This is a genomic window from Paracidovorax sp., from assembly GCF_057642795.1.
The window spans coordinates 57211-114233 of the sequence record NZ_JBXYZY010000002.1 but is presented as its reverse complement, the minus strand read 5'-3'; the positions used below and the strand labels follow the sequence as shown (position 1 = coordinate 114233).

45 protein-coding genes (2 of these 45 only partly in view) are annotated in these 57023 nt (G+C 69.8%); 23 read left to right on the top strand and 22 right to left on the bottom strand.

The window, feature by feature from the left end; genetic code table 11:
• From AC3A84_RS03280 to sucC, 5 genes are all read right to left on the bottom strand, one after another.
• A protein-coding gene (locus AC3A84_RS03280) for an FHA domain-containing protein (RefSeq protein WP_487968313.1) crosses the window boundary here: on the bottom strand, positions 1-520 show its 5' portion. The gene continues 179 nt to the left of window position 1, outside the view; only the first 520 of its 699 coding nucleotides appear in the window; its start codon is at positions 518-520; its stop codon lies beyond the left edge, outside the window.
• A gap of 189 nt (positions 521-709) precedes the next feature.
• Complete coding sequence (locus tag AC3A84_RS03275; protein ID WP_487968312.1) at positions 710-1555, bottom strand: Stp1/IreP family PP2C-type Ser/Thr phosphatase; 846 nt, start codon at positions 1553-1555, stop codon at positions 710-712.
• Between the two features lie 301 nt (positions 1556-1856).
• Complete coding sequence (locus tag AC3A84_RS03270; protein WP_487968311.1) at positions 1857-2549, bottom strand: TerC family protein; 693 nt, start codon at positions 2547-2549, stop codon at positions 1857-1859.
• Between the two features lie 143 nt (positions 2550-2692).
• Positions 2693-3589 carry a succinate--CoA ligase subunit alpha gene (sucD, locus tag AC3A84_RS03265; RefSeq protein WP_092940266.1) on the bottom strand — a complete coding sequence of 299 codons (897 nt, stop codon included), beginning with the start codon at positions 3587-3589 and terminating at the stop codon, positions 2693-2695.
• 15 nt (positions 3590-3604) lie between these two features.
• The gene (gene sucC, locus AC3A84_RS03260; RefSeq protein ID WP_092940265.1) at positions 3605-4765 is read right to left on the bottom strand and encodes an ADP-forming succinate--CoA ligase subunit beta; all 1161 of its coding nucleotides are present in this window, start codon (positions 4763-4765) and stop codon (positions 3605-3607) included.
• A 184-nt stretch (positions 4766-4949) separates the two neighbouring features.
• Here sucC and argC point away from each other — a divergent pair, with 184 nt between their 5' ends.
• The 3 genes from argC (at position 4950) to AC3A84_RS03245 (ending at position 10957) form a co-directional block, all read left to right on the top strand.
• Complete coding sequence (gene argC / locus AC3A84_RS03255; protein WP_487968310.1) at positions 4950-5861, top strand: N-acetyl-gamma-glutamyl-phosphate reductase; 912 nt, start codon at positions 4950-4952, stop codon at positions 5859-5861.
• 69 nt (positions 5862-5930) lie between these two features.
• A complete protein-coding gene (locus tag AC3A84_RS03250; RefSeq protein ID WP_487968309.1) occupies positions 5931-8081 on the top strand; it encodes a TonB-dependent receptor plug domain-containing protein in 2151 nt (716 codons plus the stop codon).
• 215 nt (positions 8082-8296) lie between these two features.
• Positions 8297-10957, top strand: a complete 2661-nt coding sequence (locus AC3A84_RS03245) for a CHAT domain-containing protein (RefSeq protein ID WP_487968308.1) — start codon at positions 8297-8299, stop codon at positions 10955-10957.
• 60 nt (positions 10958-11017) lie between these two features.
• Here the strand turns inward: AC3A84_RS03245 and AC3A84_RS03240 are convergent, their stop codons facing one another.
• Genes AC3A84_RS03240 through AC3A84_RS03230 form a run of 3 tightly spaced genes read right to left on the bottom strand, consistent with a single transcriptional unit; the run spans position 11018 to position 13818 of the window.
• A complete protein-coding gene (locus AC3A84_RS03240) occupies positions 11018-12490 on the bottom strand; it encodes a caspase family protein (protein WP_487968307.1) in 1473 nt (490 codons plus the stop codon).
• Between the two features lie 39 nt (positions 12491-12529).
• Entirely contained in the window at positions 12530-13225 is a 696-nt protein-coding gene (locus tag AC3A84_RS03235; RefSeq protein WP_487968306.1) for a hypothetical protein, read from the bottom strand.
• Positions 13222-13818 (bottom strand): RNA polymerase sigma factor, encoded by a 597-nt coding sequence (locus AC3A84_RS03230; protein WP_487968305.1) that lies wholly within the window; start codon positions 13816-13818, stop codon positions 13222-13224. The genes AC3A84_RS03235 and AC3A84_RS03230 overlap by 4 nt, the downstream gene beginning before the upstream one ends.
• Positions 13819-14014: 196 nt before the next feature.
• On the opposite strand from AC3A84_RS03230, the gene AC3A84_RS03225 reads away from it, so the two are divergent.
• Positions 14015-14758: a hypothetical protein gene (locus AC3A84_RS03225; RefSeq protein ID WP_487968304.1), complete on the top strand. Its 744-nt coding sequence runs from the start codon at positions 14015-14017 to the stop codon at positions 14756-14758.
• A 146-nt stretch (positions 14759-14904) separates the two neighbouring features.
• Positions 14905-15360: a hypothetical protein gene (locus tag AC3A84_RS03220; protein ID WP_487968303.1), complete on the top strand. Its 456-nt coding sequence runs from the start codon at positions 14905-14907 to the stop codon at positions 15358-15360.
• A 52-nt stretch (positions 15361-15412) separates the two neighbouring features.
• On the opposite strand, the gene dprA is transcribed toward AC3A84_RS03220, so the two are convergent.
• A complete protein-coding gene (gene dprA, locus AC3A84_RS03215; RefSeq protein WP_487968302.1) occupies positions 15413-16663 on the bottom strand; it encodes a DNA-processing protein DprA in 1251 nt (416 codons plus the stop codon).
• Positions 16664-16717: 54 nt separating this feature from the next.
• Positions 16718-17935 carry a LysM peptidoglycan-binding domain-containing protein gene (locus AC3A84_RS03210; protein ID WP_487968301.1) on the bottom strand — a complete coding sequence of 406 codons (1218 nt, stop codon included), beginning with the start codon at positions 17933-17935 and terminating at the stop codon, positions 16718-16720.
• Between the two features lie 245 nt (positions 17936-18180).
• Between AC3A84_RS03210 and def the strand changes: the two genes are divergently transcribed.
• The 6 genes from def to AC3A84_RS03180 all read left to right on the top strand — a co-directional run bounded on the left by def (position 18181) and on the right by AC3A84_RS03180 (position 22882).
• Positions 18181-18690 carry a peptide deformylase gene (def, locus tag AC3A84_RS03205; protein WP_092940261.1) on the top strand — a complete coding sequence of 170 codons (510 nt, stop codon included), beginning with the start codon at positions 18181-18183 and terminating at the stop codon, positions 18688-18690.
• Positions 18687-19250 carry a hypothetical protein gene (locus AC3A84_RS03200; RefSeq protein WP_487968300.1) on the top strand — a complete coding sequence of 188 codons (564 nt, stop codon included), beginning with the start codon at positions 18687-18689 and terminating at the stop codon, positions 19248-19250. The genes def and AC3A84_RS03200 overlap by 4 nt, the downstream gene beginning before the upstream one ends.
• Before the next feature lie 67 nt (positions 19251-19317).
• Positions 19318-20397 (top strand): methionyl-tRNA formyltransferase, encoded by a 1080-nt coding sequence (locus AC3A84_RS03195; protein WP_487968299.1) that lies wholly within the window; start codon positions 19318-19320, stop codon positions 20395-20397.
• Entirely contained in the window at positions 20394-21218 is an 825-nt protein-coding gene (locus tag AC3A84_RS03190) for an AzlC family ABC transporter permease (RefSeq protein WP_487968298.1), read from the top strand. Before AC3A84_RS03195 ends, AC3A84_RS03190 begins: the two co-directional genes overlap by 4 nt.
• On the top strand, positions 21215-21580 hold the full coding sequence (locus AC3A84_RS03185) for an AzlD domain-containing protein (protein WP_487968297.1): 366 nt from the start codon (positions 21215-21217) through the stop codon (positions 21578-21580). Before AC3A84_RS03190 ends, AC3A84_RS03185 begins: the two co-directional genes overlap by 4 nt.
• Positions 21581-21688: 108 nt before the next feature.
• The gene (locus AC3A84_RS03180; RefSeq protein ID WP_487968296.1) at positions 21689-22882 is read left to right on the top strand and encodes a phosphoglycerate kinase; all 1194 of its coding nucleotides are present in this window, start codon (positions 21689-21691) and stop codon (positions 22880-22882) included.
• Between the two features lie 140 nt (positions 22883-23022).
• Here AC3A84_RS03180 and AC3A84_RS03175 read toward each other — a convergent pair whose 3' ends face one another.
• Positions 23023-23658: a YbhB/YbcL family Raf kinase inhibitor-like protein gene (locus AC3A84_RS03175; RefSeq protein ID WP_487968295.1), complete on the bottom strand. Its 636-nt coding sequence runs from the start codon at positions 23656-23658 to the stop codon at positions 23023-23025.
• Between the two features lie 214 nt (positions 23659-23872).
• Here AC3A84_RS03175 and pyrF point away from each other — a divergent pair, with 214 nt between their 5' ends.
• The 4 genes from pyrF to AC3A84_RS03155 all read left to right on the top strand — a co-directional run bounded on the left by pyrF (position 23873) and on the right by AC3A84_RS03155 (position 27744).
• The gene (gene pyrF / locus AC3A84_RS03170) at positions 23873-24697 is read left to right on the top strand and encodes an orotidine-5'-phosphate decarboxylase (RefSeq protein WP_487968294.1); all 825 of its coding nucleotides are present in this window, start codon (positions 23873-23875) and stop codon (positions 24695-24697) included.
• Positions 24698-24714: 17 nt separating this feature from the next.
• Positions 24715-25611, top strand: coding sequence for a LysR family transcriptional regulator (locus tag AC3A84_RS03165; protein ID WP_487968293.1), 897 nt, complete (start codon positions 24715-24717; stop codon positions 25609-25611).
• Positions 25612-25750: 139 nt separating this feature from the next.
• Positions 25751-26740, top strand: coding sequence for a Bug family tripartite tricarboxylate transporter substrate binding protein (locus AC3A84_RS03160; RefSeq protein ID WP_487968292.1), 990 nt, complete (start codon positions 25751-25753; stop codon positions 26738-26740).
• Positions 26740-27744: a M14 family metallopeptidase gene (locus AC3A84_RS03155; protein WP_487968291.1), complete on the top strand. Its 1005-nt coding sequence runs from the start codon at positions 26740-26742 to the stop codon at positions 27742-27744. The genes AC3A84_RS03160 and AC3A84_RS03155 overlap by 1 nt, the downstream gene beginning before the upstream one ends.
• 144 nt (positions 27745-27888) lie before the next feature.
• Here AC3A84_RS03155 and AC3A84_RS03150 read toward each other — a convergent pair whose 3' ends face one another.
• The gene (locus AC3A84_RS03150; RefSeq protein WP_487968290.1) at positions 27889-28830 is read right to left on the bottom strand and encodes an EamA family transporter; all 942 of its coding nucleotides are present in this window, start codon (positions 28828-28830) and stop codon (positions 27889-27891) included.
• Positions 28831-29242: 412 nt separating this feature from the next.
• Between AC3A84_RS03150 and AC3A84_RS03145 the strand changes: the two genes are divergently transcribed.
• From AC3A84_RS03145 to AC3A84_RS03130, 4 genes are all read left to right on the top strand, one after another.
• Positions 29243-31213 (top strand): methyl-accepting chemotaxis protein, encoded by a 1971-nt coding sequence (locus AC3A84_RS03145; protein WP_487968289.1) that lies wholly within the window; start codon positions 29243-29245, stop codon positions 31211-31213.
• Between the two features lie 195 nt (positions 31214-31408).
• On the top strand, positions 31409-33256 hold the full coding sequence (locus AC3A84_RS03140) for a DUF1800 domain-containing protein (protein WP_487968288.1): 1848 nt from the start codon (positions 31409-31411) through the stop codon (positions 33254-33256).
• A 23-nt stretch (positions 33257-33279) separates the two neighbouring features.
• Entirely contained in the window at positions 33280-34737 is a 1458-nt protein-coding gene (locus AC3A84_RS03135) for a DUF1501 domain-containing protein (protein WP_487968287.1), read from the top strand.
• A 43-nt stretch (positions 34738-34780) separates the two neighbouring features.
• A complete protein-coding gene (locus AC3A84_RS03130) occupies positions 34781-35755 on the top strand; it encodes an alpha/beta hydrolase (protein ID WP_487968286.1) in 975 nt (324 codons plus the stop codon).
• Positions 35756-35795: 40 nt separating this feature from the next.
• Here the strand turns inward: AC3A84_RS03130 and uvrA are convergent, their stop codons facing one another.
• The gene (gene uvrA / locus AC3A84_RS03125) at positions 35796-38900 is read right to left on the bottom strand and encodes an excinuclease ABC subunit UvrA (protein WP_487968284.1); all 3105 of its coding nucleotides are present in this window, start codon (positions 38898-38900) and stop codon (positions 35796-35798) included.
• A 333-nt stretch (positions 38901-39233) separates the two neighbouring features.
• Here uvrA and AC3A84_RS03120 point away from each other — a divergent pair, with 333 nt between their 5' ends.
• Positions 39234-40418: an MFS transporter gene (locus AC3A84_RS03120; RefSeq protein ID WP_487968413.1), complete on the top strand. Its 1185-nt coding sequence runs from the start codon at positions 39234-39236 to the stop codon at positions 40416-40418.
• Between the two features lie 23 nt (positions 40419-40441).
• Here the strand turns inward: AC3A84_RS03120 and AC3A84_RS03115 are convergent, their stop codons facing one another.
• A complete protein-coding gene (locus AC3A84_RS03115; RefSeq protein WP_487968283.1) occupies positions 40442-41860 on the bottom strand; it encodes a chloride channel protein in 1419 nt (472 codons plus the stop codon).
• Positions 41861-42118: 258 nt separating this feature from the next.
• On the opposite strand from AC3A84_RS03115, the gene ssb reads away from it, so the two are divergent.
• The gene (gene ssb, locus AC3A84_RS03110) at positions 42119-42697 is read left to right on the top strand and encodes a single-stranded DNA-binding protein (RefSeq protein ID WP_487968282.1); all 579 of its coding nucleotides are present in this window, start codon (positions 42119-42121) and stop codon (positions 42695-42697) included.
• Between the two features lie 96 nt (positions 42698-42793).
• Here the strand turns inward: ssb and AC3A84_RS03105 are convergent, their stop codons facing one another.
• The 6 genes from AC3A84_RS03105 to AC3A84_RS03080 form a co-directional block, all read right to left on the bottom strand.
• Positions 42794-45997 (bottom strand): type I restriction endonuclease subunit R, encoded by a 3204-nt coding sequence (locus AC3A84_RS03105; protein WP_487968281.1) that lies wholly within the window; start codon positions 45995-45997, stop codon positions 42794-42796.
• Positions 45998-46015: 18 nt separating this feature from the next.
• Positions 46016-47197, bottom strand: a complete 1182-nt coding sequence (locus tag AC3A84_RS03100; protein WP_487968280.1) for a Fic family protein — start codon at positions 47195-47197, stop codon at positions 46016-46018.
• Positions 47198-47254: 57 nt separating this feature from the next.
• Positions 47255-48202, bottom strand: coding sequence for a DUF4268 domain-containing protein (locus AC3A84_RS03095; RefSeq protein ID WP_487968279.1), 948 nt, complete (start codon positions 48200-48202; stop codon positions 47255-47257).
• The gene (locus tag AC3A84_RS03090) at positions 48199-49506 is read right to left on the bottom strand and encodes a restriction endonuclease subunit S (RefSeq protein WP_487968278.1); all 1308 of its coding nucleotides are present in this window, start codon (positions 49504-49506) and stop codon (positions 48199-48201) included. The genes AC3A84_RS03095 and AC3A84_RS03090 overlap by 4 nt, the downstream gene beginning before the upstream one ends.
• Complete coding sequence (locus AC3A84_RS03085; protein WP_487968277.1) at positions 49496-51058, bottom strand: class I SAM-dependent DNA methyltransferase; 1563 nt, start codon at positions 51056-51058, stop codon at positions 49496-49498. Before AC3A84_RS03085 ends, AC3A84_RS03090 begins: the two co-directional genes overlap by 11 nt.
• 476 nt (positions 51059-51534) lie before the next feature.
• Positions 51535-52776 (bottom strand): sensor domain-containing phosphodiesterase, encoded by a 1242-nt coding sequence (locus AC3A84_RS03080; protein ID WP_487968276.1) that lies wholly within the window; start codon positions 52774-52776, stop codon positions 51535-51537.
• Positions 52777-53122: 346 nt separating this feature from the next.
• Between AC3A84_RS03080 and AC3A84_RS03075 the strand changes: the two genes are divergently transcribed.
• Positions 53123-53470 (top strand): serine/threonine protein kinase, encoded by a 348-nt coding sequence (locus AC3A84_RS03075; protein WP_487968275.1) that lies wholly within the window; start codon positions 53123-53125, stop codon positions 53468-53470.
• A 21-nt stretch (positions 53471-53491) separates the two neighbouring features.
• On the opposite strand, the gene AC3A84_RS03070 is transcribed toward AC3A84_RS03075, so the two are convergent.
• Positions 53492-54439: a LysR family transcriptional regulator gene (locus AC3A84_RS03070; RefSeq protein WP_487968274.1), complete on the bottom strand. Its 948-nt coding sequence runs from the start codon at positions 54437-54439 to the stop codon at positions 53492-53494.
• 95 nt (positions 54440-54534) lie between these two features.
• Here AC3A84_RS03070 and AC3A84_RS03065 point away from each other — a divergent pair, with 95 nt between their 5' ends.
• Positions 54535-55503 (top strand): DMT family transporter, encoded by a 969-nt coding sequence (locus AC3A84_RS03065; RefSeq protein WP_487968273.1) that lies wholly within the window; start codon positions 54535-54537, stop codon positions 55501-55503.
• A gap of 114 nt (positions 55504-55617) precedes the next feature.
• On the opposite strand, the gene AC3A84_RS03060 is transcribed toward AC3A84_RS03065, so the two are convergent.
• On the bottom strand, positions 55618-57023 hold the 3' portion of the coding sequence (locus AC3A84_RS03060) for an L-lactate permease (protein ID WP_487968272.1). The gene runs 256 nt beyond the window's last position; only the last 1406 of its 1662 coding nucleotides appear in the window; its start codon lies off the right edge, out of view — the gene reads right to left on this strand; it ends in the stop codon at positions 55618-55620.

Here is a 57023-nt window from a genome sequence, read left to right as displayed (position 1 = left end):
CGGGCTTGCCCAGGGTGGTGACGACCTTGGTCAGGGCCACTTCGCGTCCGGCGGCGGGGCCGGTCAGCACGCGGATGGCAGCAGAGGTGGGTGCGGCCACGGCGGGCGGCGGGGTGGCGGTCAGGGGCATGGCACCGGCCAGGGGGGCCGGGCGCGTGGACTGATTGCGGGGCGGGGCCATGCCGGGCTTGAACACCAGGGTGTGTTCGTAGGCATCGGCCTGACCCTCGTCCTGCATGAAGCGGATCTTGTACTTGCCCATTTCGATGACGTCGCCGCTGCGCAGCACCTGCCGCTGAATGGGCGCGCCGTTGACGTAGGTGCCGTTGGTGCTCTGCAGGTCTTCGATTTCCACCGGGCCGCCCGGCGCGGGCATGTGCAGCACGGCGTGTTCGCCGCTGATGGCCAGGTTGTCGATCACCACGTCGTTGTAGGGGCGGCGGCCGAGGGTGGTGCGCTCCTTGGCGAGTTCGACCTCGTTCATCACGACGCCGTCGATGGCGATGATCATCTTGGGCATGGAGAGCTCCTCTTCAGGGCCGGCTCGTTGCGGCAGTCAGTGGCAGTCATTGAGTGTGTGGGAACGGGGAGGCGGTTGAACTTGTAGTAAGCCCGCCTTGAATTGCGCCGGATCCGTAGGGAGCGCTCTAGCGTGCCTGCATCCGCATCCCGTGTAGTTTCGTCTGTCTTCGATGCGAAAGCGCCGCCTCTACCCGCCCGGCGGGGGACTCAGGAGCCGCGACATCAGGTTCCGCAAGCGACCATTCTGCCCCCCCGCGCCCCCGGTAGCCGGCGGCCCTTGCACCGCCACCAGCACCACGCTGATATTGTCGCGGCCGCCCATCAGGTTGGCGAGTTCCACCAAGCGGGTCGCCATGTCCGGCAGCGCCAGCGGCATGGCCATCAAACCGGCCAGGGCACGGTCGTCCGCCATGTCCGTGAGGCCATCCGAGCACAGCAGAAACAGGTCGCCCGCCTGCACGGGAAATTCGTTGACCTCAATCTGCACGACGGCATCCACGCCGAGCGCCCTGGTGACGAGGTTGCGATAGCCCGACACCGCAGCCTGCTCGGGCGTGAGCAGGCCGGCGTCGATCTGCTCCTGCAGCCAGGAATGATCCCGGGTGAGCTGATGCAGCACACCGTCGCGCCAGCGATAGCAGCGCGAGTCCCCCACATGGCCGAGGATGAGCCGTTCGTTCAGGAAGACACCGACCACCAGGGTCGTGCCCATGCCCGAATACTCCGGGTGCGAGAGCGAGGCGCTGAGGATGGCGTAGTTGGCATTGGCAACGCTGCGCTCCAGCGCACGGCCCACGCTATCGCCGGGCTCCCGATCCCGGCCCAGCCAGCCAGCCATGTCGGCGGCGATGGATTGAACTGCCATGCCACTCGCGACTTCACCGGCGTTGTAGCCGCCCATGCCATCGGCCAGCACGGCGATACGGGTGTTCTCCATCACCAGCACGGCATCTTCGTTGTTGTCGCGCACGCGGCCGCAGTCTGACAGCGCGCAGAACTCATAGGTCAGCGGGGCAGCCAGGGTGGACTTCATGGGAAGGGGTGGTGCAGGGGCAGCGCCGGCGCGGCGAGCCCTTGCAGGCTTGACCGTGAGGCCTGCCGGCCAAGGCCGTGTGGGGCGTGCCGGGCTGGTCGCGCCGCAGTAAGGGTGAGGGTCGCCGCCATATGATGCTCTGGAGTCTCCTGCGCATCATAGACGAGGGCACAGGGCCGGCGAGACGGCCAGAAGCAGATCCACATCGCTCGTCCGGCGCTGTGCAGAAGACGCAATCACAGGCAAAGCAACGCCTTCCAAGGCATCGCTGCGATCAGGGCCTTCGCCCCCGCTACGTCCTTCAGGCGGCCGCAGCGCTGCTTCGCTGAGCGCGTGCCTGCATCCACTTGCCGGCACCTACGACCAGCAAGGCGCCGAGTGCAGCCGCCACGTAGTGCAGCCAGGGGTGCGCGATCACGTAGCCGTGCAGCGCCACGTCGCTCACAATGGTCTCGCCGCCCACCCAGCCGATCAAGCCGGCGCCCAGCAGGACGATGACGGGGAAGCGTTCCATCAACTTGATCATCAGCGTGCTGCCGAAGATCACCAGCGGAATGCTGATGGCCAAGCCCAGGATGAGCAGCACCATGTTGCCGTGGGCGGCAGCCGCGACGGCGATCACATTGTCCAGGCTCATCACCAAGTCGGCGATGAGGATGGTGCGCACGGCAGCCATCAAGCCGCCGCTGGCCTTGGATTCGCCTTCGTCTTCGTCGCCATCGGTGAGCAGCTGGAAGCCGATCCAGAGCAGCAGGCAGCCACCGATGATCTGCAGGAAGGACAACTCCAGCAGCTTGGCCGCGACCACCGTGAGCGCGATGCGCAGGAACACGGCAGCGCCCGAACCCCAGGCGATGGCCTTCTTCTGCTGATGGGGCGGCAGCGAGCGGGCCGCCAGCGCGATCACAACGGCGTTGTCACCCGAGAGGATGATGTTGATCCAGACGATCTTGACCAGGCCGATCCAGAAGTCGGCGGATTGCAGGAATTCCATGGCGTGTGCTCCGGTGTTATGAATGCAAGAAGCGCCCGAAACTCACGTTTCGGGCGCTTCCGTTCTTTTTGGAGCGCCAAGTTTATCGGCGGCCAGGCACCGGAGCGTGCGTAGTTTTGCTTACCGCCGCGCCGGGAGCCCGATCACTTCAGCTGGGCCTTGAGCAGCTTGCCCAGTTCGGACGGGTTGCGCGTCACGACGAAGCCGCACTCTTCCATGATGGCGAGCTTGGCATCGGCCGTGTCGGCGCCGCCGGAGATCAGCGCGCCGGCGTGGCCCATGCGCTTGCCGGGAGGGGCGGTCACGCCAGCGATGAAGCCGACGATCGGCTTCTTCATGTTGGCCTTGCACCATTGGGCGGCTTCAGCTTCATCCGGACCACCGATTTCACCGATCATGATGACGGCGTCGGTGTCGGGATCGTCGTTGAAGGCCTTCATGACGTCGATGTGCTTGAGGCCGTTGATGGGGTCGCCACCGATGCCCACGGCGCTCGACTGGCCCAGCCCGACTTCGGTCAGCATGGCCACGGCTTCATACGTCAGCGTGCCGGAGCGCGAGACCACGCCGATGCGGCCCTTGCGGTGGATGTGGCCGGGCATGATGCCGATCTTGATCTCGTCGGGCGTGATCAGGCCGGGGCAGTTGGGGCCCAGCAGCAGCGTCTTCTTGCCGCCGGCGGCTTCCTTGGCCTTCATCTTGTTGCGCACTTCGAGCATGTCGCGAACCGGAATGCCTTCGGTGATGCAGATGGCCATGTCCAGGTCGGCTTCCACGGCTTCCCAGATGGCGGCAGCGGCGCCTGCGGGCGGCACGTAGATCACCGACACGGTGGCGCCGGTCTGCGATGCGGCTTCCTTGACGGATGCGTAGATCGGGATGTTGAAGATCGACTCGCCGGCTTTCTTGGGGTTCACGCCCGCGACGAAGCAGTTCTTGCCGTTCGCGTATTCCTGGCACTTTTCGGTGTGGAACTGGCCCGTCTTGCCCGTGATGCCTTGGGTGATGACCTTGGTGTCTTTGTTGATGTAGATCGACATGAGTGTTCTCCGGGCTTACTTGACGGCAGCAACGATCTTCGTCGCAGCTTCGGCCATGGTGTCTGCAGCGATGATCGGCAGGCCGGATTCGGCCAGCATCTTCTTGCCCAGCTCTTCGTTGGTGCCCTTCATGCGCACGACCAGCGGCACGTTCAGGTTCACGGCCTTGCAGGCGGTGATGACGCCCGTGGCGATGGTGTCGCACTTCATGATGCCGCCGAAGATGTTGACCAGGATGCCCTCGACCTTGGGGTTCTTGAGCATGATCTTGAAGGCTTCGGTGACCTTCTCGGGGGTGGCGCCGCCGCCCACGTCCAGGAAGTTGGCCGGCTCGCCGCCGAACAGCTTGATGGTGTCCATGGTGGCCATGGCCAGGCCGGCACCGTTCACCAGGCAGCCGATGTTGCCGTCCAGGCTGATGTAGGCCAGGTCGAACTTGGAGGCTTCCACCTCGGCCGGATCTTCTTCGTCCAGGTCGCGGTAGGCCACGATCTCGGGATGGCGGAACAGGGCGTTGGCGTCGAAGTTGAACTTCGCGTCCAGGGCCATCAGGTCACCCTTGGAGTCGCAGTTCAGCGGGTTGATTTCCACCAGCGACGCGTCGGTTTCCATGTAGCACTTGTAGATCTTCGCGAAGATGTCCAGCGCCTGGTCCACGGACTTGCCGGTGAGGCCGATGGCTTCGGCAACCTTCTTGCCCTGCTCGGGCGTGATGCCGGTGAGCGGGTCGATCATCTCGGTGACGATCTTCTCGGGCGTGGAGTGGGCCACTTCCTCGATGTCCATGCCGCCTTCGCTCGAAGCGATCAGGGCGACCTTCTGCGTGGCGCGGTCGGTGACCAGCGAGACGTAGAGTTCGTTCTTGATATCGGCGCCGTCTTCGATGTAGAGGCGGCGGACCTTCTGGCCTTCGGGGCCGGTCTGGTGGGTCTTGAGCTGCATGCCCAGGATCTCGCCAGCGAGCTTCTTGACGTCGTCGATGCTCTTGGCCACCTTCACGCCGCCGCCCTTGCCACGGCCACCGGCGTGGATCTGGGCCTTGACCACCCACACGGGGCCGCCGAGCTTCTGGGCGGCTTCCACGGCTTCCTGCACCGTGAAAGCAGGAATGCCGCGCGGAACGGGCACACCAAAATTGCGCAAGATTTCCTTGCCTTGGTATTCGTGAATCTTCATGAGGTCTCTCTCAGGAAAGGATGGTGTTTACCCGTTTGCCATGATGTTGGAATGTCTCTGGCCGCGGGCTTGGGACATGGCAACCAGCGACTGTATCATGCTGCGGCGCACCATCCATGTGGATATAACTTACAGCCCCACCGGCGGAACAGGCCCCGTTCGCCGGCCTCAGCAGGAGCATTTCATGACCAAAGTCTTCATCGACGGCGAAGCCGGAACCACGGGTCTGCAGATCCGCGAGCGCCTGCAGGCGATGCCGCAGGTCGAGCTGGTCAGCATCCCTGCCGAGCTGCGCAAGGACCCGGAGACCAAGCGCCGGATCATGGCCGAGGTGGACCTGGTCATCCTGTGCCTGCACGACGATGCCGCACGCGAATCCGTGGCCATGATCGACCAGCTGCCGGGCAATAAGCCGCGCATCATCGACGCGAGCACCGCCCACCGCACCGCCGAAGGCTGGACCTACGGCTTTCCCGAACTGTCGCAAGGCCAGCGGGCCGCCGTGCAGCAGGCCGACCGGGTGGCCAACCCCGGTTGCTATGCCACGGGTGCGATCGCGCTGCTGCGTCCGCTGGTCGATGCCGGCGTGCTGCCCGCCGACTACCCCGTCGCCCTGCCGTCCATCAGCGGCTACACCGGCGGCGGCCGGCAGATGATCGAGGCCTACGAGGCGGGCGGTGCCGCGCCGTACGAGCTGTACGCCCTGGGCCTGCAGCACAAGCACCTGCCGGAGATCATGCGCTATGGCCGCGTGGCGCGCCGGCCCATCTTCATTCCCGCGGTGGGCAACTTCGACCAGGGCATGCTGGTGGAGCTGCCCCTGCACCTGGACCTGCTGGCGGGCCGGCCCACGCTGGCGCGCCTACACGAGGTGTACGCCCAGCACTATGCGGGCAGCCAGTGGGTGTCGGTGGAGCCCGCCACCGCGTCGGGCAAGCTGGACGCCGTGGCGCTCAAGGACACCAACCAGCTGGAAATCCGCGTCTTCGGCAACGAAGAAGCCGGCCACGCGGTCGTGGTGGCGCGCCTAGACAACCTGGGCAAGGGCGCCAGCGGCGCGGCCGTGCAGAACCTCCAGCTGATGCTGGGGCTGTAAACAGCCGCCACACACACGACCCGCTACGGGACGGCACACCGTCCGTGCGGCTGCAGGGAGACCGCGAACATGTCCACCACCGCACACTACCGCGCAGCCACCCGCCGGGCGCTGGGTGGCGTATTGCTGTGCACCGCGACCGCCGCCGCGGCGCAAGGGATGGCACCCGTCACCGTGCGTGCCACGGGCGGCGCCAACGACGCCCAGACCACAACCTACGAACATGAGGAACTGGCCCGCGGGGGCGACAGCACCCTGGCCGATGTGCTGCGCCGCCTGCCGGGCCTCACCCTCGATCCGGACGGCCGGGTGCTGCTCAGGGGCATGGGCGGCGGCTATGTGCAAGTGTTGCTCGACGGCCGGCCGCTGGGCGTGCAGGGGCAAGGCCCGATGCTCGACGGCCTGGGCAGCGAGTTCGTGGAGCGTATCGAGATCGTGCGCGGCGCCAGCGCTGCCGATGGCGGCGAAGGCATTGCCGGCACCCTCCGCATCACCACCCGCGAGGCGGACGGCGCGCCCCTGCGCCGTGCCACGGCCGAAGCCGGCGCCACGCGGGGCGGGCACAGCCAGCGCCTGGGCCTGCAGTGGGGCGACCGGCAGGGCGATGTGGCGTGGCGCCTGGCCGCCCGCTGGCGGGACGGCGACAGCGCCACGCAGCGGCACGCCGTCAGCCGGATCACCGGCCCGGACGGAACGCTCTACCAGGCCGAAGACACGCGCCAGCGCACCGGCCTGCGGTCCCGCGAATGGGTACTCCAGGGCGCGCTCGACTGGAAGCCCGGCGGCGATGACGAGATCACCCTCAAGTTGCTGGCCGAGCGGGGCCCCACCCGCCGTACCACGGCCGGCACCAGCCTGGCCGACGGGCGGTGGCGCAACGGCCCCACCACCACCATCACGCACGACGACGAGCCGCGCTTTCAGCACATCGAGCCGCAACTGCGCTGGCAGCACCGCCTGGCGACCGGCGGAACGCTGCGCCTGGACTACCTGCAGTCGCGCGTGGCCTCCCACGATGTCTTCCAGACGGCGGCATTCGATGGGGCCGGCGAGCCGCAGGACGCGAGCGACTGGCAGGGCGCCTCGGTGGAACGCAGCCGACGGCTGGCCGTGCGGGTGGAGCAGCCCGTCAGCGCCCACTGGCGCTGGACGGCGGGTGCCGAGCTGCGGCGCGACCGCGGCGGGGAGAACGCGGTCTCCGACGGCGAGCCGGAGACGTCGCGCCTGGCCCGCCGCGCCCTGGGCGTGTTCGGCCAGGTGCAGTGGCAGCCCGCACCCGGCTGGCGCGTGGAGACCGGCCTGCGGCGGGAGCGGCAACACACCGCCACGGGCGATGCCGACGACCCGGCGCAGCGCCGCAACAGCGCGGCCGTGTGGCTGCCCTCGCTCGATCTGGGCTGGGCGCAGGGCGCCGACCGGCTCTGGCACCTGGGCGTGGCGCGCACCTACCGCCAGCCCCGCCTGAACGACCTGTCGCCGGGCGGCCGCAGCACCGGCGGCGCCAACAGCGCTTTCTTCCCCGACGTGCGCGGCAACCCCTCGCTGCGCAACGAACGGGCCCATGGCATCGAGGCCGGCGTCACCCAGGCCCACGGCAGCGCCAATCTGCAAGGCGAGCGGCCCGGCGAGCTGCGGATCGGACTGTTCGCCCGCGACATCCAGGACGCCATCGTGCGCCAGCTCTCGCTGCGCGACGACGGCCGCTGGGTGCAGTCTCCCGCCAACATCGGCCAGACCCGCGTGCGCGGTGCCGAGGCGCAATGGCGCTGGGATTTCGCCCGCCTCGCGCGGGACGATGCCTGGCATGCCCCGCTGGTGGTGCGCGCCGACCTCACGATCACCCGTTCCACCGTGGCCGCCACGGCTGCGCCCGCACGGCTCGCAGGCCAGGCGCCGATCGTCGCAGGCCTGGGCTTCGATGCCGGCAGCCGGACGTGGCCCGCGGTGACCTGGGGCGCGACGCTGAAGCTGGAGTCCGGCTACGCGGCCCGGGCCAGCGCCACCAGCCTGCTCCGCACCCGCACGCTCGCCACCATGGACGCCTACGCGCTGTGGAAGATCGATGCGCAGACCCGCCTGCGCCTGCGCGCCACCCAGTGGGGCCAGGACTGGCGCACCCGGCTGGTCTCGGCCACCAGCGACACGGGAAGCCAGCAGACCGAGACCGCCCGCCTGTCCCGGGCCTGGACCGCCGCCCTGGGCCTGGAGCGGGACTTCTGACATGGCGTGGCGCCGCTGCCTGCCCGGGCCTCCACGCCCTCGCGCGGCCACCACAGCCCGCGCCAAAGCGGCCGCGCGCCGCAGAGGACGGCGCGGCCTGAACGCTGTCAAAACCGCCTGCGCGGGGCACAGCCCGCAAGGACGCTGAGATGCGCAGGCCGCCCCCGAGCCCCCGGCGCGGGCCCCTATGGCTGCTGGCCGGCCTGCTCCTGTTCTTGCTACTGCCCCTTCACAGCGGGGCCGCCGGCCCGGCGCTGCAGCAGGCCGACGCTTTGCTGCAGCGCGCAGGCCGCACCCTGCAAGGCCCGCCCGAGGCCGCCGCCTGGGACGACCTGCGCACGGCGCGCCGCCTCTTCGCGCATGGCGCACAGCTGACGGCCCGCGAACGCGGCCTAGGTGCGTCGCGCGCCGCCCAGGTTGCCAGCTGGCTGTACCACCAGCGCGGCGAGGCGGCGGCCGCGCAGGCGCAGGGCCGGCAGGCCCTGCGCGCCGCACTGCGCTGGCAACGGGCGGACGGGCCGGAGGTTCTCGGGGCGCGGCAGGCGCTGTTTTCGCAGGCGGTGGCCCGCGGCCGGTGGCGGGAGGCCCAGACCGCACTGGCGGCACTGCAGCCCTGGCTGCCGGCCGACGGCGCCTGCGACGACGCACTTTGCGCGACGGTGCTGTCCCACCGCTCTCAGCTGCACTTCGCGCTGGGCGACACCGCCCGCGCCTACGCGGAGCGGCAAGCCGCCCACCGCCACAGCCGGCGCACGGGCGACGGCAACGCCCTCGCCTGGGATGGCAGCTCGCTAGCCGCCCTGGCCCGCCTGCTGGGCCGCCCCGAGGATGAGCGCCGGTGGCTGCAGGCCTTGCGGCAGGACGTGGCGGCAGGCCGCATCTCCGCGGAGCATCCAGCAGCGGCCCTGGTGCGCACCCGCCTGGCCGAGCTCGACGCCGACGCCAGCGCTGGTACCGCCGCCCTGGCGCAGGCCCGCGCCCAGGCCGCTCGGGAGGTAGACGCGATGGAAGCCACGAGCGGCTTCATCGAGCGCGACCGCGCGGGACTGCTGCTGATGCAGGCCCAACTGAGCCGCCGAGCCGGCGACACCGCCGCCGCGCAACGCCAGGCCGCCGAGGCGCTGGCCATCGCCTGGGCGCTCGACAACGGCGATCTCGCCTGGCAGGCAGCCGAGCGGCTGGCGGATGCCGCCGAAGGGGCCGACGACGCCCCCGGCGAAGCGGCGTACGGCAAGGCCTTCGTCAACGCCCTGCAGCAGCACCGCGCACGGCTCGGCGATGCCTCCGCCGCCGCACAGCAGCGCTTCGTCGCCCGCCTGATGCACGGCTACGAAAACCTGGCCGACGCGCTGGTCCGCCAGCAGCGCCTGGCGGAGGCCGAGCAGGTGCTGGCCCTGGTGCGCGACGGCGCTTACCACGCGCTGGTGCGCAGCGCGCCGCCGCCGCAGCTGTTGCCTTTCGCCCCGGCCGAGCAGGCAGCCCAGCAGCGGCTGGCACAGCGGCGGGCCGATTTGATGCAGGCCATGGCCCGCTGGAACCAGGCCAGCCGCCCGCGGGGCGAAGGCGAAGCCGCCGTGCGCGCCGCGCTGGAGCCCGTGGTGGCCGCCGTGCTGGCGCTGCCCGGGGCGGCCGAGCCCGGTCCGCCACCCGCGGCCCCCGCCCCGGCCCCTGCGCTGGCGCTGGGCGGCCCGCCGCGCGTGCTGTACCTGCCGGGCACGCGCACCTTGCGCATCGCCGTGCAGCACGACGGCCAGACCACGGTGCGCGAGGTGCCGCTTCCCGAAGAGCAGTTGCTGCAGCAGATCGCCGCGCTGCGGCGCGCGCTGCAGGACCCCGCCAGCGACCCACGCCCGCTGGCCCATGCGCTGTACCGCCAGCTTTGGGCGCCCGTGGCCGATCTGCTGCCGCCCTCCAGCGCACCGCCGTCCGCCGGCCCCGCCGCCCCGCCACCGCCGCTGGTGCGCGTGCACCCCGTCGGCGCGTTGCGCTACCTGCCGTTCGGCGTGCTGTTCGACGGCACGCACTGGCTCGTCGAGCGCACCACGCTGGCCCTGGATGGCGGCATGCCCGCGCCCACCCGCCCAGCGCCGCCCCCCGCTCGGCGGGACGGCTGGGCGCTGCTGGGCGCGAGCCACGGCGCGGGCCTGCCCGCCCTGCCCCACGTCGGCGCCGAACTGCGGGCCATCCAGCGCGAGGCGCTCGCCACGGCCGCCGGCCCGGCCGACGTGGCCCTGGACGACGCCTTCACCCCACAGCGCCTGCAGCACGCCCTGGCGCGGCAGCGCGTGGTGCACATCGCCAGCCATTTCGTGCTGGTGCCCGGCCAGCCGGGCGCGGGCTGGCTGCAGCTCGGCCGCAACCGGCGCATCACGCTGCAGGCGCTGGCCGGGCCGGAGTACCGCTTCGACGGCCTGGATCTGCTCACGCTGTCGGCCTGCGAAACCGCCGTGCCCAGCGGCCCGCAGGGCGATGGCACGGCGCTGGAGAGCCTGGCCTGGCTGGCCCACGCGCGCGGCGCGCGCCACGTGCTGGCCAGCCTGTGGGCGATTCCGGACGCATCGACCCACCCACTCATGCAGGCCTTCTACCGCGCGCTCGCCACCGGGCTGCCGCCCGCAAGCGCCCTGCAGCAGGCCCAGCGCACGCTGCTGGCGGGCGGCGATCTGCGGCCCCTCGGCATCGCGGGCGGACAGCCCCGCGCCGCCCTGCGCGGCCTGGGCGCGCTGCCACCCGAAAGCGCCCAGCCGCAGCCGCCCGCCCCCCCGGCCCGCATGGGTCTGCATCCCTACCACTGGGGCGCCTTCGTGCTCCTGTCCCAGCCGGAGGCCGACCACGATTTGCTACCAATAACAGAGCATCCTGTCCAGGCGGAATAAGCGCAAGGGCCGGATTTCACCCATCCCCTTCCCGCAGGCCACCCCGCCCGCCCGCGGCGCTCACGACCGGCCAGCCACCACCTGCCAGTGCAAGCGCGCCTGCCAGGCCGCTGCAGGCGCCGGGTCGATGGCGCGCGGCAGGGACTGCGGGGACGCGGGCGCGATCTGGAGCACCAGCGATTCCGGTGCAGTCTCCGGGCCCCTAAGGACGAACCGGCGCACCAGGCGCGCCGGCGCTGCCGGCCAGCCCGCGTCCAGGCGGGGGCTGTCGCCCGCCAGCGGTGGATGCAGCACGGCCGTACCGCCTGCGGCCGTGCGGTGCACCAGCAGCACATCCAGTGCCCCGCCGCAAGCGTTCTCCACCTGCAGCGTGAGCGTGGTGCCCGCTGCCAGCGGGCCCAGCGACTGCTCGGGCTGCGCGCCCCAGTCCAGCCAGTCCGGCGCCTGCGCGGACCGTTCCGCCGGCGCACATCCCATCCGCACGCGGACGCCGGGCGGCAACGGTGCGGCAGCGTGCGCCGCGGCGGCGAGCTGGAGGACCGGGACGGCGGCGCGCGTCCACAGCGGCGCTTGCAGGCTGCCCTCGAACCGGGGCGATGGCCACGCCGAGCGCGGCAGGCCAGCGGCCTGCGCCCGGTCGGCGCAGCCGGCCAGCACGCGGCGCGCCAGGGCCGCATAGTCCGGCAACGCCTCGCGCCCTGCAGGCACGGAACCCGGGGCCAGCGCCGCGCACAGCGCCGCCGTGAACAGCCCGCGCACCGTGCCGTCGCGCCCGCGCCATTCGGGCGTGCGCTGCAGCTCTCCGCACGCGAACAGCCCCACATAGCCCTCGGGCCGCGGCCGGGGCGCGGGCAGGCGCTCGGGCAGCCGGGCAGGGCCCGCCTGGGCCGCGCCGGCACGGCCCGGCGGGGCCAGGTCGGCCACCTGCAGGCCGCGCCACGCCACGCCGGGCTGCGCCGCGCGGGTGGCGGATGCGGCGTGGCAGGTGTCGAACACCGCCAGCACATGGGCGCCCAGCGCCAGCCAGGCGTCGATGCGGGCGCCCACCTCGGCATCGGCAACGGCGCCCTGCAGCGGCCAGGCGCCTGCGTCCGCCACGCGCGCCGCATCGTGGGCCAGCAGGCAGGCCAGCCGGCCATCGGGCTCGGCCATGTCCTTGGCCGGCCCGGCCACCCGCACGCCGTGGCCGGACCAGTACAGCAGCACCGTGTCGCCCGGGGCCAGCCGTGCGGCCATGCCGTCCAGCGCCGCCAGCAGCACGGCCCGCGTGGGCAGGGGCGCCAGCGTGTCCGGCACGCCATCGGCCAGCACCTGGATGCACTGTGGCGCGAAACCGTGGCCCGGCAGCACCCGCCGCAGCGCAGCCACGTCTTCCTGCGGACCGCGCAGCCACGTGGCCCGCGGCTGCAGTGCCAGGGCGGACACGCCGATCAGCAGCGCATGGCGCACCGCCGGGCCACCCGCTGCGGCTCGGGCCGGGCCCGCCCAGGGCGCGACCGCACCGGACAGCAGGACCTGGCGGCGGCGCAGCATGGGGGCGATGGGATGGGGTCGCGCGCGGTGCGGCCGGGCTCAGCGCGGCTGCACCGCCGCAGCGGCGATGGCGCCCGGATGGGCCTGCAGCCGCCCCAGGGCCAGGGCAGCATCCGCCGCCGGCACCTCCAGCAGCCAGGTGCCAGCGCCGGAGGCAGACAGGCGCCATTGCGGCTGGCCGCTCAGCACGGCCTGCAAGACGGGCACGGCGGCCGTATCGGCCACGGTGAACGCGAGGCGCGCCGGGGCCTCGGCCAGCAGGGCGGCATCCGTCCCGCGCCAGGACAGGTCGGCAGGTTCCGGGGTGCGGGCCTGCCAGGCGATCCAGCCGGCCTGCCCCACGATCAGCACCGTGGCCAGCGCGCCGGCGGGCTGGGCCAGCCAACCCGCCACGGCGCGGCACCAGCGCTGCCAGGGCGAAAGCGAAGACGGCGACGGCCGTGGTGGCACGGCCGGGCGCTGCGCCGGTGCGCCGGCCGCCGGAGCCTGGCGCAGGCGGCTCTGCAGCGCGGCCCAGCCCGCCTCCAGCGGCTCCGCTGCGGCCTCGGCGCGCAGCGTGGCGCGCAGTTGCTCGGCCCAGCGCACGTCCTCCAGCCAGTCCGGGTGCGCTGCGGCCTGCGCCTGCATCCAGGCAGACTCCTCAGCCGGGAGTTCGCCATTCAGGTAGGCCGGGATGTTCTCGGAGAAGCGCTGCGGCGCGCCAATGTGGGCGGAGGGGTCGGAAGGCGTCGTCATACGGGAGGCGAGGAGCGGCCAAGCCAGCGGTCCATGCAGGTGCGCAGGTTGCCGCGGCCATGGAACAGCCGGGTCTTGACGGTGTTTTCGGCGCACTGCTGGATGCGGGCGATCTCGGCCAGCGGCATGTCTTCGAGCGCCCACAGCAGCAAGGCCTCGCGCTGCAGGCCGTTGCGCAGGCGGCGCAGGCAGTGCAGCAGGCCCGCGCGGTGCTGCTGGGCATCGAGCTGGTCGGCGGGACCGGGGGCCTCATCCGCCGGGTCGATGCCCGCGCCGTCCAGATCGGTCTCGTGCCGCTGGCGCACGGCGCGCTGGCGCAGCCGGTCGATGGCCTTGTGGCGCGCCACGGCCAGCAGCCACGTGCCGAAGGCCACGCGCCCGTCGAAGCGTTCCGGGTCGCGCCAGAGGTCATGGAACACGTCCACGGTGACCTCCTGCGCCAGCGGATCGGCCTCGGCTCCGCAGGGCGCCAGCTGCAGGCGCGCGAACAGCCGCACCTTGCCGGCCCAGGCTTTCCACAGCAAGGCCAGCGCCTCTTCGTCGCGGGCACGGATGGCGGCCAGCAGTTCCTGTGGCGAGGGGGATACGGACATGGGGCGGGGCGGTGGATGCAGGGCTGGCAGGCCCGCGGCGTGCGGATGATAGCCACAAGTGGGCGCGCCGCGCTGCGCGGCCCCCGCAGATTTTTTGAACCCCCAGGCCACCGGGCACGAATAAGCCGGTGGCCCCGTCGGCGTCCGCCGGCGGGAGGCCGCATTTCTTTTCTTCCTCCCGCTCAAGGATTCCGCAATGCAGTTCTCTCCCTCCCTGTGCTCGGCCGTCTGCGCCGCCTTCCTGCTGGCCGCCTGCGGTGGCGGCTCCGGTGACAACAACGGCAACAACGGCAACAACGGCAATACGGGCAACGGCGGTGGCGGCAGCACCGCCACGGTCGGCTTCAAGGCCTACGGCCAACTCGACCCGGCTTCCGCCATGGACGCGCCGACAGTGGTCAGCAACGTGCCGGTGAACGCCAGCGGCCTGGTGAACGGCCAGTTCTTCATCGGCACGCTCGCGGTCACCCTCACGCCCACCAGCGACGGCGGCTACAACATCAGCAACAGCGTCTACAACACCGTGCTGACGCGCTCGGGGCTCATCGAGCTGTGCAATGCCACCGGTCCCAACGACGGCACCAATGGCCTCAAGAGCCGCTACGTGCTGCTGCCCGGCACGGCTACCAGCGTGGCGGTCACAGCGCTCAAGGGGCGGTCGTTCAAGCTGTACGAAGACTGCGCACAGACGCCCCGCTCCACGGCGCTCTTCCAGGCCGATGGCACTGTGCTGGAGCGCGAAGCCGGCGGCGCGAGCGAGACGATCTCCTCCGCCGAGGTGGCCGCCACCTTCGGCACCCTGGGGTTCACCAGCACTGAAGGCACCTACATCGCCCGGGCCTTCCAACTGGCGAACGGCAAATACGCCTTTGTTTCCCACGGGCTGCCGGCCGGAACGACCAATGCGCGAGGCTACGTCGAATTCTTCGTGGAGGAATGAGGGCGCCGTTGGCACGGCCTCTTGCACAGCCCGATGACCCGTGCCTTATGCTCACACCGCCTCCCTGACCATGCCGAGGGCAAGCGCCACCTGAATTTGCAGACGCCGGCCCTCACCCATACCCCTCTTCGAAAAGCGGACTGCGAATGAAAGAAATTACAGGAGTTTTGAGATCCCTGGGCTCCGGCTCAGTCAGCCATGGCAATGTCGGATCAAGCTTTCGCAAATACAACACTATTGAAATTGGCGACACCATCCTCCAGAAAATCGTAACCGCCCAAAGCCTAGATGACTTCGTGGAGCGTGGCGTTGGAAAGGAAGTCACCCTGTTTCTCAACGGAAACATGCTCATCGGGGTGAGGCTGCCAGGCGGAAGCATCTACTACTGGAAAAGAAGTTTGCTGCTGTTCATTTACAGCGTGATTGTCGGCTTATTTCTTCTGGGATTGGCAGTCGCACTTGGCGGGATGTGGGGCAGTTTTGTCATTCCAATAGCGACAGCGCTGGGATTGATTTTCTTCACCGTCAAACCCTTTGTCATGCAAACGCTTGTCTACCAGCCAAGACTATCGAGACTTGGCGGGACGCCGTTGAAAGGTTAGTTTTTCTAGAGCAGCGGAAAGAAGGCTCTGCGCCACGGGCGCCCGCTGTCCATCAGGCGCTGCCGACGCGCTGGAACCACCCGCCCGGCAGCCGCGCCACGCTGCCTTCCAGCTCCAGCTCCAGCAGCGCCACCTGCAGGCCGGCCGTGTCGCGACCGGTGCGGGCTTGGAGGGTGTCCAGGCTGACGGGGTCGAAACCGAGCGCGGCCAGCAGGTCGGCATAGGGGCTGGCGCTGTCAGCGGCCAAGAACGACCCGCGGGCGAGTTCATTCCCACTGCGATCGACCGTCGCCGTGTCATCCGCCGCGTTGCCTGCCGGTTGACCATGGGGGGCCGCACGCGCGTCCCGTCCCGTCGGGTTGGCCGGCAGGCGCAGCTCTTCCAGCACGTCCTGTACGGATTCCACCAGCTTGGCGCCCTGACGGATCAGCGCATGGCAGCCCCGCGACTGGGGCGCGTGGATGGAGCCGGGAATGGCGAACACCTCGCGCCCCTGCTCGGCCGCCAGACGGGCCGTGATGAGCGAGCCGGAGGCCAGCGCCGCCTCGACCACCAGCGTGCCCTGCGACAGGCCCGAGATGATGCGGTTGCGCTTGGGGAAGTTGGGCGCCAGTGGCGGCGTGCCCAGCGAATATTCGCTCACGATCAGCCCATGCTGGGCGATGCGGCGGGCCAGGTCCAGGTTGCGGCGCGGATAGACGCGGTCCAGACCCGTGCCCACGATGGCGATGGTGGCCGGCACGGACGGATCGCCGGGGTCGTCCAGCGCGCCTTCGTGCGCGGCGGCATCCACGCCCAGCGCCAGCCCGGAGACGATGCCCAGCCCCGCGCCGCGCAGTGCGCGGGCGAACTGCCGGGCGTTGTCCGCCCCCTGGGCCGTGGGGTTGCGGCTGCCGACGATGGCCAGGCAGTGGGAGGAGGGAAAGGGGTCGCACTCCCCGGAAACGAAGCGCGGCGCGCCCATCACGTAGAGCAGCAGGGGCGGGTCTTCGGTTTCCAGCAGGCTGCGTGGATAACGCGCATCGCCCAGAGTGACGAGGCCCCGGGCGGGGCCGCCGGCCTCGGCGCCCGGCAAGGCCAGCCACTGGCGCACGGCCTCGATCCGGGCAGCCAGCACCTCGGGCTCGCTGCGGAGGGCGCGGGCCTGCGCGACGCTGGCGCCGCAAGCCTGCAGCGCAGCCTCGGTCTGCCTGAAGATGGCCTGCGGCAGGCCGAAGGCCGCCAGCAGGCGGCGGGCGGTGGTATTGCCCACGCCCTCAGTGAGCGTGAGCCGGAGCCAAGCGGTCAGTTCTTCGGGATCCATGGGCACGACGACGAAAAGGCCGCGACGACGCCGGACAGACCGCGCGATCCGCGCTTACTGGGGGTTCACGAGGCGGTCGCCCACGCGCACACCCTCCTGCACGCGAAGCAGCAGCGCGTAGGACACCCGGTCGAACGTGCGGAACACCATGGCGGTACCGTTGGCCTCGCTGGGCAGCTGCAAGGCGATGCGCTCGCCGCCGGTCTTGTCGGTGATGCGGGCACCCTGGGTGAGCACGGTGAGCACGTAGCCGGCTTCCATGCCGTCGCGCGTGCCCTTGTTGATCGCGATCACCTGGTTCTGCGCGGCGAAGGCGAGGGCGCTGCTGCCGTAGAGCGACACCACGCGGGCATCGACCGGCATCTGCGGCTCGCGCGGGGTGTAGCTGGTCAGCACGCGCTCGGGCGCGGGCAGCAGGCGGTCGCCGGCACGGATCTCTTCCTTGGCCGAGCGCAGATCCACGGTGGCGGGCACGACCGCTTCGGTGGTGCCGCCCTTGCCGTCGGGCGAGGATTCGACCGACTGGCTGCGCACCAGCTCGGCCAGGCCGACATACTGCGCCTCGTAGCCCAGGATCTCGCCGGTGACCGGGTCTTTCATGGGCGTGGCGCTGCGGAACACGCGGTACTCGCGCGGCGTCTGCGGCGTGATCGTGAGCGCACTGCCCTCGGGACCCATGGCGTAGGCGCGGTCGCCGGTGGCCATGAGCACGCGCGCCTGGGTGGTGGCGACGATGCGCGGCGCCTGCGAGAAGGTGAGCTCATCGACCACCAGCGGCTCGACGAGGAAGGGCTCGATGAGGTGCGGGGGCAGCGTGGGCAGGGCGCTGGAGGCCAGGCTCTCGGAGCGGGTGCGCGGCGACAGGCGCACGGTGTCGGTCGGATCGCCGGCGCGGCTGGTGCGCAGGCGGGCGTAGCCATCGACCTTCTCCAGGTAGAGAGTCTGGCCGGGATAGATCAGGTGCGGATTGGGAATGGCCTGCAGGTTCATGCCCCAGAGTTCAGGCCATCGCCAGGGGCGCTGCAGGTACATGCCCGAGATGCCCCAGAGCGTGTCGCCGCGCTTGACCACGTAGGTGTCGGGCGCGGTGGGGGAGAGCTCGGAGAGGGGAACGCCGCGCGAGGCGACCTGCTGGGCCGTGGCGCGCTGCGCGCCGGTGACGGGGTAGCGGCCGGCGGCGGTCTGCGCCGCGGCGGGAAGGACGGACAGGCATCCGCTCAGGAAAGCCAGCGTGCCCAGCACGTTGCGGCGCGCGCGGATGGATGCCCTCATGTCGTTCCTTGTGTAGTGCATTGGAAAGGGAAGAACCGCAGGAAACGGTCGCCGGTGCGATCACTGCTGCCCGTCTGTCACGGGGCCCTGCATCCTGCTTTTTTGTAACGAATGACACAGTTGCCGAGACGTTCAAAACCGTTTGTGATTCTCTGCGCAAGCCCTTTCAGGGGCAATGATTATTGACAGCGCGCCCCGGGCACCCGGAGAAAGTGGCGAAAATAGCGACATATTTCCCTCGCGCCATGGCCATTCTTTCCATTCTCCGCTACCCCGATCCGCGCCTGCACAAGGTCGCCCAGCCCGTCCAGCAGGTGGATGACCGCGTGCGCGCCCTGCTGGACGACATGCTCGCCACCATGTACGACGCCCATGGCATCGGCCTGGCCGCCACGCAGGTGGATGTGCATGAGCGCATCGTCGTCATCGACGTCTCGGAGGAGCGCGACACGCCCCTGGTGCTGATCAACCCCGAGATCGTCTGGGCCAGCGCCGAGCGTGTGACGGGCGAAGAAGGCTGCCTCTCGGTGCCCGGCATCTATGACGGCGTCGAGCGCGCCGCCGCCGTGCACGTGCGTGCGCTGGACCGCGACGGCCAGGCCCGCACGATCGAGGCCGAAGGCATGCTGGCCGTGTGCATCCAGCACGAAATGGATCACCTGCTGGGCAAGGTGTTCGTCGAATACCTCTCGCCGCTCAAGCGCAACCGCATCAAGACCAAGCTGGTCAAGCAGCAGCGCGAGGAACGCGCATGACCCAGCGCGGCGGCAGCTGCGAAAGCCGCACGGCCGCCGGCCTGCCGGTGTTCGCCCTGCTCCGCGCCTGGCCCTTCACCCGGTGGCTGCCCCTGGCGGCCGCGCTGCTGCTGGCGGCCTGCGCCGCAGCGCCCACGCAGATCGCGCCCGGAACGCCCCGCGCCGCCGTGGCCGCCCAGCTGGGCACGCCCTATTCCGTCTCGCCGCTGCCCGGCGGCGGCGAGAGCTGGCTCTACACCACCTACCCGATGGGCTTCTATGCCTATCACGTCGATCTGGACCCAGCCGGGCGCGTGGCCCGCACCGAGCAGGTGCTGACCTTCGAGCGCTTCGCCGCCATTCCCGTCGGCCGCTTTACCGCCGCCGACGTGCGCGCCACCTTCGGCCCGCCCTTCGTGGTCGAACGCGTGTCCAGCTTCAACGGCGACGTGTGGACCTACCGCTTCATCGCCGACATCAATCTGCGCCGGCTGGCCCATGTGCATATCGACCCGGCCGGCGTGGTGCGCCACGTGATGTTCACCGACGAGCCGATGCCCGGCGACCGCCGCGCGTTCTGACTCCCCGGGCCGGGGCCATCACTCCGGCCCCCCTTGGCGCCCTGGGGCGCATTGCAGAATCCCCACCATGAAGATCGTTTTCGCCGGCACGCCGGATTTCGCCCGAGTGGCCCTCGAACGCCTGCTCGCCGCCGGCTTCACCGTACCGCTGGTGCTGACCCAGCCCGACCGCCCCGCCGGCCGCGGCATGAAGCTGCAGGCCTCGCCCGTCAAGCAATGCGCGCTGGAGCACGGCATCGCCGTCGCCCAGCCGCGCAGCCTGCGCCTGGACGGCAAGTACCCCGATGACGCCGCCGCCGCGCGCGAGGCGCTGCGGGCCGCGGGCGCCGATGCGATGGTGGTGGCCGCCTACGGGCTGATCCTGCCGCAGTGGGTGCTGGACCTGATGAGCGCCGCACGGCCGCCCGAAGGCGCGAAGCCCCCCGAGGGGGGCAGCGAACCACGCACCGCGGGGAGCGTGGGGGCCCACGGCCTGGGCTGCCTCAACATCCACGCCAGCCTGCTGCCGCGCTGGCGCGGCGCCGCGCCCATCCATCGCGCCATCGAAGCGGGCGACGCCGAGACCGGCGTGACCATCATGCAGATGGACGCGGGCCTGGACACGGGCGACATGCTGCTGATGGAGCGCCTGCCCATCGCCGCGCAGGACACCACCGCCACCCTGCACGACCGGCTGGCTGCACTGGGCGGGGGCATGATCGTCGAGGCGCTGGAGCTGGCCGCCTGCGGCGGCCTGCGCCCCGCGCCACAGCCGGCTGAGGGCGTGACCTACGCGCACAAGATCGAGAAGGCCGAGAGCACCATCGACTGGACGCTGCCGGCCGATGCCATCGGCCGCCGCATCCGCGCCTTCGACCCCTTCCCCGGCGCCAGCACCACGGCCCAGGGCGAGGTGGTCAAGCTGTGGAGCTACGAAATTGATAGCATTCAGCCCGCACCGGATGCGCGCCCGGGGCAGATTCTTGCCATAGACCCCGCCGGCATTGCCGTGGCCTGCGGCCAGGGCGCGCTGCGCCTGACGGTGCTGCAGCGCGCGGGCGGCAAGCGCCTGCCGGCGGCCGACTTCCTGCGCGGCTTTCCGCTCGCGCCGGGCGAGGTGCTGGGCGCGGCAGCCGCAACGGCCGCCGCCTCGCCGGAGCGCGCATGAGCCGCCTGCAGGCGCTGCGTGCCACCGTGCGCGACCCGGTTTTCCGCACGGGCGTGACGGACATGATGGCGACCTGCGTGGGCATCGCCGCCTGGGGCCTGGTGACCGGCGTGGCCATGGTCAAGACGGGCATGTCCGCGCCCATGGCCATCTTCATGTCGCTGGTCGTCTATGCGGGCAGCGCCCAACTGGCCGTATTGCCGCTGATGGCGGTGGGCGCGCCGCTCTGGGTGGTGTGGCTCACGGCCATGTGCGTGAACCTGCGCTTCGTCATCTTCAGCAGCATGTGGCGCAGCTACTTTCAGCCGCTGCCGCGCCGCCACCGGCTGGCGCTGGGCTACTTCAGCGGCGACGTGATCTTCGTGGCCTTCATGAAGCGCTTTCCCCGGCCCGAGCCGCAGCCCGAGCAGGTGCCCTATTTCTGGGGCGCGGCGACGATCAACTGGTTCTCGTGGCAAGTGCCGGCCATCGCGGGCATCCTGTTGGCCAACGCGGTGCCGCTGTCCTGGGGCCTGGGTTTCGCGGGCGTGCTGGCGCTGCTAGGCGTGCTGCTGTCCATGCTGTTCGACCGCGCCACCTGGCTGGCCACGCTGGTCGCCGCCACGGCGGCCATCGCCGCGTTCGCGCTGCCGCTGAAACTCAACATCCTGGTGGCGATCGCCGCTGCCGTCACGGCCGGTCTGTTGATCGAGGCGGCCGACCATCACCTGCGCCGCAAGCCCAAGGTGCTGCTGGTGCCGGCGGACGAGCCCCTGCCGCACGCCGATCGCCGGCAGGTGCAGGACGGCGACGTGCCGCTGCGCGAGGAGCGCCACCCATGAGCGCGATCGGCCAATGGTTCGCGGGCTGGAACTGGTCCTGGGTGGAGCCCACCATCGCCATCCTGGGCCTGGCGGCGATCACCGTGGTGTCGCGCGCCTTCTTCATGATCCCCGAGCGCGAGCTGCCCCTGCCCGACTGGCTCAAGCGCGGCCTGAAATACGCGCCGCTGGCCGCCCTCACCGCCGTGATCGCGCCCGAGCTGCTGATGACGCAGGGCGAGCTGATCCACACCCTGCGCGATGCGCGCCTGCCGGCCGGGCTGTGCGCGGCGGGCTACTACTTCTGGCGGCGCGGCATCCTGGGCACCATCGTGGTGGGCATGCTGGTCTATCTGCCGCTGCACATCGGCTGGGGCTGGTAGGCGCGGGCCGGGCACGGCCGCGCCCCTCGGTTACCAAGCGGTTACCAAAGCGCTGCCGGGGCCGCGGACGGCCCTAAAATGCGGCGCAACCTCAACCCAGCCGACTCCATGCACATCCTTCGCTTCTCCGATCTCTGCGCCGAGGGCCAGGCCCGCGGCCAACGCGTTTTCATCCGTGCCGACCTGAACGTGCCGCAGGACGACGACGGCCGCATCACCGAAGACACGCGCATCCGCGCCTCGGTGCCCTGCATCCAGATGGCGCTGGACGCCGGCGCCGCCGTGATGGTCACCAGCCACCTGGGCCGCCCCACCGAAGGCACGCTGACGCCGGCCGATTCGCTGGCGCCCGTCGCCCAACGCCTGGCCGAGCTGCTGGGCCGTGATGTGCCCCTGGTGGCCGACTGGGTGGACGGGGTGCAGGTGCAGCCCGGCCAGGTCGTGATGCTGGAGAACTGCCGTGTGAACCCCGGCGAGAAGAAGAACAAACCCGAGCTGGCGCAGAAGATGGCCCAGCTGTGCGACATCTACGTCAACGACGCCTTCGGCACCGCGCACCGCGCCGAAGGCACGACCTACGGCATCGCCGAATACGCCAAGGTGGCGTGCGCCGGCCCGCTGCTGTCGGCCGAGATCGACGCCATCACCCAGGCCCTGGCCGCGCCCAAGCGGCCGCTGGTCGCCATCGTGGCAGGCAGCAAGGTGAGCACCAAGCTGACCATCCTACAAAGCCTGGCCAAGAACGTCGATGGCCTGATCGTGGGCGGCGGCATCGCCAACACCTTCATGCTGGCCGCGGGCCTTTCGATCGGCAAGAGCCTGGCCGAGCCCGACCTGGTGGGCGAAGCCACCGCCGTGATCGAAGCCATGAAGGCGCGCGGCGCCGAGGTGCCGATCCCCACCGACGTGGTGGTCGCCAAGACCTTCTCCGCCGATGCGCCCGCCACCGTCAAGGCCGCCACCGACGTGGCCGATGACGACCTGATCCTGGACATCGGCCCCGAGACCGCCAAGAAGCTGGCCGCCCAGCTCAAGGCCGCCGGGACCATCGTCTGGAACGGCCCGGTGGGCGTGTTCGAGTTCGCCGCGTTCGAGAACGGCACCAAGGCCATCGCCCAGGCGATCGCCGAATCGCCCGCCTTCAGCATCGCCGGAGGCGGCGACACGCTGGCCGCCATCGCCAAGTACGGCATCGAGAAGGACGTGGGCTACATCTCCACCGGCGGCGGCGCCTTCCTGGAAGTGCTGGAAGGCAAGACCCTGCCGGCCTTCGAGATCCTGCAAAAGCGCGCCAACGGCTGATCCGCAGGTTTAGAGGCCTGTTGGACCACCAGCGCTTGTCCTGCAAGCGCTGGCCGCTATCAAAAGATGAGCCCGCTGGCACCCTGCCAGCGGGCTCTTTCACATCGGAGCGGCCCGCCGTGCGGCCCGCGCCTGCGCGCTCACGCCAGGGCGACGGCCGGGTTGAGCGTGTAGAGGCCCGTCAGCCGGGCCTGGGCCAGCACGGGCGCTTTCTCCAGCGCGGCGCGCACATTGGCGCCGGTGAGCGGCCCCTCGACCTGTAGCGTGGGCGTGCCCAGCGCATAGACCGTGAAGATGTAGTGGTGGACGATGGAATCGTTCCAGGGCGGGCAGGGGCCGTCGTAGCCATAGTAGTCGCCGCGCATGTCCGCATCGCCGGCGAACCAGCCGGTGTAGTCGTTGATGCCGTGGCGCAGGCCCTCGGGCGCGTCGGGGCCGGGCTTGCCGCGCGGCGTGACGGCGCTGGAATGGGCGCCTGCGGCGATCTCGGTGCGGCCGGCGGGAATGTCGAGCAGCAGCCAGTGGACGAAGTCCACGCGCGGCAGGCTGGCCGGCACGGTGCGGCCTTCCTGGTTCACGTCGTCGCCCCGGCTGGGCACGTCCGGGTCATGGCAGACGATGGCGAACGACTGTGTGCCGGCGGGCGCGCCGCTCCAGGCCAGGTGCGGATTGCGGTTGGCGGACAGCGCGACGTGCGCGGCCGCATCCGGCACGGCGAAGGCGAATTCGCCGGGAATGGCGCGGCCGTCCTGGAAGCTGTGGCTGGTGAGTTGCATGCGTGAAAGCTCCTGTGCGGTGGGTGAACGAAACGACAGCCCCGGCAGAGCCGGGCCGCTTCGGCATTCTAGGAATGCCCCATGCGAACCGACGCCCCCGATCCGGTCAACCCCGCCTGAGTCCCGCCCATCCAGCGGGCTGGGCGCCGCAAAGCCGAGCGCGGCCCGGCCACTCAGCGGCGCCGCCACCGGGGCGCCTTCTACAATCCCGGCCATGACTTTCACCGACATGCTGCGCGGCGCGACCGCGCAGAACGACTCCCTGCTGTGCGTGGGTCTGGACCCGGAACCCCAGCGCTTTCCCGAGCACCTGCGGGGCGACGCCGGCAAGATCTACGACTTCTGCGCCGCCATCGTCGATGCCACGGCCGGCCTGGTCAACGCCTTCAAGCCGCAGATCGCGTACTTCGCCGCGCACGGCGCCGAGGCGCAGCTCGAACGCCTGATCCGCCACATCCGCGCCACCGCGCCGCAAGTACCCGTCATCCTCGACGCCAAGCGCGGCGACATCGGCTCCACCGCCGAGCAGTACGCCAAGGAAGCCTTCGAGCGCTACGGCGCCGACGCGGTCACGCTCTCGCCCTTCATGGGCTTCGACTCGCTGGCGCCTTACCTGGCCTACCACGGCAAGGGCGCGATCCTGCTGTGCCGCACCTCCAACCCCGGCGGCGACGACCTGCAGGCCCAGCGCCTGGCGAGCGTGGAAGGCCAGCCGCTGCTGTACGAACACATCGCCCGGCAGGCGCAGGGCCCCTGGAACACCAACGGCCAGGTCGGCCTGGTGGTGGGCGCCACCTACCCGGCGGAGATCGAACGCGTGCGCGCCCTGGCGCCCACCGTGCCGCTCCTGATCCCCGGCGTGGGCGCCCAGGGGGGCGACGCCGCCGCCACGGTGCGCGCCGGGCTGCGCGCCAACGGGCCGATCATCGTCAGCTCTTCGCGTGCGGTGCTCTATGCATCGGCCGGCGCCGACTTCGCCGCCGCCGCGCACCAGGCGGCCGAGGCCACCCGCAGCGCGCTGAACGCCGCCCGGCACTGATCGCCGGGCTGCCCGCCGTGCAGCTCAAGTGGCTGGAAGACTTCCTCCTGCTCGCGCAGGAGCGCAGCTTCACGCGGGCGGCGGAGCTGCGCCACGTCACGCACCCGGCGTTCGGCCGGCGCATCCGCGCGCTCGAGGCCTGGGCCGGCACGCCGCTGATCGAGCGCGGCGGCGGACCGGTGCGCCTCACGCCCGCCGGGCAGGTGCTGCTCGATAGCGCCGAGCAGATGACGCGCAACCTCGCGCAGTCGCACGAGGAGATGCAGGCCGTCGCCGGCCGGCAGGCGCGCACCGTCACGCTGGCCACGGGCCGCACGCTGGCGCGCACCGTGGTGGCTGACCTGCTGGTGCGCCTGCGCCCGGCACTGGGCGAAGGCGAGCTGCGCATCATGACCCGCACGCTGGCCGAGGCCGTAGGGGAGATGCAGCGCGGCGAAGCCGACTTCTGCCTCATCTACCACCATCCCACGCTGGTCGTGCCGCTGGACGCGCGCCAGTTCTCCCACCTCACGCTGGCCTCCGACCGACTGGTGCCCATGTCGCGTGCGGACGCGAGCGGCGCGCCCCTGTTCCGCTTCGCATCGCCGGGCGAGCCGGTGCCTTACGTGGCCTATGCCCGCACCCTGGCGCTGGGGCGGCTGGTGGAGGACCACCTGGCCAACCACCGCGCGGCACCACGCCTGGAGCGCCTGATCGAATGCGATTCGCCGGACGCGCACTACGAATACGTGCTCAAGGGCCTGGGCGTGTCGTGGCTGCCGTGGTCGCTGGTGCATGCCGACGTGAAGGCCGGCCGCCTGGCCGCAGCGGGCGACAAGCGCATGGAGATCCGCTTCGACGTGCGCCTCTACCGCCCCAAGCGCCGCCTGGGCGCCATGGCGGAGACGCTGTGGATGCTGATGAGTCGGCGCTAAGGCGCTGCACCCCGCCCCGGCGCGCGCTCTGCGGGTTTCCCCTTCACTCCCACCGAAACAGCACCAGCCCGTGCCATTTCGGCACCATGCTGCGGCGCCCGCCTTCCACAATCGGCTCCATCCCTTCACGGAGCACTGCATGAACGCCACCTCTTTCCTGCCACGCCGCGGCGCCCTCGGCGCCGCCCTCGCGGCTGCCGCCCTGCTCACGGGCGCGCCCGCCGCCTTCGCCCAGGCCTACCCGGCCAAGCCCATCACCATCGTCGTCGGCTACCCGCCTGGCGGCAGCACCGACCTGGTAGGCCGCATGGTGGGCACCGAGCTGGCCAGCCGCCTCGGTCAGCCCGTGGTGATCGAGAACCTGGGTGGCGCGGGCGGTGCCATCGGCGCGCAGAAGGTGGCCAACGCCCAGCCCGACGGCTACACGCTGCTGGTGGGCGCGAGCAACGAGCTGGCCATCACCAAGCTGGTCAACAAGAAGATCAAGTACGACGTGAAGGACTTCACGGCCATCGGCCTGGTGGCCTCGCAGCCCCTGGTGCTGGTGGCCTCCGCCGGCTCGGGCGTGAAGAACGCCAATGAGTTCACACAGCTCGTGGCCAAGAACCCCGGCAAGTTCAGCTACGGCAGTTCCGGCGTCGGTACCTCGCTGCACCTGGCCGGCGAGATGATCAAGGAACAGGGCAAGCTGTTCATGACCCACATCCCCTATCGCGGCGTGGCGCCGTTGACCAGCGACCTGATGGGCAACAACCTGGAGTTCGGCGTGTTCGTGCTCTCCAGCGGCCTGCCGCACATCAGGAGCGGCAAGGTCGTGGCGCTGGGCACCACCGAGGCCAGGCGCTCGGCCATCACCCCCGACATTCCGGCGCTGGCCGAATACCCGCAGTTCAAGAACGTGGACATCGGCGTCTGGTTCGCATTGATGGGCCCGGCCCATCTGCCCAAGCCGGTGTTCGACAAGCTCAAGAAGGCGTTGGACGACACGCTGCAGTCGCCCGAGTTCCGCAAGAAGATGGAAGCCACGGGCTCCGTCGTGGCTTCGCCCACGGTGGACCTGAACAAGTACTGGGCCAGCGAAGTCGCCAAGTACCAGAAGATCGTGCAGTTCGCCAAGATCGAGGAATGATGAGCACACAAGCCTTGACCACCCCTGCCCCCCTCGCGTTCACCCTGCCCGCGCCGGACATCTCCGCCTGGCGCGCCGGCAACACCGGCACCGAAGGCGTGTGGCGCTTCGACAGCGGCCAGCCGGGCCGCCACGTGATGATCAGTGCGCTGGTACACGGCAACGAGCTGTGCGGCGCCTGGGCCCTCCAGGACCTGCTGGAGGCCGGCGTGCGCCCGCAGCGCGGCTCGCTCACGCTGGCGTTCTGCAACCTGGAGGCCTTCGACCGCTTCGACCCGCAGAACCACGACGCCTCGCGTTTCATCGACCAGGACATGAACCGCCAGTGGATCGACGAGCGCCTGCAGGCGGCCGACAGCCGCGAGCGCCGCCGCGCCGCCGCCCTGCGCCCCTTCGTGGCCCAGGCGGACTGGCTGCTGGACCTGCACTCCATGCACGAGCGCGCCGCACCGCTGCTGCTCACCGGCGTGCAGCCGCGCAACCTGCAGCTGGCCAAGGCCATGGGCGCGCCCGAGCACATCGTGGTCGATGCCGGCCACAAGGACGGCGTGCGCATGCGCGACTACGGCCGCTTCGGGCTGCCCGACGCCGTGGACGGCCCGGTACAGGACACGCGCTCGCTGCTCATCGAATGCGGCTTTCATGGCGACCTGAGCAGCCGCGCCGTGGCTTACGACCAGTGCGCGCGCTTCCTCGAAGCCGCAGGCACGCTGGACGCCGCCGAGATCGCCCGCCGGCTGCCCGGCTGGCGCCAGCCGGACGCCCCCCGCCAGTGGGCGCTGGAAGTCACCGGCCCGGTGGTCGCCAGGAGCGAGCGCTTCCGCTTCACACAGCCCTTCACGGGCCTGGAGGTGATCGAGAAAGCCGGCACGGTGATCGGGGACAACGACGGCGAACCCGTCACCACGCCGTACGACGACTGCGTGCTGGTCATGCCCTCCACCCGCCAGGCCCGCGCCGGCGTGACGGTCGTGCGCTACGCGCGCAGGCGTCCGCTGGAGTGACACGCGCCGCTCCCGCTCGCCGTTCCGCGCACGGCCGGCAGGGAGAGGCAGCCCTGCCTGCCTCCAGCCCATCTGCTATCGAAACAATAGCTATATGTGCGCAGCAGGAGCGGGCTAAAACGCGAAAAGGCCCGAAACCTGGCGCTACCGGCGCGACGCCGCCCAGCGCGGGCCCAGCACCACGCACACCAGCGCCAGGACCACGAAGGCCACGCCCGCCCATTGCCAGGGCGTGAGCACCTCGCCCAGCGCCAGCATGCCCGCCGTCAGGCCCACCACCGGCACGCCCAGGCTGAAGGGCGCGACCCGGTTGGCCGGGTGGCGCGTGAGCAGCCGCGTCCAGAGGCCGTAGCCCACGATCGTCGCCACCCAGCCCAGGAACATGGCCGCGGCCCAGCCCGACCAGGGCACCGCCGCCCAGGTGGAGGCCTGCAGCCAGCGCCCGGCATCGGGATCGGCCAGCGCCGACAGCGCCACGAAGGGCGCGATGGGCACCAGGCAGCTCCAGCCGACGAAGGCCAGCGGGTCGTAACCCGGCGATTCCTGCTGCGCCAGGCGTGCCACGATGTTGGAGGCCGCCCAGCAGGCCGCGCCGACCAGGGTGAGGGCCACGCCCGCCAGCGTCACGCCGCCCGCGCTCGCACCCGGCGCGGTGAAGTGCATGCCGAAGCACAGCAGCCCCACGGCGGCCAGCCCCATCCCGATGACGAGCGGGCGGCCCGGCCGCTCGTGCAGCAGCAGAAAGGCCCAGAGCGCGGTGAAGAACACCTGCGTCTGCAGCAGCACGCTGGCCAGCGCTGCCGTCATGCCCAGACGCAGCGCGAGGAACACCATGCCGAACTGCCCCACCCCCTGGCACAGCCCGTAGAGCAGCATCCAGCGCCAGCGCACCGACGGCGGGCGCACCAAGAGCACCAGCGGCAAGGCGGCGAACACGTAGCGCGCCGCACCCAGCTGGAACGGCGTGAACGTGCGCAGGCCCCACTTCATCACCACGAAATTGACGCCCCAGATCAGCACCACGACCAGCGCGGCGATCAGGTCGCGCCCGGGCAGAGGCGCGATCGGCGCGGCAGCCCGGTTCATGGCCGTGTGCCGCAGCAGTGGCGGAGGGAACATCCACGTCCGCAGGCCATGGAGGGAGCGAGGCCCGCAAGGGCCGGGGAAGAAAGGCGGGGCATGGGAGGCAAGGCCGAGGAATCCGCACCAGCACGGTGCGGCGGGGGTAGGGAAAGAGACAGTGCGTGCAGAAAAGGCACAACCACAGGCGCTGGGCGGCCCCATTATTCCGCAACCCCGCAGTCCGACGGCATGCGCTTGACTGCAGTCAAGGACTCAGGCGTACAAGTTGCTAAATTGCAATGTGTTCAATGGAGTTGGAATAAATATTACATGTGGCCACCGCCTGTGCGGCGGCTGCGGCAGAGATCCACTCAAACCCTTGGATGATCCTCCTTGAGGGTGCCCTTTCGCCACAAGCCACTACCTTGCTGCCGCCATGAACCACCTCACCCAGCTCCGCCTGCTTCAAAAATTCATCATCCTGGGCCTGGTCGGCCTACTGATGAGCGCCGTGCCCGCGACGCTGTTCGTGGGCCAGGCGCTGGACGGCATCCGCAACGCCCGCCTGGAGGCCCGCGGCACGCCACCGCTGCTGGCGCTGCACAAGGCGGTGCAGGAACTGCAGGTCCACCGGGGCCTCTCGGCCGGCATGCTCGGCGGCAACGAGGTGCTGGCTGGCCGCCGCCCGCCCGTGCGCGACGCGGTGAACCAGGCCCTGGAGCAGGGCAGCGCGCGCTTCGCCGAAGCCGGCGTGCCCGAAGCGCTGGCCCAGTCCTGGACACAGGCGCGCCAGCGCTGGCAGCAGCTGGAGCCCGAGGTCGCCGCCCGCCGGCTGCAGCCCGCGCAGAGCACGGCGCAGCACACCGCGATCATCAGCGCCCTGCTGCTGCTGGGTGAAGAGCTGCTGCACACCTACGGCCTGCAGGTGGAGCCCGACGAAGAGACGCACGCCCTGGTGCAGGCCAGCATGGTGAGCGCCCCGCTGCTGGGCGAGAAGCTGGGCGTGATGCGCGCCCAAGGCACGGGCTTCCTGGGCAAGAAGGAACTGCCGCCGCAGGGCCGCGGCCTGCTGCTGGGCCTGCGCGAACGGGTGCTGGAGCTGCAGGGCGAGACCACGCGCAACCTGGACCGCGCCATGCGGCAGGACGCGGCCTTCGCCGCCGCCATGCAAGGCCCCACGCGCACCATGCAGGAGCGTGTGGCCGCGGCGCTGGAGCTGGCCAACCGCGCGCTCATCGACCTGGACGCGGCCGAGACGCCCAGCCTGTCGCCCCAGGAATATTTCGACACGTTCACCCGGGCCATCGAGGCGCTCTCCGCACTCGACACGCAGGCCATGGCCAGCCTGCAGACAGCGCTGGATGCGCGCATCGGCCAGCTCCAGCGCACGCTGCTGTGGCAGGCCCTGCTGATGGGCGCCATCGTGGCGTTGGCCGCGGTGCTGATGGCAGTGTTCGCACGCTCGGTCACTCGGCCCATCGCGCAGGCCGTGGCCCTGGCCGACGGCGTGGCCGCGGGCGACCTGGCCGGCCCGGCCATCGAACACGGCCGCGACGAGGTGGGCCAGCTCATCGCCGCGCTGCTGCGCATGCGCACCCAGCTCACGCGGGTGGTGGCCGGCGTGCGCCACGGCGCCGAGGGCGTGGCCACGGCCAGCGCGGAAATCGCGCAGGGCAACAGCGACCTCTCGGCCCGCACCGAATCGCAGGCCAGCGCGCTCGAGGAAACCGCCGCGTCGATGGAGCAGATGACCGCCACCGTGCGCCAGAACGCCGACAGCGCCCGCCAGGCCAGCCAGCTGGCAGCCAACGCCAGCGCCGTGGCCACGCAGGGCGGCGAGGTGGTGGCGCAGGTGGTGAGCACCATGGGCCAGATCACCGACAGCTCGCGCAAGATCGGCGACATCATCGGCGTGATCGACTCCATCGCCTTCCAGACCAACATCCTGGCGCTCAACGCCGCCGTCGAAGCGGCGCGGGCAGGCGAGCAGGGCCGGGGCTTCGCCGTGGTGGCCTCCGAGGTGCGTGGCCTTGCGCAGCGCAGCGCCGAAGCGGCCAAGGAGATCAAGGCCCTCATCACCGACAGCATGGGTCGCGTGCAGCAGGGCGGCGCGCTGGCCGACCGGGCCGGCAGCACCATGGCCGAGGTCGTGCAGTCCATCCAGCGGGTGACGGACATCATGGGCGAGATCAGCGCCGCCAGCCAGGAGCAAAGCCAGGGCGTGGCCCAGGTGGGCGAGGCCGTCACGCAGATGGACCAGGCCACCCAGCAAAACGCGGCGCTGGTCGAGGAAATGGCCGCCGCTGCGGCCAGCCTGCGCGGTCAGGCCGAAGAGCTGGTGCGTTCCGCCGGCGTCTTCCGCCTGGCAGACGGCGCAAGCGGCGCGCAACCGCTACGCATTCAATAGCGCCCACCGAAGGCGCAGACTTCGCCAGTGGCACTTTTGGCCGGGGACTGGGGCACCCCGCTGGCGGGACGGTTAACGTATTGACACGTTTTGGGGCTACAAGCCGGGCGTAGCGCACCCGAAAAACCCGGAACACCACCCGCGTGGCCCGGGCTGGCACCCGAGCCCGCCGCCGCTGTTTGCCGAAAGCCGATCATGAGCCCCATCCCCACGGCTGCCGCCTCCACGGTGCCGCCGCACTCCCGCGCGCCATCAGACTGCGCGGCGGAACCCGCGCACCGCAGCCATGCCTCGGCCCTGGCCGCCGCCATGGCGGCGGCCATGCTGGCGGCCTGCGGCGGGGGCGGGGGCGGTGGTGACCCCGCCAGCGGCGCAGGCGGCCCTGCAACAGGTGGCAGCGGCGGCAGCGGCGCCACCCCGACCAGCGACGAGGAAGCCGCCCGCTTTTTGCTGCAGGCGCAGTTCTCGGCCACTGACGAGGACATCGCCGCGCTGCGCGCCAAGGGCTACGGCCCCTGGCTGGCAGACCAGTTCGCGCAGCCCATCGGCACCACGGGCACGGCGTGGCTCATGCAGCGCGGCTACGGCGTGGCCAGTACCGATACGCGCTACGACAACGTTTCGTACCCCAGCGACTTCATGCTGTGGAACCAGCTCTTCACCGAGCGCGACGCCATGCGCAAACGCGTGGCGCTGGCGCTCTCGGAGATCCTGGTCGTCTCCACCAGCGGGCTGGAGCAGCCCTGGCGCATCTTCCTCGCCTCGGGCTACTGGGATCTGCTCAACCGGCACGCCTTCGGCAACTTCCGCGCGCTGCTCGAAGCCGTCACCCTGAGCCCGGCCATGGGCATCTACCTGAGCGTGCGCGGCAGCCAGAAGGAAGACGCCCGCACCGGCCGCCAGCCCGACGAGAACTACGCCCGCGAGGTGATGCAGCTCTTCACCATCGGCCTCTACCGCCTGAACCCCGACGGTACCGAGCAGCGCGACGGCAGCGGCAACCGCATCGACACCTATTCCGCCGCCGACGTGAGCAATCTGGCGCGCGTGTTCACCGGCTACGACTACGACACGCGCCAGAACCAGCCCACCACCCTCGGCAGCAGCACGGTGCCGGGCCTGCAGCAGACACTGCTGCCCATGGCCTTCAACGCGGCGCGCCACTCCACCCTGCCCGCCACGTTCCTGGGCACCACGATCCCCGCCGGCACGGCGGGCGACGCGGCGCTCAAGACCGCGCTCGACACGCTGTTCAACCACCCCAACGTGGGCCCCTTCATCGGCCGCCAGCTGATCCAGCGCTTGGTCACCAGCAATCCCAGCCCCGCCTACGTGGGGCGCGTGGCTGCCGCCTTCGCCGACAACGGCAGCGGCACCCGGGGCGACCTGCGCGCCGTGATCGCCGCCGTGCTGCTGGACCCGGAGGCGCGCAGCACCGCCGGCCTCGCCAGCCCCCAGTACGGCCGCCTGCGCGAGCCCATGGTGCGCTTCGTGCAATGGGGCCGCACCTTCGGCGTGCAGTCGGCGCGCGGCACCTGGAAGATCGACAACCTGAGCGACCCGGCCACCCGCCTGGGCCAGAGCCCGCTGCGCTCGGGCTCGGTGTTCAACTTCTTCCGCCCGGGCTACGTGCCGCCCGCCACCGCCATGGCCGCGGCCGGCCAGGTGGCGCCGGAGTTCCAGATCGTCAACGAAAGCAGCGTGAGCGGCTATCTGAACTTCATGCAGAACGCCATCCGCTGGGGCTACTACGTGAACGCGCCCGACCTGCCGCAGAACGGCAGCACTGCCGCCAACGGCTTCGACATCACCTGCAGCTACGCCAACCTGCTGCCCCTGGTGGCCGATGCTGCCGCGCTGGTGCGCAAGGTGACGCTGCTGCTGTCGGCGGGCCAGGTGTCGGCGGCCACGCAGGCGCGCATCGTGGCCGCGCTCAACGCCACACCGGTCACGGCCAGCAGCTCCGCCGCCGCACGGCTTGATCGCGTGGCCGCCGCGGTGCTGCTGGTGATGGCCAGCCCCGAATACCTCGTGCAGAAGTGACCGACCGCCCAGCGAGCCCCGCCATGAACTTCATCGACCCCGCACGCCACACGCGCCGCGCCTTCCTGCGCCGCAGCGCGCAACTGGCCGCCACCGGCACCGCCCTGCCCTTCGCCCTGAACCTCGCGGCGCTGGGCGAGGCCGCCGCCTTAGAGTCCAGCGACTACAAGGCCCTGGTCTGCGTCTTCCTCTACGGCGGCTGCGACTACGCCAACACCGTCGTGACCTACGACAGCAGCCGCTACGCGCAGTATTCCGCCATCCGCGGCGGCAACAGCGACGGCACGGCCGCGGGCATCGCCCTGGGCCGCGATGCGCTGGCCGCCACGCAGCTGCGCCCCGGCACGGCGCTGGCCGGCGGCATGCAATACGCGCTGCACCCGTCCATGACGGGCCTGGCCGGCCTCTTCAACGCCGGCCACGCCGCCGTGCAGCTCAACGTGGGCCCGCTGCGGGTGCCGCTCACCCGCGCGCAGTACGCCAGCGGCGACCGGCGCAACTACCCGCTGCCGCCCAAGCTCTTCTCGCACAACGACCAGCAATCGGTCTGGCAGTCGCAGGGCGCCGAAGGCTCCACCGTGGGCTGGGGCGGCAACCTGGGCGACCTGGCCCTGTCGTCCAACGCCAATTCGCTCTTCACCTGCATCTCGGCCACCGGCAACGCCGTGTTCCTCTCGGGCGATCAGGCGCTGCAGTACCAGATCAACCCCGGCGGCGCCACGCCCGGCGCCGTGCCCATCAACGCCGTCAAGGGCAACGTCTATGGCTCCAGCGCCGTGCGCAGCCTGCTGAGCGACCTGGTGCAGACGGCCGGCAGCCATGCGATGGAGGCCGAATACGCGCGCGTCACGCAGCGCTCCATCGGCGCGGAAGGGCAGATCTCGTCCGCGCTGGCCGGAGCGAAGCTCTCCACCGCCTTCCCGTCCAACAACCCGCTGGCCGACCAGCTCAAGATCGTGGCCCGGCTCATCGCCGGCCGCAACGCGCTGGGCACGCGCCGGCAGGTGTTCTTCGTCTCTCTGGGCGGGTTCGACCTGCACGACAACCTGATCGGCAACCAGCCCCAGCTGCTGGACAAGGTGAGCAGCGCCATGACCGCCTTCTACAACGCCACGGCCGAGCTGGGCGTGGCCGACAAGGTCACCGCCTTCACCGCATCGGACTTCGGCCGCACGCTCACCTCCAACGGCGACGGCTCCGACCACGGCTGGGGCAGCCACCATCTCGTCGTGGGCGGCGCGGTGCGCGGCGCCGCCTTCTACGGCACACCGCCGCCCGTCAGCGTGGGCAACGGCAGCGGCAGCGAAGACCAGTGGCACGTGGGCCAGGGGCGCCTGCTGCCCAGCACCGCCGTGGACCAGTACGCCGCCACGCTGGGGCGCTGGTTTGGTGTGGCGAGCACCGAGCTGGCCGGCGTGCTGCCGCACATCGGCAACTTCGGCGGCTCGGCCTATCCCGTCGATCTGGGATTCATGGGCTGAATCGTCCGCCTCTGATCCGACCGCCCCGCAGGAAGACCGCACCATGACCCGCACTCTTCGCTGGACCACCGCCACCGCACTGCTGCTGGCGGGCCTGCTGTCCGGCTGCCAGGCCCAGCGGCGGCTGCACGAGGGCGACGGCGGCGGCGGCCTTGGCGAATCGCTGCGCAGCCGCTGGGCCGAGCGGGTGCAGGGCCCGACCGGCGCGCTGCCGGCCGGGGTGCGCAGGATCGCCGACCTGCCCTACGGCAGCGATGCACGCCAGCGCATGGATGTGTACCTGCCGCCCACGGGCGCACTGCCCCCGGGCCAGCGCGCGCCGGTGATCTTCATGGTGCATGGCGGCGCCTGGCGTACCGGCGACAAGGCCATGCCCAAGGTGGTGGACCACAAGGTCGCGCGCTGGGTGGCGCGGGGCTTCGTGTTCGTGTCGGTCAATTACCGCATGCTGCCCGGCACGCCCGTGGCGCAGCAGGCGCAGGACGTGGCCCAGGCCCTGGCCGCCGCGCAGCGGCATGCGAGCGACTGGGGCGCGGACGCGGGCCGCTTCCTCCTCATGGGGCATTCGGCCGGGGCGCATCTGGTGGCGCTGATCAACGCCCAGCCGGCGGCCGCGCTGCGCGGGGGCGCCCAGCCCTGGCTGGGCACGGTGGTGCTCGACAGCGCCGTGCTCGACGTGCCGCAGTACATGGCGCAGCCGCATGTGCGGCTCTACGACGAGGCTTTCGGCAGCGACCCGGGCCTCTGGCGGCAGCTCTCGCCCGCCGACCAGCTGGCAGCGGGTGCCCCGCCCTACCAGTTCGTCTGCTCCACCGAGCGGCGCGATCGCCCCTGCCCGCAGGCCGAGACCATGGCCCGCCAGGTGCGTGCCCTGGGCGGCCGCGCCAGCGTGCTGCCGCAGCCGCTGAGCCACGGCGACATCAACGGCGAGCTGGGCCTGGAAAGCGCCTACACCCGGGCCGTGGAGGCCTTCATGGCCTCGCTGGACCCGCTGGTGGCGCAGCGACTGGCACGTTGAGCGGCTATCGGCGCGCGCCCGGCGCCGCGCCGCGGCCTCATCAGGCCAGGTAGCGCTGCAGGTAGCGCCCGGTATGGCTGGCCGGGTTGGCCGCCACCGCTTCGGGCGTGCCTTCGGCCACCACGGTGCCGCCGCCGGCACCGCCTTCGGGGCCCATGTCGATGATCCAGTCGGCGGTCTTGATGACGTCGAGGTTGTGCTCGATCACGACGATGGTGTTGCCCGCGTCGCGCAGCTGGTGCAGCACCTTGAGCAGCAGGTCGATGTCGGCGAAGTGCAGGCCGGTGGTGGGCTCGTCGAGGATGTAGAGCGTGCGGCCGGTGTCGCGCTTGGAGAGCTCCTGCGCGAGCTTGACGCGCTGCGCCTCGCCGCCCGAGAGCGTGGTGGCCGACTGGCCCAGGCGCAGGTACGACAGGCCCACGTCCAGCAGCGTCTGCAGCTTGCGGGCGATCGCAGGCACGTCCTGGAAGAAGGCGTGGGCGTCTTCCACCGTCAGGTCGAGGATCTGCGCGATGTTCTTGCCCTTCCAGAGCACTTCCAGCGTCTCGCGGTTGTAGCGCTGGCCATGGCAGACGTCGCAGGGCACATAGACGTCGGGCAGGAAGTGCATCTCCACCTTGACCACGCCGTCGCCCTGGCAGGCCTCGCAGCGGCCGCCGGCCACGTTGAAGGAAAAGCGCCCGGGGCCGTAGCCGCGTTCGCGGGCGGTGTTGGTCTCGGCCATCAGTTCGCGGATGGGCGTGAACAGGCCCGTGTAGGTGGCCGGGTTGCTGCGCGGCGTGCGGCCGATGGGCGACTGATCGACGTTGATGACCTTGTCGAAGTATTCGATGCCCTCGATGGCCTCGTGCGGCGCGGGCTCGTCGTGGGCGCGGTAGAGCTGGCGCGCCACGGCCTTGTGCAGCGTGTCGTTGACCAGCGTGCTCTTACCCGAGCCGGACACGCCCGTCACGCAGGTGAAGAGGCCCACGGGGAATTCGACGCTCACGTCCTTCAGGCTGTGGCCAGTGGCGCCCACCACGCGCAGGGCCTGCAGGCGGCCCTGGGTGGCGCGGTGTTCGGCCAGGCGCTCGGCACGGCGGCGGCTGGCGTCGGTTTCGGGGAAGCGGGGCTTGCCGCCGCTCTTCTTCTCGGGCTCGGGCGCGGCGCCGCCGCCTTCGAGCACCGGCAGCCAGGGCGTGCGCCGCGCGGGCACGGCGATGGTGCGTGCGCCCGACAGGTACTGGCCGGTGAGCGATGCGGGGTTGGCGCGCACCTGGTCGTAGGTGCCCTGGGCCATGACGCGGCCGCCATGCACGCCGGCGCCCGGGCCCATGTCCACCACGTGGTCGGCGGCGCGCATCATGTCTTCGTCGTGCTCGACCACGATCACGCTGTTGCCGATGTCGCGCAGGTGCTGCAGCGTGGCGATGAGGCGGTCGTTGTCGCGCTGGTGCAGGCCGATGCTGGGCTCGTCGAGCACGTACATCACGCCGGTCAGGCCGGAGCCGATCTGGCTGGCCAGGCGGATGCGCTGGGCCTCGCCGCCCGAGAGCGTCTCGGCGCTGCGGTCCAGGCTCAGGTAGTTGAGGCCCACGTCGTTCAGGAAGGTGAGGCGCGTGGCGATCTCGCGAACCACCTTGCTCGCGATGTCGGCCTTGGCGCCGGTGAGCGAGAGCGTCTCGAACCAGGCCAGGGCCTCGGCCAGCGTGGCGCGGCTCACCTCGTAGATGGCGCGGGCCTGCTCGCCCTCGCCCACGAAGACGTGGCGCGCCTCGATGCGCAGGCGCGTGCCGTGGCAGTCCGGGCAGGGCTGGGTGCTGCGCAGGCGGGCCAGGTCTTCGCGCACGACGACCGAATCGGTCTCGCGGTAGCGGCGCGCCATGTTCGGCAGGATGCCTTCGAAAGGGTGCTTCTTGATGACGGCGGGGCCCTTGTGGGCGCCGCTGTCCAGGATGTAGCTGAAGGCGATCTCTTCCTCGCCGGAGCCGTAGAGCACGGCCTGCTGCACGCGCTCGGGCAGCGATTCGAAGGGCGCCTCCACATCGAAGCCGTAGTGCGCCGCCAGGCTCTCCAGCATGGCGAAGTAGTAGCCGTTGCGCCGGTCCCAGCCCTTGATGGCGCCGCTGGCGAGGCTGAGCGAGGGGAAGGCCACCACCCGCGCCGGATCGAACACCTCCTGCTGGCCCAGGCCGTCGCAGGTGGGGCAGGCGCCCATGGGGGCGTTGAACGAGAAGAGGCGCGGCTCCAGTTCGGGCAGCGAGAAGCCGCAGATGGGGCAAGCGAACTTGGCGGAAAAGAGGTGCTCGCGGCCCGAATCCATCTCCAGCGCCAGCACGCGGCCGTTGCCGTCGGCGCCTGCCGCCTCCTGGCCCACGCGCAGCGCGGCCTCGAAGCTCTCGGCCAGGCGCTGCCGGAATCCGCCGCTGGCCTGCGGTTCGGTGTCGGCGCGCACCTTCAGCCGGTCGATCACCACGTCGATGTCGTGCTTCTCGGTCTTCTTGAGCGGCGGCAGGTTCTCCACCTCGTGGATCTGGCCGTCCACGCGGAAGCGCACGTAGCCCAGCGCCTGCATCTGCGCGAAGAGCTCGGTGAACTCGCCCTTCTTGTCGCGCGCCACCGGGGCCAGCACCATGAGGCGCGTGTCCTCGGGCAGGGCCAGCACGATGTCCACCATCTGGCTCACGGTCTGCGCGGCCAGCGGCAGGCCGTGCTCGGGGCAGTGCGGCGTGCCGGCGCGGGCGTAGAGCAGGCGCAGGTAGTCGTGGATCTCGGTGACCGTGCCCACGGTGGAGCGCGGGTTGTGGCTGGTGGCCTTCTGCTCGATGGAGATCGCGGGCGAGAGGCCCTCGATCAGATCGACGTCGGGCTTGTCCAGGCGCCCCAGGAACTGCCGGGCATAGGCCGACAGGCTTTCCACGTAGCGGCGCTGGCCTTCGGCATAGAGCGTGTCGAACGCCAGACTGGACTTGCCCGAGCCCGACAGCCCGGTGATGACCACCAGCTGGTTGCGCGGCAGATCCAGGTCGATGTTCTTCAGGTTGTGGGTGCGCGCACCCCGGATGCTGATGCGCTGCTCGCGCAGGGCGCGGGCCAGGTAGGTGCCGCTCTCGGGCAGGGCCGGGGCAGAAGCGGCGGCGTCAACATCGTGGGCAGGGGTGGTCACGGCGGCAAACGGTGGAAAAAAGGTCAACCGGCCATCATAGGGGACGGCCCCGTTGCCTGCAGGGCGGCGCCCGGGTGCCGACCGGGAGGCGCGGCCCATTCACTACCAAAACCATAGCTGCTGGCGCAGGCAGAACGCACGCAAGAACCGGTTTTGGCACAAAACGGCCGCCTCCCCAGCGGCTGCCCCCAGGTCGATGCGCGAGAATCGCGGCTTCGCCCCCCTGGGGGGCATCCCACGATCCTCGCCAAGATAGGCGCACCCACCACCGTGCAGGACTCTTCCACGCCCTCTTCCCCGGCGGCCTCCACGCCTTCCGCCGCAGCCACCACCATGACCCCGCTGGAGCGCCGCTCCAGCCTGAGCCTGGCGCTGATCTTCGCGCTGCGCATGCTGGGGCTCTTTCTCGTGCTGCCGGTGTTCGCGCTGGAAGCGCGCAAATACCCCGGCGGCGACGACCCCGCCCTGGTCGGGCTGGCCATGGGCATCTACGGGCTCACCCAGGCCGTGCTGCAGCTGCCGCTGGGCCTGGCCTCCGACCGCTTCGGCCGCAAGCGCGTGATCGTGCTGGGCCTGCTGGTGTTCGCCGCCGGCAGCCTGGTGGCGGCGCTGGCCGATTCGCTCACCGGCCTGCTCTGGGGCCGCGCGCTGCAAGGCGCGGGCGCGGTGTCGGCCGCCGTTACCGCCTTGCTGGCCGACCAGACCCGCGACGGCGTGCGCACCAAGGCCATGGCGCTGGTGGGCGGCAGCATCGGCCTGATGTTCGCCGTGGCGCTGGTGGCCGCGCCGCCGCTGGCCGCCCGCTTCGGCCTGGGCGGCCTGTTCGGGCTGACCTGCGCGCTGGCGCTGGCCGGCATCGCCACCGTGCTGTGGGTGGTGCCGCCCGAGCCCGCGCGCCACACCGCCTCGCCGCGCGGCGGGCTGGCCCGCGTCTTCGCCCACCCGGACCTGCTGCGCCTGAACCTGGGCGTGTTCGTATTGCACACGGTGCAACTGTCGATGTGGGTGGCCGTGCCCGCGCTGCTGGTGCAGGCCGGTCTGCCCAAGGCCGAGCACTGGCACCTCTACCTGCCCGCCGTGGTGGCCTCGTTCGTGCTGATGGGCGGGCTCTTCGCGATGGAGCGCGCCGGCCGCCTGCGCGCCGCGCTGCTGGGCGCCATCGGCCTGGTGCTGCTGGTGCAGGCAGGGCTGGGCTGGGCGGCGGCGGCGGGCGCGCCCGCCCCGCTGTGGGCGCTGGGCGGGCTGCTGTTCCTCTTCTTCTGCGGCTTCAATGCGCTGGAGGCCAGCCAGCCCAGCTTGGTGTCGCGCACCGCGCCGCCCGAAGTGCGCGGCGCCGCCCTGGGCACCTACAACACGCTGCAGTCGCTGGGCCTGTTCGCGGGCGGCGCGCTGGGCGGCACGCTGCTGCGCTTCGGCGGCGCGCCCAGCCTGTTCGCGGTGACGGGCGCGTTGTGCCTGGCCTGGCTGGCCCTGGCCTGGGGCATGCGGCCGGTGCCGGCCGCGCAGCACCCTCGCTGAGGGCGGCCGGCGCCCTGCGGCGCTCAGCGGGCTTCCGGCGGGCGTTCCTGGGGCTCCACCTCAGGCCGGGGCGCTGGCTTGGCCGGCTCCGCATCGTCCCGCTCCCCCTCCTCAGGGAAGGTATTCGGCAGCTGCGCCGCGCTCAGCATGGCGGCGGCCAGCGTCTCGTACAAAGGCCGCGCCAGCATGCGCGAGATCAGGCTGGCCAGCATGGCCGCAGACATCAGGCTCAGCACCAAAGCCTGGCCGTCCACCATCTCCATCACGATGATGAAGGACGTGAGCGGCGCCTGCGTCACCGCCGCCAGGAAGGCGGCCATGCCCATGGCGATGAGCGCCGGGGCGATGTCGCCGCCGCCCATCAGCACCGCCACGTTGTGGCCCACGCCCGCGCCGATCGAGAGCGACGGCGCGAAGATGCCGCCGGGCACGCCAGCCCAGGCCGTGAGCCAGGTGGCAATGAACTTGAGCGTGACGTAGAACGCCGGCACGTCGGCCTCGCCCGCCAGCATGTGCTTGACGGCCTCGGAGCCCGCGCCGAAGGTGGCACCGCCGGTCACCAGACCGATCACCGCCACCGCCAGGCCGGCGACGGCGGCGAAGCGCACCGGCCAGCGCGCGCGCCAGCGGTTGAAGCGGTTGGGCGCGCCGGTCAGCGAATCGGCCAGCAGCTTGGCGAAGAGCCCGCCCAGCACGCCGCAGGCCAGCGACACGGCCAGGCCCGGCAGGAACGCGTCCCAACCCAGGCGGTTGACCAGGATGCGGCCGAAATAGCTCAGGTTGCCGAACACCGACACGCCCATCAGGCCGGCCAGCACGATGGCCGCGATGATGAGGCCGCTGCTGCGCGACTCGAACTTGCGCGTGAGTTCCTCGATGGCGAACACCACCCCGGCCAGCGGCGCATTGAACGCGGCGGCGATCCCGGCCGCGCCGCCCGCCACCAGCAGGCCATAGGGCGTGATCCCCGAACGCGGGCCGAACCAGCGGCGGCCATGGTGCATCACCCCGGCGGCCACCTGCACCGCGGGCCCCTCGCGGCCGGTGGACAGGCCCGCGAGAAAGCCCAGGGACGTGAGCACCGCCTTGGCGAACGACAGCCACAACGACACGAAGCGGCCCCGGTCCTTCTCGGTCAGGCCGGTCTGCAGCGCGGCCGCCACCTGCGGAATGCCCGAGCCCGCAGCACTGGCCGCCCAGCGGCGCGTGGCCCACACCACGAAGGCGGTGAGGGCCGGCGTCCACAGCAGCACGAGCCAGCCGCCCTGCCAGTCATAGACCTTCATGAAGAGGTCGAAAGCCCCTTCGGCCAGCATCGTGAATGCCACCACGGACAGGCCCGCCGCCACCGCATAGGCCAGCACGATGCTGCGATCCAGCCAGCGGCGGCCGTCGCGAAGCTCCGCGCGCAGGTTGTCGAGGAAGTTGGGTTCTCGTTGCATGGCGGGACGCTGGCGGGGGAGGAGAAACGGGCGGAAGGATCGGAAAAAGGCGCAGGGCCACTGGCCGGGGCTCCGGGTACGCAGGTGCGGCGTGTGCACGGGCGCTGTTCGGCCATTGTGGCACCCACGCCGCAATGCTGCCCGGCACACCCATCCGGGGACGGCTTGGGGCACAATCGCCCCTCTTCTTCGCGGCCCGCACAGGCCGCGCAGGCCGTAGTGCCTTCCCCCAACATTCTCTACAGGCCCTTCAACCCCATGGCATCCGTCAACAAAGTCATCATCGTCGGCAACCTCGGGCGCGACCCCGAGATCCGCACCTTCCCCAGCGGCGACCAGGTCGCCAACGTCACCATCGCCACCACCGACCGCTGGCGCGACAAGAACACCGGCGAGAACAAGGAAGCCACCGAGTGGCACCGCATCGTCTTCAACGGCCGCCTGGCCGAGATCGTGGGCCAGTACCTGCGCAAGGGCTCCCAGGTCTATGTCGAAGGCAGCCTGCGCACCCGCAAGTGGACCGACCAAGCGGGCCAGGAAAAGTACACCACCGAAATCCGCGCCGACACCATGCAGATGCTGGGCAGCCGCCAGGGCATGGGCGGCGGCCAGGGCGGCCAGGGTGGCGGCTATGACGACGGCGGCTACGGCGATGCCGGCGACAACGGCGGCGGCTACGGCGGTGGCAATGGCGGCGGCAACGCAGCACCGGCCCGCCGCCCCGCCCCGCAGGCCGCGGCTCCGCGCCCGGCACCCCGCCCCGCCCCGGCCCCCGTCGCCCAGCCGCCCCGCGCGGCCTCGGGCTTCGACGACATGGACGACGACATTCCTTTCTGAAACCTGCCGTTGCCAGGATCGCAGACAAAAAGCCCCGAGTGCTTGTCACCCGGGGCTTTTTGCTTCCTGGCTTGATAGCCCGCCACCCGGCCAGTTCTACTCAGTCCATTCCTCCCCGATCGTCTCGGCCTGCTCCAGCACCAGCTCCACGGCCGCATCAGCCGAGTCAGGCGGGTACTTGTACTTGCGCAAGATGCGCTTGACCATGAGCCGCAGCTTGGCCCGCACGCTCTCGCGCTGAGCCCAGTCCACGGTGATGTTCTGGCGCAGGCTGGTCGTCAGCTCATGGGCGATCTTCTTGAGCGTCTCGTCGCTCAGTTCCCGCGCCGCCGATTCGTTGAGGATCAGCGCGTCATAGAACTTCACCTCGTCCTCGCTCAGGCCCAGGCTCTCGCCGCGTGAAGCCGCCTCGCGGAACTTCTTGGCCATCTCCACCAGCTCTTCCATGACCTGGGCGGTTTCGATGGAACGGTTCTGGTAGCGCTTGATGACGTTACTCAGCAGCTCGGAGAACTTGCGCTCCTGCACCACGTTGGTGGCAAAGCGGCTCTTGATCTCGCCTTCCAGCAGACGCTCCAGCAGTTCCACGGCCAGATTGCGCTCCGGCAGGTTCTTCACCTGCGCCAGGAACTCGTCGTCCAGCAGGCCGATGTCGGGCTTGTCCAGACCCACAGCATCGAAGATGTCCACCACGCTGCCAGACACCACGGCCGAGCCGATGATCTGGCGGATGGCCAGCTCGCGCTGCTCGTCGGTCTTCTTCTGCTGGGTGATGTCCTTCTTGGTCAGGATCACCTTCACGGCCTGCATGAAGGCGACTTCTTCGCGAACGGCCTTGGCTTCGTCCAGCGTGCAGCATAGGGTGAAGGCCTTGCTCATGGCCAGCGCCGTGTCGGCGAAGCGCTTCTTGCCGTCGCGCTGGGCCTCGCTCTTCAAGCCCAGCACGTGGTTGGCCGCACCGGCCAGCACCTTGTGCCCGCCTGTGATGAAGCCGCTGTAGTCGAAGCCGTGCAGCATGGCGCGCAGCACGTCGAGCTTTTCCTCCAGCACGGCGTAGGCCTCGTAGGCATCGACCGTGGGCTTGCCACGGCCCTGGCTGGCCGTGTATTCCTTCATGGCGGCCTTCAGCTCGTTGCCGATGCCGATGTAATCGACCACCAGGCCGCCCTGCTTGTCCTTGAACACGCGGTTCACGCGGGCAATGGCCTGCATGAGGTTGTGGCCCTTCATGGGCTTGTCCACGTACAGGGTGTGAACGCAAGGCGCATCGAAGCCGGTCAGCCACATGTCGCGCACGATCACGAGGCGCAGCGGGTCGGTCGGGTCCTTGAAGCGCTTCTCCAGCCGCTTCTTGACCTGGCCGTTGTAGATGTGCGGGCGCAGAAGGGCCTTGTCACTGGCCGATCCCGTCATCACGATCTTGACGGCGCCCTTCTCGGGGTCCGCGTCATGCCAGTCGGGGCGCAGCTTGATGATCTCGTCGTACAGGTGAACGCAGATGTCGCGGCTCATGGCCACGACCATGGCCTTGCCGTTCTGCGCCTTGTTGCGTTCTTCGAAGTGCCTGACCAGGTCCGCCGCCACGGCGGCCACGCGCGGCTCCGCGCCCACCACCTTTTCCAGGGCGGCCCAGCGGCTCTTGAGCCTGGCCTGGGCGCCTTCTTCCTCGTCTTCGGCCAGCTCGTCCACCTCTTCGTCGAGGTGTGGCAGCTCTTCTTGCTTCAGGCTGAGCTTGGCCAGGCGGCTCTCGTAGTAGATGGCCACGGTGGCGCCATCTTCCTTGGCCTGCTGCATGTCATAGACATGGATGTAGTCGCCGAACACGGCCCGCGTGTCGCGGTCTTCGCTGGACACGGGCGTTCCGGTGAAGGCCACGAAGGTGGCGTTGGGCAAGGCGTCGCGCAGGTGCTGGGCGTAGCCGGCCTGGTATTTGTGCTCCACCTCATACGCCGGTGGAACGAAATTGGCGGTCAGCGCCGAACTGACTGCGTCACCCGTAGTCCTTGCAGTCGCTGCGCGCTCTGGCTGGCCCGCCTTGCGCTTGATGGTCTTGAGCTTCGCCTCGAAGCCGTACTGCGTGCGATGCGCTTCGTCGGCGATCACCACGATGTTGCTGCGATCCGAGAGCACCGGGAATGCGTCCTCGTCTTCGCCCGGCATGAACTTCTGGATGGTGGCGAACACGATGCCGCCCGAGGGCCGATGGGCCAGCTTGGCGCGCAGGTCCTGCCGCGTCTCGACCTGCACGGGCTGCTCGCGCAGCAGGTCCGCGCCCAAGCTGAACACGCCGAACAACTGCCCATCCAGGTCATTGCGGTCGGTGATGACCACGATAGTGGGGTTCTGCATGGCCGGCTCCTGCATCACCCGCGCGGCAAAGCAGGTCATGGTGATGCTCTTGCCGCTGCCCTGGGTGTGCCACACCACACCGCCCTTGTGCGAACCGCCCGGGCGGGACGCGGCCACCACCTGCTCGATGGCCGCGCGCACCGCATGGAACTGGTGGTAGCCCGCGATCTTCTTGACCAGCCCGCCGTCGTCCTCGAACAGCACGAAATAGCGCAGGTAATCAAGCAGGTAAGCCGGGGCCAGCACGCCGCGCACCAGGGTTTCCAGCTCGTTGAACTGGCCCAGCGGATCGAGCGTGACACCGTCGATGGTGCGCCAGGCCATGAAGCGCTCGGCGTTGCTGGAGAGCGACCCCATCAGCGCCTCGGAGCCGTCCGACACCACCAGCACCTCGTTGTACTGGAACACGTCGGGGATCTGCGCCTTGTACGTCTGGATCTGGTCGTAAGCCTTCCAGATGCTGGCGTTCTCATCGGCCGGGTTCTTCAGCTCCAGCAGCACCACGGGCAGGCCGTTGAGGAACAGCATGATGTCGGGGCGACGGGTGTGGTGCGGGCCCTTGAGCGAGAACTGGTTGACGGCCAGCCATTCGTTCGCCGACGCATTGCCCCAGTCCACCAGGCGCACGAAGTCGCCACGGGTTTCGCCATCTTTCTGGTACTGCACGGGCACGCCGCCCACCAGCAGGCGGTGGAAGTGCCGGTTGGCCGACAGCAGCACCGGGGCGCCCAGGTCCTGCACCTGCTTGAAGGCGTCTTCTCGCGCTGCCAGGGGAATGTGCGGGTTCAGGCGGGCGATCGCGTCGCGCAGGCGCTGGGGCAGCAGCACCTGGCGGAAGTTGTCCCGCGCCGGCGCGGGGCCATCCGGGGCGATGTCGTAGCCGCTCAGGTGGGTGTAGCCGACCTCCACGAGCCAGCTGAGCGCTTCCTGTTCGAGTTGGTCTTCTGTCATGCCCTGTTCTGTACTTCGTCAAAGCGCCAGCAGCGCGATATAGGGTTGGTAGCTGAAGCTGCGGTTCGTCTTCTGGCCCGTCAACTCGGTCACGATACCCAGTTCTTCAAGCACCTTCACCGCCGCCGTGGCAGTCGGAAAGGTAGTGCCCAATGCCTGCCGCGCGCGTTCGATGGTGAAGCGCGGCATCATGGGCAGCATCTCGAACAAGCGGTAGCTGGCCTGGCCGGCCTTGGGCGCGGCCAGCAAGCGGCGCCTGTCCGCCGTGATCAAGCTCGCCAGGGCCACCACGCCCCGTTCGGCTTCGGAGGCGGCACTGGCCACCCCCTCCAGAAAGAAAGCCAGCCAGCCCTCCCAGTCACCCTCGGTGCGGATGGCCGACAGGCGGCGGTAGTACTCGGCCTGGTGCTGCTTGAGGTAGCCACTGAGATACATCAGCGGCTCGGGCAGCAGCCCCCAGTGCTCCAGCAGGGCGGCAATCAGCAAGCGCCCGATACGGCCATTGCCGTCCAGAAAAGGGTGAATCGTTTCGAACTGGGCATGCACCAGGGCCACCTTCACCAAGGGCGGCAAGCCGGGGGCCTCGCCGTGGATGAAGCGCTCCATGTCGGCCAGCAGACCTGGCACATGCTCCGGCGGGGGCGGCACGAACGCGGCATTGCCTGGGCGCGTGCCACCGATCCAGTTCTGCGAGCGGCGCAGTTCGCCAGGCTGCTTGCCTGCGCCACGCACGCCATCCAGCAGCAGGCGGTGCGCGTCGCACAGCAGGCGCACGCTGATGGGCAAGCCATGGGGGTCGCGCAGATGGCCTTGAACACAGCGGAAGGCGCGCAGGTAGTTGGTGACTTCTTCGACGTCGTCGGTGTTGCTGACGGCCAGCCCGGCTTCGTCGTCGAACAGGTCCACCAGCGTGGCCTGCGTGCCCTCGATCTGAGAGGTCAGCAAGGCCTCTTTCCGGATGGCGCTGTAGAGCAGCCAGTCCACGGAAGGCGCCAGGCCCGACACGCCCGACAGCCGGGCCAGCGCCAACTCGGCCGCATGGTTGAGCCCGGCAAAAGCCTCCGGCGCCAAGGGCGGGCTGCCAGGCGGCAGCGCATACGGCACGAACGCCCGGACGGCTTCGCCCAGGGTCGTGGAGATGGCATAGGTGCCCGTGCTGCGCATGGTGTGAAAGCCCGCTTGAATGATTCCTCGAGCCATTAAAGCGCTCTTTAATTGCGAGGGCAAGGATGAAAGCGGGTTTTCATGCCATTCGATTCAGCTCAGCTCCCTGACCAGCGGCCGGAACACCTCGGACATGCGCAGCGCGGCCTGCTCCAGCCAGGCGTAATAGGCGGGCCACTGGTCTTCGCTTTCCAGCGGCGACGAGGGCCGCACCTGCAGGATGCGGCAGGCGTGCCCGTCCGGCAGCTCCATCCATTCGAGTGGGGCGCCCAGGGCCGCGTCGATCTCCGTCTGGCGGGCCTGGAGTTGCTTGAACATGCTCTTGGAGTTGCCGTGGTCGATATAGACCTCCATGCCCACCCGGCTCTCCCGCGAATTGACGGTGGCGGACAGGTGGATGCCCGAGCGGCCCAGGGCGATATTGGTCCAGTGCTGCGGGAAGGGCTTTTGCGGGCGCAGCGTGGAGCCCCTGGCCTGCAGCCAGGCTTGCCAGCCCGACCAGAACTTCAGCTGGCGCTGCTTGGTGGGCGTGGTGGTGGCGGCGGCCTGGGCGTTCTGCTGGCCCGTCTTGGCCCAGTCATTGGGTTTGACGACCACGTTGAAGCTGGGCGCCATGGGCGAATCGCCGATGCGCCACAGCTCGATCTCGGCGGCGAAGAAGTCCAGCTCTTCGGTGGTGTGCTGGTTCAGGAACTCCAGCGCGGCCACATGCTCGGTGCGGAAGGATTCGGCCAGCCAGATCACCTTGCGCGCGCCCACCCCTGCGGCATAGGTCAGGATCTGGCCGAGGTGGGTGTGGTTGGTCTTTTCCAGCTGGTTCTCGATGATGACCTTGCCGCCATCGTCGGTGCAGAGGATGTCCACCTTGAAGTCGCCCACGGGGTGCTCGATGCCGGCCAGTTCCAGTTCCCCCAGCCCCAGGGCTTCGGCCAGCAGCAGCAGGTTGTCGGGCTGCGCCAGCCAGGGCGTGAACTCGCCGGCCTCATGGGCCCAGGCCTGGCGCAGGGGGATGCGTTCGAGCTTACCGAGCGGGGCTTTCATGCGAGCGCATCCTCCAGTAGGGCTTGTGCTTCGGGCAGGCGGAGTTCGCCGGAGATGAGGCGGGGGAGCAATGTATCTCGAACCTCAGCCAGACTCGTCGCCTGAAGCACGTTCTCAACGAGCCGTGCAAACAGTGCGCCGACCACCTCGTCGAACCGCTCCAGCAGCTCAGGTGTCGGTACCAATGCAGGAATGGGTCGAAAGGCCTTTTTGCTGATTTCCATGAAGGTCGATCCGTTGGCCCGTCCTTTGATGGCCTCCATGTTTTGGCGACACCAGAACAACATGAACAGCGGCGATAGCTTTCCACCCGGCAAGATCCCGATGTACCCTTGATTGATGGCGACCGGTGTTTGCGCAATCGCCAAGTAGCCAATTGGAGCCCTGGAAGACATCAACAAAGAGCCGGCCGGAAGCAATCCAGAGCTGATTCGATTCAGTCCCAGATCACTGATGCGCCGCTCCGTGTCCAGCAACACCGGAGCGCTTGCACCGGACAAATCTTTCGGAGAAGTCCAGCAATGCAACGGTGGGTCCCAGAAAGCCTCATTCTTGGTATCTGGCGTCGCGCCGCCCACGGTATCCACCGCATCACCAACTGGCATGACAAGCCACCCCTTGGGCACCAACCCCAACTCCGTCTCTTCCAACCTATCCGGGAACAGCGCGGCCGTGGCCTCGTCCATGCCATCGGGGGCGCGGCCTGCCATCTTGGCGCGCACGGGGTCGAAATCGACGAACCACGACTTGAACAGCGCCTGGGCGATGGCTTCGAGGGTGGCGTTGGTTTCGCGCAGGAGGGTGATGCGGTCGTCGAGTTGCTTCAGTACATCAACCATGGCGCGCTGTACCTCGATGGCAGGAAGCGGCACCTCAAGTGCAGCGAGCGCCTTACCAGTCAGGTGTTTGATCGTCGTACCGGTGAAATATGGTTCCAGCAATCCCGCTTTGGCGGCCTGTTGAAACCAGTAGAAGAGGTAGTAGTTGTCCAGCGTTCCCTTGGGTCTGATACGGTGCAATGCTTTCTGCACCTTCATGCCAGCCGGGCCAGTCCATATCGCGCATCGTCCTGGCTCCCCGCCTTCGCAGACAACCAAATCTCCTGGCAGCAAGCTGTAGCGCTCTTCTTCGTGGGGTTCAAACCTCATCTCAGCCAGATCTGAAAGATCAAACTGCCCCCACCGCACGTTGCTGTTACCGAGGTATGGCTGCGGCGTCCCCTTGTTTTTCTGGGCGTCAAGCATCTTGCCGAGGCAGGCTTCGACATGCTCCCCCAACCGCACCGTCAGCCACTCAGAACTCATACCCCAGCCCCCCCAGCTTCTGCCGAATCAGCGCATCCAACTCGGCGCCCTTGGCCATTTGCTCGCCCAGCTTCTCGGTGAGCTTCTGCATCTTCTCGGCAAAGGCTTCGTCGTCGTCTTCCACGGCTTCGGCGCCCACATAGCGGCCCGGGGTCAGCACATGGCCGTGCTGCGCAATCTCGGCCAGCGGCACGCTGCGGCAAAAGCCCGGCACGTCTTCATAGGAGGTGATGCTGGCGCCCGCCTCCACTTCGCCGCGCCAGGCGGCCACGGTCTCTGCAATGCGGGCAATGGCGGCATCGTCCAGCTCGGCCTGCACGCGTGAAATCATCTTGCCGAGCTTGCGGGCGTCGATGAACAGAACCTCGCCCTTGCGTTGCTTGGTCTTGGCCAGGAACCACAAGCAGGCCGGGATCTGGGTGTTGAAGAACAGCTGCCCCGGCAGGGCCACCATCACCTCCACCACGTCGGCATCGACCATGGCGGCGCGGATCACGCCCTCGTTGTTCTGGCTGCTGCTCATCGAGCCATTGGCCAGCACGATGCCGGCGCGGCCCGTGGATTTCAGGTGGTGCAGCATGTGCTGCAGCCAGGCGTAGTTGGCATTGCCCTGCGGCGGGTCGCCGTAGTGCCAGCGGGCATCGCCTGCCAGGCTGCCGTGCCACCAGTCGCTGATGTTGAAGGGCGGGTTGGCCAGGATGTAGTCGGCCCGCAGGTCGGCGTGCTGGTCGCGGGTGAAGGTGTCGGCGGGCTCCCGCCCCAGGTTGAAGTCGATGCCGCGAATGGCCAGGTTCATGGCCGCCAGGCGCCAGGTGGTGGGGTTGGCCTCCTGCCCGTAGATGGACACGTCGCCTTTCCTGCCGCCGTGGGCTTCGATGAACTTCTCGCTCTGCACGAACATGCCGCCCGATCCGCAGCAGGGGTCGTACACCTTGCCGTGGTGCGGGGCCAGCACGGCCACCAGGGTCTTGACGATGCTGGCGGGCGTGTAGAACTGCCCGCCCCGCTTGCCTTCGGCGCTGGCGAACATGCCCAGAAAGTATTCGTACACCTGGCCCAACACGTCGCGGGCCACGGCGGGGTCGGTGCCGAAGCCGATGGTGGAGACCAGGTCCACCAGTTCGCCCAGCTTGCCGTCGGGCAATTGGGCGCGGGCATAGCGCTTGTCGAGGATGTTCTTGAGCTTGGGGTTCTCAGCTTCGATCAGGCCCAGGGCGTCGTCGATGTACCGGCCGATCGTGGTCTGCTTGGCAGCGGCGCGGATGGCCTCCCAGCGCGCGGCTTCTGGCACCCAGAACACGTTGGCCGAGGTGTAGTAGTCGCGGTCTTCGAGTTCGGCGGCGATGTCTTCGTCGCTGGCATCGCCGTAGAAGTATTCGTCGTCGGGGTCGCGCAGGCGCGCGGCCAGTTCGGCGGTGCGGGCGGTGAAGGTGTCCGAGATGTACTTGAGGAAGATGAGGCCGAGCACGAGGTGCTTGTACTCGGCGGCGTCCATGTTGGCGCGCAGCTTGTCGGCGGTGGCCCAGAGGGTCTTCTTGATGTCGTCGAGCATGTGTCCCGTGAGCTGGATTCGTTGTTGACTGCAAGGTGGCAAGGGGATTTGCCCGATCTGTCGATCTTAGAACGTGCTCACGATCTCGCAGGGGATCGCGTTGGAACGCAATCGGGATGAGTGGATGCTTCGGATGCGCCGCATGGACTCATGTCCATGCAAGCAGCCGGGGCCTCCAATCGCCCGATTTCGCTCCAACCCGAAGGGCAGCGGTGTGGGCGGGCCGTCTGCGGCGTTGCGGCGCTTGTGGATAGCCGTGCTATCCACTGCGCATCGCGCCTTGCATCCCATCCCGCCCACACCGCTGCGCGACCCCTGGGAGATCGTGAACACGTTCTTAGAACCTGCTCACCGTCTTTCCGGGGTGGGTTCAATCGGGGGGGGGCTTGCCGACTTGTTGAAATAGGCGGCCCAGAAGCCTCTTCCTCTCGCGGGGAAGAGGCTTTTTTTTTGTCCCGGGCGCCCGGCCTCGGTGCTCAGTGGTCCCGCGCCCGCAAGACCGCCTCGTCGAGCGCCATCGGCCGGGCCAGGTAGTAGCCCTGGGCGAAGTCCACGCCGAGCTGGCCCAGCACTTCCAGCTCGGCGGCCTGCTCCACGCCTTCGGCGACGAGCTGGCTGCCGATCTCGTGCGCGAAGCTGATGAGCCCCTTGGCAAGCGCGCGGCGGTGGCTGTCGCGGTCGATGGACTGGGTGATGCTCATGTCGAGCTTGATGACTTCGGGCTGCAGGTTGAGGATGTGGCGCATGCTGGCGTAGCCGGCACCCGCGTCGTCCACCGCCAGGCTCGCGCCCAGGGCGCGGAAGGGCCTGAGCGCCTGGGCGAGGGCGGCGTAGTCATTCACGATGGCGTGTTCGGTGACTTCGAGCACCACGCGGGAGAAGTCGGTGCCGTCATCCAGCAGCGGCTGCAGGGTGCCCGAGATGATGAGTTCGGGCGAGCAGTTCACGTTGAGCCGCACGTCGTGCGGGAAAGCCGCAAGCGCGCCCAGCGCCTTGTGGATGGCGTGCAGTTCCAGCTCCATGCCCAGGCCCACGCCGTGGGCGGCGCGGAACCACTGGTCGGGCGGACGGCGGGGCTCGGTGTCGAAGCGCGCCAGGCATTCGAAGCCGTGGATGCGGCGCTGCGCGATGCCATAGACGGGCTGGAAGACGATGCGCAGGCTGTCGGCCGCCATGGCCATGCGGATGTCGTGGGCGATCATGGCCTGCTGCTCTTCGCTGCGGGCCGCCGCGTCGAAATGAAACCCCAGGAATTCGGCGAAGGCGCGCAGCACGTCCATGTCGCGCTCGGTCAGCGTGGGAATAGGCTGGTAGCTGAAGCAGCACAGGGTGCCGAAGAGCCGCCGATTGCCGAGGACGATCGGCACGCTGAGATGCGCGCCGATCGGGACGGCCAGGGTTTCGGGGATGGCCATGGCGGCCGGGATGAGCGAGGTATCGGGGATGAAGGCGGGCAGTTCGCCCTGGAACACCTTCCTGCAATAGCCCTGCGAGAGCGGGATCACCTGGCCGGCGCGCAGCGGGCAACCGGGTTCGGCATCGAGGTAGTCCACCACCCGGTCGGTCTCGCGCAAGCGAGCGACGAAGACCACATCCATCGACAGATGGCGGCGCACCGCCTGCAGCACCCGCTCCAGGCCGGCGGCGCCGACCGAGTGCTCGAAGAAAGGTGCCAGGGGGTCGGTATAGGGGTGCGAGTGTCCTTGTGCTGCCGACATTTCTCCTCCTTCAGAAGTATCGCTGCGAAGCGGCTGGCGGCTCCTGGCCCGCCTGACTGCCCTGCTCGATTCAGCAATGCTTATCTCCATCGGTCGCCCGAGGCCATTTGCTTATAGGCGGTTTCCTCCATGCACAGCAGAGGAATATCGCGAGATTCCATCCCGCGCACCCTCTCGGGCCGCGCATCCTTGACGCGCATCAATCGAGGCCGCCGCCCTGCCGGCCCGTTCCTACCGCTCGGGAGGCCGTGCGCCCACGGGCTGCGTTCTGCGGGAGGGGCAAACTGGAAGGCCACGGCGGCTCTGCCCGATCCGCCGCACGACACACACCCAGGAGGCCCCCGCCATGCGTACCCCCGTTCCCACCGATACCGACGAACCCGGCATGGACCCGTCGGCCGACCCGAATGCCGAGCTGCCCGAGGGCGATGACATCAACGACCGCCTGAGCGCGGAAGACGATGTGGCCGACTCGATCGAGGACGTGTCCGCCCATGCCTTCGACGACATGCCGCAGGACGGCCCGCTGAACTTCGACGACGGCACCGACATGGGCCACCCGCGCGGCAACACGGCCCGCCAGGGCGGCACCTGGGAGGCCGACGGCGCCGACGAGGGCGACCTGAAGCCGCCGGCGGAGCTGATGTCGGACACCAACGGGCCGAGCGACCCGGACCTCAAGCGCCAGGGCTGAGCGCGCCTGTTCGGCGCCGGCTCAACGCCCGGCCGGCGCCAGCGCGGCGGCCAGGTGGTCGATGAGCGCCCGCAGCTTCGGCGGCATGTGCCGCGCTGCGGGAAAGAGCAGATACGCCGTGCCCTGGTAGAGCGTGTCCACGGTCCAGTCCGGCAGCAGGCGCACCACCCGACCTGCCGCGAGCGCATCGCGCGCGACGAAATCCGGCACGCAGCCCACGCCCAGGCCCGCCTCGATGGCGGCCAGGCGCATCTCGCTGTGGTTGACGGCGCAGCGGCCCGACACGGCAACTTCCACGGCCTCATCCTCTTTTCCGACGACCTGGCGCACGAAGCGCCAGCGCGCATCGCCCGCCTGCTCGCCCAGCGGCAGGCAGCTGTGGGCCATCAAGTCCTGCGGAGTGCGGACGCGCCCTGCCGTGGCCGCGCTGGCGGCCAGATAGGCGGGGCTGGCGAGCGCCCATTGCTGTACCGGCATGAGGGCCCGAGCGGCCATGCCGGGCGGCGGATCATCGGTCAGGCGCACGACCAGATCCACGCCTTCGCGCAGCGCGTCCACGGGACGGTCCACCACCATCAAATGCACGTCCACCTCCGGGTAGGCGCGCAGGAATTCCAGCACCGGCGCCTGCAGCACATGGCGCGCGAAAGCCTTGGGTGCGCTCAGGCGGATCAGCCCCTGCGGCGTGCCCACATGGCCCTGCGCCACGCGCAGGCTGGCCTGGGCGGCGGCCACCATCTCGCGGCCGCGTTCGAGCACGGCCAGGCCCGCCTCCGTCAGGCGCAGCTGGCGCGTGCTGCGCTGTAGGAGCGACACGCCCAGCGCACCTTCCAGCCGCGCCACCTGCCGGCTCACGGCTGAGGGGGTGAGCCCGTGCCGCCGCGCCGCGGCCGAGAAGCTGCCCGCCTCCGCCACGCGCACGAAGGCGACGAGTTCATGCATCACGTCCTGGAAATCGTCTGTTCTCACGCGGTACAGCTCCTGTTCTGCAGGCCAGTCTAGTCAAGGCGGGGGAGCGCAACGAACATCCGGGCCTTCGTTTCGCATTCTCCTGAACACGCACCATGCAGCCTTCCCCACTGGCCGACCGCCCCACTCTGCCCCCACTGGCCTGCACGGACGCTGCGGTCCGCCGCACGACCTCGTCCTCGCCCTCCTTCGGCCGGGTCGAGGCGCTGCTGCTGCTGGTGGCCGTGATCTGGGGCGGCAGCTACAGCGCCGCCAAGCTCGCCACGGCGCAGGTGCCGGTGCTGCAGTTCCTGGTGCTGCGCTTCGGGCTGACCTTCGTGCTGCTGCTGCCGGCGCTGCGGGGCCTGCGGGCGGCGCACCCGTGGCGCGCGGCGCTGGCCGGGGCCACGCTGCTGGGCATCAACCTGCTGGCGATCCTGGTGTGCGAGACCTTCGGCGTGTCGCTCACCACGGCGTCGAACGCGGCGTTTCTGATCAGCCTCTGCGTGGCGTTCACGCCGCTGTGTGAATGGGGGTTGCTGGGCGTGCGGCCCAGCCGCACGGTGCTGGCGGCGGCGGGTCTGTCACTGCTGGGCGCGGGGCTGCTGGCGTTCCAGCACGGCCGGGCGTCGGCAGGCCTCAGCGCGGGCGACGGGCTGATGGTGCTGGCGGCGCTGCTGCGCGGCGTGATGGTCTGCCTCACGCGGCGCCAGGGGCTGCGGCACGGTCTGCCGGCGCTCACGCTCACCGCCGTGCAGATGGGCGTGATGACGGCGGGCTCGGCCCTGCTGATGCTGGCCACCCACGGCACCACCTGGCCCGCGTTGCCGCGCAGCGTGCCCTTCTGGGCGGCCATGGCCTTCCTGGTGCTGTGCTGCACGCTCTTCGCCTTCTTCGTGCAGAACCATGCAGCCACGCGCGCCAGCCCCTCGCGCGTGGCGCTGCTCATGGGCAGCGAACCGCTCTGGGGCGCGCTGATCGCCGTGCTGTGGATGGGCGAGCGCATGACGGCCGCGGGCTGGGCCGGCGGGCTGCTGATCGTCGCCTCGGCGTGGTGGGTCACGCGCCGCAGCAGCCCCCCATGACAACGGGCGCCCGAAGGCGCCCGCAAGGCTCACATTGCTCTGCTTTTCATAGCATGCTGCGCTGATACATCAAGCGCGGGAGCTAGAAAGCATGCACGGCATGGTGGCTGAAGCTCAATGCACCACCATCAGCGTGAACGGCCAGACGTAAGCCTGCATGGTCACGTAGAGGCCCACCAGGCAGGCCAGGGCGATGGAGTGGAAGAACACATAGCGCAGGATGTCGCCTTCGTGGTTGAACCAGCGCGTGGCGGTGGAGGCGACGACGATGGACTGGGCGTCGATCATCTTGCCCATCACGCCGCCGGAGCTGTTGGCCGCGCCCATGAGGTTGGGCGACAGGCCCAGCTGGTCGGCCGCGACCTTCTGCATGCCGCCGAAGAGCACGTTCGAGGCCGTGTCCGAGCCGGTCAGCGCCACGCCGATCCAGCCCATCAGCGTGCCGAAGAAGGGGTAGAGCACGCCGGTGTTGGCGAAAGCCAGGCCCAGGGTGGTGTCGGTGCCCGAGAAGCGGGTCAGGGTGCCCAGCGCCAGCATCAGCACGATGGTCAGCAGCGAGTAGCGCACCATCCACAGCGTCTTGAAGAAGGTCCGCACGATGGCGACGGGGTTGTACTTCATCACCAACGCCGAGACGATGGCAGCCAGCAGGATGCCGGTGCCGGTGGCGGACAGCAGGTTCAGCGTGTAGACGGCGCCTTCCGGGTGCGGCGTGGGCACCACCGGCGGCATCTTCATGATCATGTTGTGCAGCCCCTCGATCGGGAACTTGGGCGCGAACAGGCCGTTGAGCCAGGCCTTGACCGGCGGCAGACCCCAGATGAAGACGAACAGCGACAGGATCAGCCAGGGCGTCCAGGCCGCGACCAGCGCCTCCTTGCTGTGGCGCACCACGGGCTGCGGCGGCTTCGCTTCGGCAGCGCTCATGTCCTTGCCGCGCATGGCCGGCGAGGTCCAGACCTTTTTCGGCTGCCAGACGCGCAGGAACAGCACCAGCGAGATCATCGAGACGATGGCGGCGATGATGTCCACCAGCTCCGGCCCCATGAAGTTGGACACGAGGAACTGCGGGATGGCGAAGGACACGCCCGTGACCAGGATGGCCGGCCAGATCTCCTTCATGCCCTTGAAGCCCGCGAAGGCCCACACCAGCCAGAAGGGCACCAGCAGCGAGAAGAAGGGCAGCTGGCGGCCGATCATGGCCGTGACGGCGTGCAGGTCGTAGCCGTGCACCTGCGCCAGCGTGATGACCGGCGTGCCCAGAGCGCCGAAGGCCACCGGCGCCGTGTTGGCGATCAGCGACAGGCCCGAGGCGGCCAGCGGCGAAAAGCCCAGCCCGATGAGGATGGCGGCCGTGACGGCCACTGGCGTGCCGAAGCCGGCCGCACCCTCGAAGAAGGCGCCGAAGCAGAAGGCGATCAGCAGCAGCTGGATGCGCCGGTCTTCGGTGATGCCCGAGAGCGAATCCTGCAGCACCTTGAAGCTGCCGTTCTGCTCGGTGAGCTGGTGCAGGAAGATGA

Excerpts from the sequence above, each read along its gene's own strand:
- sucD (WP_092940266.1), bottom strand. The coding sequence starts at position 3,589 with ATGTCGATCTACATCAACAAAGACACCAAGGTCATCACCCAAGGCATC.
- AC3A84_RS03100 (WP_487968280.1), bottom strand. The coding sequence starts at position 47,197 with ATGGCTCGAGGAATCATTCAAGCGGGCTTTCACACCATGCGCAGCACG.
- AC3A84_RS03085 (WP_487968277.1), bottom strand. The coding sequence starts at position 51,058 with ATGCTCGACGACATCAAGAAGACCCTCTGGGCCACCGCCGACAAGCTG.
- AC3A84_RS03150 (WP_487968290.1), bottom strand. The coding sequence starts at position 28,830 with ATGAACCGGGCTGCCGCGCCGATCGCGCCTCTGCCCGGGCGCGACCTG.
- AC3A84_RS03210 (WP_487968301.1), bottom strand. The coding sequence starts at position 17,935 with ATGAGGGCATCCATCCGCGCGCGCCGCAACGTGCTGGGCACGCTGGCT.
- AC3A84_RS03120 (WP_487968413.1), top strand. The coding sequence starts at position 39,234 with ATGACCCCGCTGGAGCGCCGCTCCAGCCTGAGCCTGGCGCTGATCTTC.
- AC3A84_RS03065 (WP_487968273.1), top strand. The coding sequence starts at position 54,535 with ATGCAGCCTTCCCCACTGGCCGACCGCCCCACTCTGCCCCCACTGGCC.
- pyrF (WP_487968294.1), top strand. The coding sequence starts at position 23,873 with ATGACTTTCACCGACATGCTGCGCGGCGCGACCGCGCAGAACGACTCC.
- AC3A84_RS03145 (WP_487968289.1), top strand. The coding sequence starts at position 29,243 with ATGAACCACCTCACCCAGCTCCGCCTGCTTCAAAAATTCATCATCCTG.
- AC3A84_RS03270 (WP_487968311.1), bottom strand. The coding sequence starts at position 2,549 with ATGGAATTCCTGCAATCCGCCGACTTCTGGATCGGCCTGGTCAAGATC.
- AC3A84_RS03235 (WP_487968306.1), bottom strand. The coding sequence starts at position 13,225 with ATGACGACGCCTTCCGACCCCTCCGCCCACATTGGCGCGCCGCAGCGC.
- AC3A84_RS03180 (WP_487968296.1), top strand. The coding sequence starts at position 21,689 with ATGCACATCCTTCGCTTCTCCGATCTCTGCGCCGAGGGCCAGGCCCGC.
- AC3A84_RS03200 (WP_487968300.1), top strand. The coding sequence starts at position 18,687 with ATGACCCAGCGCGGCGGCAGCTGCGAAAGCCGCACGGCCGCCGGCCTG.
- ssb (WP_487968282.1), top strand. The coding sequence starts at position 42,119 with ATGGCATCCGTCAACAAAGTCATCATCGTCGGCAACCTCGGGCGCGAC.
- AC3A84_RS03230 (WP_487968305.1), bottom strand. The coding sequence starts at position 13,818 with ATGTCCGTATCCCCCTCGCCACAGGAACTGCTGGCCGCCATCCGTGCC.
- def (WP_092940261.1), top strand. The coding sequence starts at position 18,181 with ATGGCCATTCTTTCCATTCTCCGCTACCCCGATCCGCGCCTGCACAAG.
- AC3A84_RS03225 (WP_487968304.1), top strand. The coding sequence starts at position 14,015 with ATGCAGTTCTCTCCCTCCCTGTGCTCGGCCGTCTGCGCCGCCTTCCTG.
- AC3A84_RS03135 (WP_487968287.1), top strand. The coding sequence starts at position 33,280 with ATGAACTTCATCGACCCCGCACGCCACACGCGCCGCGCCTTCCTGCGC.
- AC3A84_RS03175 (WP_487968295.1), bottom strand. The coding sequence starts at position 23,658 with ATGCAACTCACCAGCCACAGCTTCCAGGACGGCCGCGCCATTCCCGGC.
- AC3A84_RS03105 (WP_487968281.1), bottom strand. The coding sequence starts at position 45,997 with ATGACAGAAGACCAACTCGAACAGGAAGCGCTCAGCTGGCTCGTGGAG.
- dprA (WP_487968302.1), bottom strand. The coding sequence starts at position 16,663 with ATGGATCCCGAAGAACTGACCGCTTGGCTCCGGCTCACGCTCACTGAG.
- AC3A84_RS03115 (WP_487968283.1), bottom strand. The coding sequence starts at position 41,860 with ATGCAACGAGAACCCAACTTCCTCGACAACCTGCGCGCGGAGCTTCGC.
- argC (WP_487968310.1), top strand. The coding sequence starts at position 4,950 with ATGACCAAAGTCTTCATCGACGGCGAAGCCGGAACCACGGGTCTGCAG.
- AC3A84_RS03160 (WP_487968292.1), top strand. The coding sequence starts at position 25,751 with ATGAACGCCACCTCTTTCCTGCCACGCCGCGGCGCCCTCGGCGCCGCC.
- AC3A84_RS03090 (WP_487968278.1), bottom strand. The coding sequence starts at position 49,506 with ATGAGTTCTGAGTGGCTGACGGTGCGGTTGGGGGAGCATGTCGAAGCC.
- AC3A84_RS03240 (WP_487968307.1), bottom strand. The coding sequence starts at position 12,490 with ATGCTGCGCCGCCGCCAGGTCCTGCTGTCCGGTGCGGTCGCGCCCTGG.
- AC3A84_RS03075 (WP_487968275.1), top strand. The coding sequence starts at position 53,123 with ATGCGTACCCCCGTTCCCACCGATACCGACGAACCCGGCATGGACCCG.
- AC3A84_RS03080 (WP_487968276.1), bottom strand. The coding sequence starts at position 52,776 with ATGTCGGCAGCACAAGGACACTCGCACCCCTATACCGACCCCCTGGCA.
- AC3A84_RS03155 (WP_487968291.1), top strand. The coding sequence starts at position 26,740 with ATGAGCACACAAGCCTTGACCACCCCTGCCCCCCTCGCGTTCACCCTG.
- AC3A84_RS03095 (WP_487968279.1), bottom strand. The coding sequence starts at position 48,202 with ATGAAAGCCCCGCTCGGTAAGCTCGAACGCATCCCCCTGCGCCAGGCC.
- sucC (WP_092940265.1), bottom strand. The coding sequence starts at position 4,765 with ATGAAGATTCACGAATACCAAGGCAAGGAAATCTTGCGCAATTTTGGT.
- AC3A84_RS03185 (WP_487968297.1), top strand. The coding sequence starts at position 21,215 with ATGAGCGCGATCGGCCAATGGTTCGCGGGCTGGAACTGGTCCTGGGTG.
- AC3A84_RS03250 (WP_487968309.1), top strand. The coding sequence starts at position 5,931 with ATGTCCACCACCGCACACTACCGCGCAGCCACCCGCCGGGCGCTGGGT.
- AC3A84_RS03275 (WP_487968312.1), bottom strand. The coding sequence starts at position 1,555 with ATGAAGTCCACCCTGGCTGCCCCGCTGACCTATGAGTTCTGCGCGCTG.
- AC3A84_RS03195 (WP_487968299.1), top strand. The coding sequence starts at position 19,318 with ATGAAGATCGTTTTCGCCGGCACGCCGGATTTCGCCCGAGTGGCCCTC.
- AC3A84_RS03190 (WP_487968298.1), top strand. The coding sequence starts at position 20,394 with ATGAGCCGCCTGCAGGCGCTGCGTGCCACCGTGCGCGACCCGGTTTTC.
- AC3A84_RS03130 (WP_487968286.1), top strand. The coding sequence starts at position 34,781 with ATGACCCGCACTCTTCGCTGGACCACCGCCACCGCACTGCTGCTGGCG.
- AC3A84_RS03220 (WP_487968303.1), top strand. The coding sequence starts at position 14,905 with ATGAAAGAAATTACAGGAGTTTTGAGATCCCTGGGCTCCGGCTCAGTC.
- AC3A84_RS03140 (WP_487968288.1), top strand. The coding sequence starts at position 31,409 with ATGAGCCCCATCCCCACGGCTGCCGCCTCCACGGTGCCGCCGCACTCC.